This is a genomic window from Escherichia sp. KTE114 (genome assembly GCF_000407765.1).
GTDB classification, from domain to species: Bacteria; Pseudomonadota; Gammaproteobacteria; order Enterobacterales; family Enterobacteriaceae; genus Escherichia; species Escherichia ruysiae.
Window position 1 is genome coordinate 3284082 of the sequence record NZ_KE136626.1, and the last position, 57671, is coordinate 3341752.

The window sequence follows — 57671 nt, forward strand, 5'->3', positions numbered from 1 at the left end:
ATAGCGGCTTCAACGGCGGCCTTGCGCGGATCGACCTGTTCTTCTGGTTCTGCGTTTGCCTGCTGCTGTTCCAGTTTGCGTGCTTTGGCGCGGGCGATAGCAGCTTCAACGGCGGCCTTGCGCGGGTCGACCTGTTCTTCTGGTTCTGCGTTAGCCTGCTGTTGCTCCAGCTTACGTGCTTTGGCGCGGGCAATAGCGGCTTCGACGGCGGCTTTGCGCGGGTCAACCTGTTCTTCTGGTTCTGCGTTAGCCTGCTGCTGCTCCAGCTTGCGTGCTTTGGCGCGGGCGATAGCGGCTTCGACGGCGGCCTTGCGCGGGTCAACCTGTTCCTGCGGCGATTCGTTAGCAGGTTGTTGTTCCAGCTTGCGTGCTTTCGCTCGAGCAATTGCGGCCTCTACTGCCGCTTTACGTGGATCAGCAACGCTTGCGGTGTCGTTAGTTTGCTGCAATTCTGCCTGTTTTGCTCTGGCTTGTGCTTTACGGGCTTCCCGTGCCGCAATAATCGCGCTGTTATCCGGGCGTTCGCCCGCTTTAATCACAATCGGTTGCGTGGCCTGAGCTTGTTTTTCTTTCACACGTGCCAGTGCGGCAGCAATCGCATCTTTGTCTTTGGCTGCCGGTTGAACTGCTGCGCTCTTATGTCGTTCAAGACGCGCAGCTTTTTCGCGTTCCAGGCGTGCCTGACGAGCTTCAAAACGCGCTTTAGCTTCTGCGGCGCGTTTCTCTTCCTGACGAATGGCGGCAATCTCGGCTTTTTCCTGACGGAAATATTGCACCAGGGGAATATTACTCGGGCAAACCCACGCGCAGGCACCGCATTCAATGCAGTCGGCAATGTTATGCGTGGTGGCTTTGTCGTGCTGTTGACCTTTGCTGAACCAGTACAACTGCTGCGGCAAAAGATCCGCAGGGCAGGCATCGGCACAGGCGCTACAGCGGATGCAGCTTTGTTCTTCCTGTGGTTCGCCCAGTTCACTGGCGGACGGAGCTAACAGGCAGTTGGTGATTTTGACTACCGGTACATCCAGCCACGGTAAGGTAAAGCCCATCAGCGGGCCGCCCATAATCACCATTTGATCGGCAGAAGGGCAGAATCCGGCATCGTTCAATAAATGACGCACCGGCGTACCCAGACGCGCCCAGACGTTGCCCGGACGAGCAATCGCTTCGCCGGTCAGCGTCACCACGCGCTCGGTAATCGGTTCACCATCGATTACTGCGCGTTTTACTGCGTAAGCCGTACCAACGTTTTGCATTAACACGCCGATATCCGATGAGCGACCGCCGTGCGGTACTTGTTTCCCGGTCAGGATGTACGTTAGCTGTTTGGCGCCGCCGGAAGGATATTTGGTTGGAATCACCCGCAGAGAAATATCGTGAGAATCCGCCAGCACCGCGCGAAGCATGGAGATCGCCTGAGGTTTGTTATCTTCAATACCGATAAGGATTTCGCGCGGCTGTAGGATATGCGCAAGAATGCGAATGCCTTCTACGACCTGAGCAGCGCAATCCTGCATCAGACGGTCATCAGCGGTAATATACGGTTCGCACTCGGCTGCGTTAATAATCAAGGTTTCGATTTTATCGCCGCCGCCCTGCAATTTAACGCCTGTCGGGAAGCCTGCACCACCCAGCCCGGCGACGCCAAACTGATGAATGCGTTCAATTAATTCTTCCCGGCTGCGTGAGCGGTAATCAGCCCAGCCGTCACGTGGGAACCAGCAATCTTCACCATCGGCATCAATAATCACGCTTAATTCAGCTAAGGCTGAAGGATGAGCCGTCGAGTGGGGTGCAATAGCCGTAACCGTGCCAGACGTTGGCGCGTGAACCGGCAGCATTTTGCCGCGACCACGGGTAAGCGGCTGACCGCGCAATACTTTATCGCCGACGTTAACACACAGCTCACCTTCAGCACCAATATGCTGTTTCAGTGGCATGACAAAACGCTGCGCCAATGGAACCTGGCGCAGGGGAGTACCGTTGGACTGAGTTTTCATCTCCGGTGGATGGATGCCGCCGTTGAAATCCCAGATTTTATTTTTTTTGAATGCAGAGAATAACTTAAGCATGGTGTTCCACGGGAATAATGCGCACGGGAATGGTGTTCAGATCCCATTTCCAGGAGTCAGGCGTTTCTGCGACCGGTTGCAACGAGATGCAGTGCGTCGGGCACGGGTCAACGCATAAATTGCAGCCCGTACAGAGATCACTCATTACCGTATGCATGGCACGGGTAGCGCCAACGATGGCGTCTACCGGACACGCCTGAATGCACTTGGTGCAGCCAATACAGTTATTTTCATCAATAACCGCCACCATCCGCGCAGGCGTCAACTCTTGCGCATCGCCATCCAGCGGCTGCGGCTCGACATTAAGCAGTTCGGCAATTTTTAGCATTACAGCTTCGCCGCCAGGGGCGCAGCGGTTGATTTTTTCACCGTTACAGCTGATGGCTTCCGCATACGGGCGACAGCCAGGATAACCGCACTGCCCACACTGGCTCTGCGGTAAGATTTCGTCAATTTTCTCAACGACCGGATCGTCTTCCACCGCAAAACGGCGGGAGGCATAACCCAGAATGGCGCCAAACGCCAGACCCAGCAGGCTCACGGCGGCAACGGCAATCCAGATAGCATTCATTACAACTTCACCAAACCACTAAAGCCCATAAAGGCCAGAGACATAAGACCTGCGGTAATGAGAGCAATGGCATTACCGCGAAAAGGTGCCGGGACATCAGCCACAGCAAGGCGTTCGCGAATGGCGGCGAAAAGCACCATCACCAGCGAGAAGCCGACAGCAGCAGAAAAACCGTACAGTGCCGACTGCAAGAAATTGTGTCCGAGATTGATATTCAGCAATGCCACGCCGAGCACCGCACAGTTGGTGGTGATAAGCGGGAGAAAAATCCCCAGCAGTCGGTAAAGCACCGGGCTGGTTTTACGTACCACCATCTCGGTGAACTGCACGACCACGGCAATCACCAGAATAAAGGCCAGGGTGCGCAGGTAAATCAGATCGAGTGGGATCAAAATCCACGTGTCGATAAGCCAGGCGCAAATAGACGCCAGCGTCATCACAAATGTTGTTGCCAGCCCCATGCCCATTGCGGTTTCCAGCTTTTTGGAAACGCCCATAAACGGGCAAAGCCCCAGAAACTTGACCAGTACAAAGTTATTGACCAGTACAGTTCCGACAAACAGTAACAGGTAGTCAGTCATTTTTCGGCCTGAAATAAAAAAGCCGCCTATTATCCGTTAATCCAGAGCAGGCGACAACAGGTTAACTGTAAGGTTATTACGGATTCACAAACGTCGCTTTCACCCGCGACGAGCGTTTGAAATAGGGGACGATCAATGCGGTTGCCAGCAAAGTAAACAGCAACTGGCGAACGGCGACACCATCTTCAACTGGCGAAAACGCGAAGGCTTTAACCGCCAGTAATACGGAAATCAGTAACCAGATAATATAGTGTTTAGGAACACAACGCCGACGTTTAAAGAATGCGATAGTTAACCACAAGGTGTAATACCACATGGCAATGGCGGTAATAAACGAAACGCCCCATAAGATTTGCGTCGTTAGTGTTTGTTCCCCGAGCGTTTTAAATGTTTGAGGAGAGGATAACGCTGCACAGTACAGCAACAACGCCAGCGTCGTACTCAATAGGGCGACTAACAGCCAGGCTAACGGGCCAAGCAACCAGCCTCCAATACGTTGTGGCGTTGTGGTGGTCATACGTTCTCCAGAATAGCGACAGCAAACAGGCAAATCTAATTTTAGGGGCGTTATTATAAGGCTTTTATAACCGATCGCTACTTTCTTTATTGAACATAGTGCCAGACGGACTTTGGAACCTGGCCAAGGTCAAACAATCGACCGCCAGAGACCAGTTCAGCACGGCGGTGATCGGCTGCGCGATACATATTGATAATATCCTGATCGTCCGTCAGGGTGTAATTAAGGTGGTCGTAGAGTTTTTCCAGACTTTCGAGAGAATTGATTTTACGAAACTTTAATAAGTATTCCTGAGCAGTCATAAAAGATCCATAAAATAACTAATACCAAAGTGGTAGGTATTATATGTTATGATAAAATTTCACCAGCGGTGAACGCTTTTGCAATAACAATAATAAAAATGCGCTGATGGCAAATATTCAGGGATGAAATACTGCTAATAAAAGAGTAACGCGCTTTACTATCCCTGACAATCGTCAACTCCACCGAGCAAGATAATAAATTCCTGGTTTAAATACCTGTCAAGTTAAAACATGCACCCGGATGGCTGCATGTTGTCTTGCAAACGCAGAGATTACTTGTGTTGCACCGGGGTACTCTGTTCTGGCGGCTGGTAGTTGTCAATGTGACTCGCCACGCCAAGAAGAATGACTGAAACAACAAGAACGATCCAACCTGTTAATTCAATAAGACGATTCATTACTGCCCACATCTATGTTGATTGATCCATTAACTAAGGCCGTAAATGTTACTTAGCAATAATTGCTCCAGCAAGATTTTTACTGATGTTTTTGCGATATTTATCTTTTCCCTTCGGAAAATTAGCTATTTTTTTGACTTAAGTTAAATAACATCCCTTATTGCAGGCAGGTTATTAAACTGTTGAGAGAGGGTAAAGGATAGTGTCAAATAGCAATCATACTTCAATGAGAGGCAATGACATGAGCGACAACATCCGTGTTGGGTTGATTGGGTACGGTTATGCGAGTAAAACCTTCCATGCGCCCCTGATTGCGGGCACGCCCGGGCTGGAGCTGGCAGTTATCTCCAGCAGTGACGAAACAAAAGTAAAGGCCGACTGGCCAACGGTTACGGTTGTCTCTGAACCGAAGCATCTCTTTAATGATCCCAATATTGACCTGATTGTCATTCCTACGCCCAACGATACTCATTTTCCGTTAGCGAAAGCGGCGCTGGAAGCGGGTAAACACGTAGTCGTTGATAAGCCCTTTACCGTGACGCTGTCACAAGCGCGGGAGCTGGATGCGCTGGCAAAAAGCCTTGGACGCGTGTTGTCCGTGTTTCATAACCGTCGCTGGGACAGCGATTTTCTGACGCTGAAAGGATTACTTGCGGAAGGTGTGCTGGGTGAGGTTGCTTACTTTGAGTCACATTTTGATCGTTTCCGTCCGCAGGTACGCGATCGCTGGCGTGAACAGGGCGGTCCTGGCAGCGGTATCTGGTACGATCTGGCACCGCATCTGCTCGATCAGGCCATTACGTTGTTTGGCTTACCTGTCAGCATGACCGTGGATTTAGCACAGTTACGCCCAGGAGCGCAGTCGACCGATTATTTCCACGCCATTTTGTCCTATCCACAGCGGCGGGTTATTTTACACGGCACTATGCTGGCAGCGGCAGAGTCGGCGCGTTATATCGTTCATGGCTCTCGCGGCAGCTATATTAAATATGGTCTCGATCCACAGGAAGAACGCTTGAAAAATGGCGAGCGTCTGCCACAAGAGGATTGGGGCTACGATATGCGTGACGGCGTACTTACCCGCGTTGAAGGTGAAGAACGTGTCGAAGAAACACTGCTGACGGTGCCGGGAAATTATCCGGCTTACTATGCTGCCATTCGTGATGCGTTGAATGGCGATGGAGAAAATCCGGTTCCGGCAAGTCAGGCAATCCAGGTAATGGAGCTGATTGAGCTGGGCATTGAATCCGCCAAACATCGCGCGACGCTGTGTCTGGCGTAAATAATGTAGACATTCTTGATGAGTTTAATGCCTGATACGACGCTTACGTGTCTTATCAGGCATGTTCTTATCTCGCTGCTACTTTTTCTTTCAGTGCGCGTTTTTCCTCTGCGCTGAGGAAAGCCATTTCCAGACCATTAATCTGCGCCTGGCGGATTTGCTCGCGGGATAACCCAGCAGCCGGCGCGGCAACGGTATATTCGTGAATGATATCCACACCCTGTACGCCTGGATCGTCAGTGTTAATGCTGGCACAAATACCATGCTCAAGGAACGTTTTCAGCGGATGTGCCGCCAGAGACGCTACGGTGCTGGTCTGAATATTTGAGGTCAGACAAGATTCAATACCAATTTGCTGTTCAGCGAGGAAATCCATCAGCGCCCGATCTTCAATGGCTTTTACGCCATGTCCAATACGCTGCGCCCCCAGTTCACGAATAGCCTGCCAGATGCTTTCTGGCCCGGCGGCTTCGCCTGCATGGACAGTAATATGCCAGCCTGCATCACGCGCGCGATTGAAGTGAGAAAGGAACAGACTCCCCGGGAAACCAAGCTCATCACCGGCTAAATCCAGTGCGGTAATCTGATCGCGGTGAGCCAAAAATGCTTCCAGCTCTTGCTGACAGGCGGCTTCGCCAAAGGTTCGGCTCATAATACCGATAAGTTTCGCCTGCACGCCAAAGGTGCGGCAGCCTTCACGTACGCCATCAATGACTGCTTCAACGACGCCTGCGACAGGCAACTGATGCGCCATCGCCATGTAACCCGGCGAAAAACGCAGTTCAACATAGTGCAGGCCATTACGGGCGGCATCTTCTATATTTTCAAACGCCACGCGACGGCAGGCGTCGAGCGTGGCAAGAACTTTAACGCCCCAGTCGAGTTTGGTCAGAAAGCTAACCAGATCGGGTTCGTTGGCGATGACCTGAACGTGAGGGATCAACGTTTCCAGGGATTGTGCAGGAAGCGAGATATTATACTGGCGGCCAAGTTCAAGGATGGTCTGGGGACGAATGTTGCCATCAAGGTGGCGATGGATATCGGTTAATGGCAGGGTGGTATCAATCATGGTCGCACTCTTTTTCTGTATATAAAAGTGCGCACCATTATAAAAACAAAACCGGGTGAAAATCTACGATTGCGCAACGATTATTTACGTTGCGCAATCGTAATCAACGTACAGTTCGGATGGCGTTAATCAAACCGGCAACACCTTTTTCCAGTTTTGAACGCGGGCATCCTGCATTGAGACGAACAAAGCCACGACCCTCTTCACCGTAGGTATATCCCGGCATGATCGCTACTTTTTCTTGCTTAATCAGGGCTTTTTGCAATGCGTTGTCGTCTATATTTAACGGACGTAGATCAAGCCAGGCAAGATAAGTGGATTGTGGGATCTGCCAGTTGAGTTCCGGGAACGCTGCATTCATCGTATTTGCGATATATGTCAGATTGTCTTTCAGATAGACACGTAAGGCATCCAGCCACGGCGCGCCTTGTTGATAGGCGGCAATATGGGCGGTAAGCGCCAGTACGGCTGGTGAGGACAATCCATCACGACCTTTCAGTGCCGATAAATACGCCTCGCGACTATCGCTATTTTCAATGATGCCGTAGGCTCCGGTCAGAGCGGGTATGTTGAAGCTTTTTGAGCCTGAGGTCAGCAGCGCCCAGTTTCCGCGCGCCACGTTACTCCAGGGAATATGCGGTTGCTCGCCCCATACCATATCCATATGGATTTCATCGGAGATAACGCGCACATCATGCCGCTCGCACAGGTCTGCCATTATCTCCAGTTCGTCACAACTCCAGACCTTACCGGTGGGGTTCTGCGGGCTACACAGGAGCATAATTTTACACTCCGGTTTTGCCAACACCGCTTCCAGTTTGGTCATATCGCAAAACCAGCCGTCTGCCCGTTTCTCTAAAGCAACGGGCATCACGGTGCGCTGATTACCTTCGATGGCTTTGTAAAATGCGTCGTAAGCTGGGGTATGGATCACTACACCTTCACCGACAGCAGACCACTGGCGAATCAATTCCGACACCATATAGATAACAGAAGGACCATAAACCACCGACTGCGTATCAATGGCGGTGTTATGCTGGGTGGAGAACCAGTGGGCAATAGCCGCGAGAAACTCATCGTTTTTCCAGCGGCTGTAGCCAAATACACCGTGCATCAGGCGTTGATTAAGCGCCCCGATAATGCAGGGGGCGGTGGCAAAATCCATGTCTGAAATCGTGAACGGTAACAGGTCAGCAGTGCCGAAACGGTCAGCGACATAGTCCCACTGTGTACACCATGTTCCATGACGATCCACGACCTTTGAAAAATCGAACATATTTTATCCTTATGCCTGAACAGTACGCATCAGACCAGCCATTTCGTCTTTTACAGACTGAACTTGCGGCCCGATAACAACCTGCAGGTTATGTTGATTAAGTTGTACTACGCCAATTGCCCGATTGTCCTTTAGCGCCTGCACATTAACAAGCGACATATCTTTCACTGACAAACGCAGGCGGGTAATGCAGTTATCCAAGCTGACAATATTGTCGGCACCGCCTAAGGCTTCGAGAATTGCCGGAACGTTGTAACCTGATTTACCCGGCGCACCAGCAACGGCTTTTTCGATTGAGCTGGCAACTTCACTGTCGCGCCCCGGGGTTTTCAGATTGAAGCGGGTGATAGCGAAACGGAAGATGACGTAGTAAACGACAAACCAGATTGCCGCCACCACTGGCACCATGTACCACTTAGTCGACAGGCCATGCAAAATACCGAACACCACAAAGTCGATGATATTGCCGTCGGTATTACCGATGGTGACGCCGAGAACAGACATGACGGTGAAGCCGAGGCCGGTTAACAGCGCGTGGATGACGTACAGAACTGGCGCTACGAACAGGAACAGAAACTCCAGCGGTTCGGTAGTGCCGCCAACAACACAGGCGATCAGGCCAGAAATCAGCAGACCTTTAATTTTATGACGGTTTTCCGGGCGAGCACAGTGATACATGGCTAATGCAGCACCTGGCAGACCGCCGAGGAATGCAGGCATTTTACCCTGGGAGAGGAAACGCGTGGCGCTTTCAGAGAAACCGTGAGTGGTCGGGCAGCTTAATTGCGCCTGGAAGATGGTGAGTGCGCCGCTGACGGTTTGTCCACAGACTTCCTGCGTGCCGCCCGCGTCGGTAAAGCGAATTAATGCCACCAGAATGTGATGCAGACCAAACGGCAACAGCAGACGTTCACCCGTACCAAACAGCATAGGTCCGAAATCACCCGCGCTGTTGATCATATGACCTAAGCCGCTAATACCCATGGCAAAAATCGGCCAGACTAACGGAATCACCAGACCGACAAGACCCATCACCAGCGAGGAGATAATTGGCACGAAGCGCGTACCGCCGAAGAATGCCAGCGCATCCGGCAGGCGGATATTATGGAAACGCTCATGCAGCATCCAGACGATAATACCGGCGATCACCGCACCGAGGATCCCGGTGTCGATCGACTGGATCCCAAGAATGCTCTGGATGTTATTGGCTTTCAGAACGGCTGCATCGGTGGTTGGCAGAATGCCTTTATTGGTCAACCAGAAGTTAACCGCCAGGTTCATTACCGCATAACCCACGAAACCAGCGAACGCCGCTACGCCTTTGTTCTCTCGCGCCAGTCCTAGCGGGATCGCAATACAGAACATCACCGGCAGAAAGCTAAAAGCGAACGAGCCAATTTTACTCATCCAGGTAAAGATAGCCTGCAACACGGGGTTACCCAATGCCGGGATGAGGGTGATGACATCATGGCTACTAAGGGAACTACCAATCCCTAACATAATTCCGCAGAACGACAGTAATGCGACGGGTAACATAAAGGTTTTGCCTAACTGCTGGAAAAATTCCCACAGCGTGACTTTCGGTGCTGCTTTCGCCGTCATAAAACGACTCCTTGTTAAGAACAGTCTGGATTCAATAAATTGCGCGAGAAGATAAAACGTTTTATCAAACTTTAGTGAGGCATGAATCACATTACGCGACGATAATAGCGGGTATAAGATAAATTAAAGGTAAAACGTTTTATCTGTCACAAAATCAGGGAGTAGGTCATCTGTATGGCTACCGCCAAAAAAATCACCATTCATGATGTTGCGTTGGCTGCGGGAGTATCGGTCAGTACCGTTTCGCTGGTACTTAGCGGAAAAGGACGGATATCTACCGCTACGGGGGAACGGGTTAACGCAGCTATTGAAGAGCTGGGATTTGTGCGTAATCGCCAGGCGTCGGCACTGCGCGGCGGGCAAAGCGGCGTCATTGGTTTGATCGTGCGTGATTTATCTACGTCATTTTACGCTGAATTAACGGCCGGATTGACGGAAGCTCTGGAGGCGCAGGGGCGGATGGTTTTTTTGCTTCACGGCGGTAAAGACGGCGAGCAGTTGGCACAGCGGTTCTCACTGTTGCTCAACCAGGGCGTCGATGGTGTAGTGATTGCCGGTGCGGCGGGAAGCAGCGATGGCCTGCGGCGGATGGCAGAAGAAAAAGGTATCCCGGTGATTTTCGCTTCCCGTGCCAGTTATCTTGATGATGTCGATACGGTTCGCCCGGACAACATGCAGGCTGCACAGTTGTTGACGGAGCATCTCATTCGCAATGGACATCAGCGTATCGCCTGGCTGGGAGGGCAAAGTTCTTCATTAACCCGCGCGGAGCGGGTGGGGGGATACTGTGCGACATTATTAAAATTTGGCCTGCCGTTTCACAGCGATTGGGTACTGGAGTGCGCTTCCAGCCAGAAGCAAGCTGCGGAAGCTATCACGGCACTTTTGCGCCGTAACCCGACTATCAGCGCCGTGGTTTGTTATAACGAAACTATTGCGATGGGGGCATGGTTTGGTTTGCTAAAAGCAGGGCGCCAGAGCGGGGAAAGCGGAGTCGATCGTTACTTTGAGCAACAGGTTTCGCTGGCGGCATTTACCGATGCGACGCAAACCACACTTGATGACATACCCGTTACCTGGGCAAGTACACCTGCGCGGGAACTTGGTACAACACTTGCGGATCGCATGATGCAAAAAATCACCCATGAAGAGACGCATTCACGTAATCTTATTATCCCCGCCCGGCTCATTGCGGCGAAATAATCCTCTCTTTATCTGCTATACCTGGTAGTGTCCTTTCCTCAAGGTTAATGATAAAAAATGTGGCACACAGGCGGTGCCTTTTATTTTTACTGAAGTTCACAGGAGGTTTATGTGTTTAATTCTGACAACCTGAGACTCGACGGAAAATGCGCCATCATCACCGGTGCGGGTGCAGGTATTGGTAAAGAAATCGCCATTACATTCGCGACAGCAGGTGCATCTGTAGTGGTCAGTGATATTAACGCCGATGCAGCAAATCATGTTGTTGATGAGATTCAACAACTGGGTGGTCAGGCATTTGCGTGGCGCTGTGATATTACGTCCGAACAGGAATTATCCGCTCTGGCAGACTTTGCCATTAGTAAGTTGGGTAAAGTGGATATTCTGGTTAACAACGCTGGTGGCGGTGGTCCTAAGCCATTTGATATGCCAATGGCGGATTTTCGCCGCGCTTATGAACTGAATGTCTTTTCTTTTTTCCATCTTTCACAACTCATTGCGCCAGAAATGGAAAAAAATGGCGGTGGCGTTATTCTGACTATCACTTCCATGGCGGCAGAAAATAAAAATAAAAACATGACCTCGTATGCGTCCTCTAAAGCTGCGGCCAGTCATCTGGTCAGGAATATGGCGTTTGACCTGGGTGAAAAAAATATTCGGGTGAATGGTATTGCGCCGGGAGCAATATTAACGGATGCCCTCAAATCCGTTATTACACCAGAAATCGAACAAAAAATGTTGCAACACACGCCAATCAGACGTCTGGGCCAACCGCAAGATATTGCTAATGCGGCGTTGTTCTTGTGTTCACCCGCAGCCAGCTGGATAAGCGGACAAATTCTCACTGTCTCCGGCGGTGGGGTACAGGAACTCAATTAATTCGAATAAACCGGAAAACAACGCAACTCAGCGTTGTTTTCCGGTGCTGATGGGTTATCAGAAAAATGTCTCCATCTCGCTACTGGTTGCCACATTTCGATTGTTGGTTGACCAATTATCGTGTGAATAATACTCGAATGCGGGGGGCTTCGCACATTTGACCTGCAATGTTAGGCGCTTGCATAGCAAAGCGGTAAACTACTTATTCACGCTAACTATAATGGTTTAACGATGGATAACATGCAGACTGAAGCGCAACCGACACGGACCCGGATCCTCAATGCTGCCAGAGAGATTTTTTCAGAAAATGGATTTCACAGTGCCTCGATGAAAGCCATCTGTAAATCTTGCGGCATAAGCCCAGGAACGCTCTATCACCATTTCATTTCTAAAGAAGCCCTGATTCAGGCGATTATCCTTCAGGATCAGGAGAGGGCGGTGATCCGCTTCCGCGAACCTATCGAAGGGATTCATTTCGTTGACTATATGGTCGAGTCGATAGTGTCTCTCACTCATGAAGCCTTTGGACAAAGGGCGCTGGTGGTCGAAATTATGGCGGAAGGGATGCGCAATCCACAGGTCGCCGCCATGCTAAAGAATAAGCATCTGACGATTACGGAGTTTATCGCCCAGCGTATGCGCGATGCCCAGCAAAAAGGTGAGATAAACCCTGACATCAACACGGCAATGACCTCTCGTTTACTGCTGGATTTGACCTATGGCGTACTGGCCGATATCGAAGCCGAAGACCTGGCGTGTGAAGCGTCATTCGCCCGGGGATTACGCGCGATGATTGGCGGTATTTTAACCGCATCCTGATTCTGTCTTTTCGCGGGTCGGTGAAGACTGGCCTGCTTAATCCTGCATAGAAACTCTTTCCGTTTCGTCACAAAACCACCGTTAACACATACACAGTGGCCATATGACACGTAAATTTATCATTTAAAATCTATTCGAATGAACGTTCGATTGCTTATTTTGTGGCTTCTGTCAACGCTGTTTTAAAGATTAATGCGATCCGTATCACGCTGTGGGTATTGCAGTTTTTGGTTTTTTGATCGCGGTGTCAGTTCTTTTTATTTCCATTTCTCTTCCATGGGTTTCTCACAGATAACTGTGTACATCACAAAATTGGTTAACTAATCAGATTAAAGGTTGACCAGTATTTTTATCTTAATGAGGAGTCCCTTATGTTACGTCCTGTAGAAACCCCAACCCGTGAAATCAAAAAACTCGACGGCCTGTGGGCATTCAGTCTGGATCGCGAAAACTGTGGAATTGATCAGCGTTGGTGGGAAAGCGCGTTACAAGAGAGCCGGGCAATTGCTGTGCCGGGCAGTTTTAACGATCAGTTCGCCGATGCGGATATTCGTAATTATGTGGGTAACGTCTGGTATCAGCGCGAAGTCTTTATACCTAAAGGTTGGGCGGGGCAGCGTATCGTGCTGCGTTTCGATGCGGTCACTCATTACGGCAAAGTGTGGGTAAACAATCAGGAAGTGATGGAGCATCAGGGGGGATATACGCCGTTTGAAGCCGATGTCACGCCATATGTTATTGCCGGGAAAAGTGTACGTATCACCGTTTGTGTGAACAACGAACTGAACTGGCAGACTATCCCGCCGGGAATGGTGATTACCGACGAAAACGGTAAGAAAAAGCAGTCTTACTTCCATGATTTCTTTAACTACGCCGGGATCCATCGTAGCGTAATACTCTACACCACGCCGAACACCTGGGTAGACGATATCACCGTGGTGACGCATGTAGCGCAAGACTGTAACCACGCGTCTATTGACTGGCAGGTGGTGGCAAATGGTGATGTCAGCGTTGAACTGCGTGATGCGGATCAACAGGTTGTTGCAACAGGACAAGGCAACAACGGAACCTTGCAAGTAGTGAATCCTCACCTCTGGCAACCGGGTGAAGGTTATCTCTATGAACTGTACGTCACAGCCAAAAGCCAGACAGAGTGCGACATCTATCCACTGCGCATCGGTATCCGGTCAGTGGCAGTGAATGGCGAACAGTTCCTGATCAACCACAAACCGTTCTACTTCACTGGTTTTGGTCGCCATGAAGATGCAGATTTACGCGGCAAAGGGTTCGATAACGTGCTGATGGTGCACGATCACGCATTAATGGACTGGATTGGGGCTAACTCCTACCGTACCTCGCATTACCCTTACGCTGAAGAGATGCTCGACTGGGCAGATGAACATGGCATCGTGGTGATTGATGAAACTGCAGCTGTCGGCTTTAACCTCTCTTTAGGCATTGGTTTCGAAGCGGGCAACAAGCCGAAAGAACTCTACAGCGAAGAGGCAGTCAACGGGGAAACTCAGCAGGCGCACTTACAGGCGATTAAAGAGCTGATTGCGCGTGACAAAAACCACCCAAGCGTGGTGATGTGGAGTATTGCCAACGAACCGGATACCCGTCCGCAAGGTGCACGGGAATATTTCGCGCCACTGGCGGAAGCAACGCGTAAACTCGACCCGACGCGACCGATCACCTGCGTCAATGTAATGTTCTGCGACGCTCACACCGATACCATCAGCGATCTCTTCGATGTGCTGTGTCTTAACCGTTATTACGGTTGGTATGTCCAAAGCGGCGATTTGGAAACGGCAGAGAAGGTACTGGAAAAAGAACTTCTGGCCTGGCAGGAGAAACTGCATCAGCCGATTATCATCACCGAATACGGCGTGGATACGTTAGCCGGTCTGCACTCGATGTACACCGACATGTGGAGTGAAGAGTATCAGTGTGCATGGCTGGATATGTATCACCGCGTCTTTGATCGCGTCAGCGCCGTCGTCGGTGAACAGGTATGGAATTTCGCCGATTTTGCAACCTCGCAGGGCATTTTGCGCGTTGGCGGTAACAAGAAAGGGATCTTCACCCGCGACCGCAAACCGAAGTCGGCGGCTTTCTTGCTGCAAAAACGCTGGACTGGCATGAACTTCGGTGAAAAACCGCAGCAGGGAGGCAAACAATGAATCAACAACTCTCCTGGCGCACCATCGTCGGCTACAGCCTCGGTGACGTCGCCAATAACTTCGCCTTCGCAATGGGGGCGCTCTTCCTGTTGAGTTACTACACCGACGTCGCTGGCGTCGGTGCCGCTGCGGCGGGCACCATGCTGTTACTGGTTCGGGTATTCGATGCTTTCGCCGACGTCTTTGCCGGACGAGTGGTGGACAGTGTAAATACCCGCTGGGGAAAATTCCGCCCGTTTTTACTCTTCGGTACTGCGCCGTTAATGATCTTCAGCGTGCTGGTATTCTGGGTGCCGACCGACTGGAGTCATAGCAGCAAAGTAGTGTATGCATATTTGACCTACATGGGCCTCGGGCTTTGCTACAGCCTGGTGAATATTCCTTATGGTTCACTTGCTACCGCGATGACCCAACAACCGCAGTCCCGCGCCCGTCTGGGCGCGGCTCGAGGAATTGCCGCTTCGCTGACCTTTGTCTGTCTGGCTTTTCTGATAGGACCGAGCATTAAAAACTCCAGCCCGGAGGAGATGGTGTCGGTGTACCATTTCTGGACGATTGTACTGGCAATTGCCGGGATGGTGCTTTACTTCATCTGCTTCAAATCGACGCGTGAGAATGTGGTACGGATCGTGGCACAGCCGTCATTGAAGATCAGTCTGCAAACGCTGAAACGGAATCGTCCGCTGTTTATGTTGTGCATCGGTGCACTGTGTGTGCTGATTTCGACCTTCGCGGTCAGCGCATCGTCGTTGTTCTATGTTCGCTATGTGCTGAATGACACCGGTCTGTTTACTGTGCTGGTACTGGTGCAAAACCTGGTCGGTACAGTGGCGTCGGCACCGCTGGTGCCAGGGATGGTCGCCAGGATTGGTAAAAAGAATACTTTCCTGATTGGCGCTCTGTTGGGAACCTGCGGTTATTTTCTGTTCTTCTGGGTTTCCGTCTGGTCACTGCCAGTGGCGTTGGTCGCGTTAGCCATCGCTTCAATTGGTCAGGGCGTTACCATGACCGTGATGTGGGCGCTGGAAGCTGATACCGTAGAATACGGTGAATACCTGACCGGCGTGCGAATTGAAGGGCTTACCTATTCGCTATTCTCATTTACCCGCAAATGCGGCCAGGCAATAGGAGGTTCAATTCCCGCCTTTATTTTGGGATTAAGCGGATATATTGCGAATCAGGCACAAACACCGGAAGTTATTATGGGGATACGCACATCAATTGCCTTAGTCCCTTGCGGATTTATGCTACTGGCATTCGCTATAATCTGGTTTTATCCGCTCACGGATAAAAAATTCAAAGAAATTGTAGTTGAAATTGATAATCGCAAACAAATGCAGCAGCAATTAATCAGCGATATCACTAATTAATATTCTATAAAAATAATCAGAACATCAAAGGTGCAACTATGAGAAAAATAGTGGCCATGGCCGTTATTTGCCTGACGGCTGCCTCTGGCCTTACCTCTGCTTACGCCGCGCAACTGGCTGACGATGAAGCGGGACTACGCATCAGACTGAAAAATGAATTACGCCGGGCCGACAAGCCCAGTGCTGGTGCGGGAAGAGATATTTACGCGTGGGTACAGGGAGGATTACTCGATTTTAATAGTGGCTATTATTCTAATATTATTGGCGTCGAAGGTGGAGCATATTATGTTTATAAATTAGGTGCTCGCGCTGATATGAGTACCCGGTGGTATCTTGATGGTGATAAAAGTTTTGGCTTTGCCCTGGGGGCAGTAAAAATAAAACCGAGTGAAAATAGTTTGCTTAAATTAGGCCGCTTCGGAACAGATTATAGTTATGGCAGTTTACCTTATCGTATTCCGTTAATTGCTGGCAGTTCGCAACGTACATTACCAACTGTTTCCGAAGGGGTATTAGGTTATTGGGCTTTAACACCTAATATCGAACTGTGGGGAATGTGGCGCTCAAGAGTATTTTTGTGGACCGACTCAACAACCGGTATTCGTGATGAAGGGGTGTATAACAGCCAGACGGGGAAATACGATAAACATCGCGCACGTTCTTTTTTAGCCGCCAGTTGGCATGATGATACCAGTCGCTATTCTCTGGGCGCATCGGCACAGAAAGATGTTTCCAATCAGATACAAAGTATTCTGGAGAAAAGCATACCCCTCGACCAGAATTATGCTCTGAAAGGAGAGTTGCTCGGCTTTTATGCGCAACTCGAAGGCTTAAGTCGTAATACCAGGCAGCCCAATGAAACGACGTTGGTTAGTGGACAATTGACCTGGAGCACGCCGTGGGGAAGTGTATTTGGTAGTGGTGGTTATCTGCGTCATGCGATGAATGGCGCCGTGGTGGACACTGACATTGGCTATCCTTTTTCATTAAGTCTAGATCGTAACCGTGAAGGAATGCAGTCCTGGCAATTGGGCGTCAACTATCGTCTAACCCCGCAATTTACGCTGACTTTTGCGCCGATTGTGACCCGTGGTTATGAATCCAGTAAACGAGACGTGCGGATTGAAGGCGCGGGCATCTTAGGTGGTATGAACTATCGGGTCAGCGAAGGGGCGCTACAAGGGATGAATTTCTTTCTTGCCGCCGATAAAGGGCGGGAAAAGCGCGATGGCAGTGCGCTGGGCGATCGCCTGAATTACTGGGATGTGAAAATGAGTATTCAGTATGACTTTATGCTGAGGTGAGAAAAAACGCCGGAGAGAAAACCCTCCGGCGTTTTGGCAGTGAATTACTGTTGCGGAATGGCTGGTACAGCCGGAACGTTTAATGCTGGCATTGCAAACATACCAACAAAATCTTCCAGCGGCATTTTCTGGCCATTCAACGTGATCTGACCGTTAGCATATTGCAGGCTGGTGGTGATGGTATTGTCCTGCAAGGTGGTCAGACGGAACATCTGACCCATTGCTGATGCACCTTCAACTTGCTGTTTTGCCAGTTTTTTAGCTTGATCTTCCTGATAACCTTCCAGCTTCGCTACCTGGGTCATCAGTTCAGTTGCCATATCAACCGGAATGGTCAGTTTTGCCTCCAGAGACTTAACCGAGCGGTCTACTTCCTGCGCTAGCGTTTGCGGCGCTTCTTTAGTCGTTGCCGGATCTTTCAGGAACAGCGACAGATTCAGCGCACTTTCACCCTGACTGTTTTTCCAGCTTAACGGAGCGACAGTTATCACCGGATCGCCTTTCAACATCAGTGGCAGGGCGCTAAAGAAGGCTTCTGTCACTTTCTCCTGATAAAGTTCGGGATTGTTGGCAATCTCTGGCTGTGCCAGCAGTGCCTGAGTTTGCGCGTTATATTGCTGGCTAAACTGATGCCAGGCTTCGCCATCAATCTGACCGACTTTTAAAGTCAGCTTGCCGCTGCCCAGATCCTGATTCTGTACCTTCAGGCTATTTAGCGAATAATCCAGTTGGCTATTGATCGTTTTACCGTCATTGACCAGGTCTGATTTACCGCTGATCTCCATGCCTTCCAGCAGTGCCAGTTCTTTGCCTTCCACCGAAATGGTCATTTTTTCCAGTGACAGTTTTTGGTTGCCCACGCGCTCACCAAAACTTGCCAGCGTGCTGGAACCGTCAGTTTTCAGATTATTAAAGGTCAACTGTACTTTCTGGTTGTATTCGTTAACCGCATCTACCCGACCGCTTTGCGCCTCCCCGGAAAGGGAGATAGCTTTGCCGTCTCTGTCTGCATTTAACTGGAATTCACCGCCGCTAAAGGCGACTTTTTCATCTTTTTGCTCGTAATTCAGTGGCTTGAGAGAGATATCTGAGCTGGAATCACCGCTGTAACCAATGCGGGAGTTAATCTCAAAAGGTGTTTCTCCTTTTGCCATATCAAACAGTGGCTTGCTCACATTGTTGTTGACAAGCGTGGTTTGAATCGATGCCATCGATGGGATCAGGTTCAGTTTTTTAAGCTGGGCAAGGGGGAAGGGACCATGATCAACCGATTCGTTGAAGATGACGCTCTGACCACTTTTAATCCACGGATTTTCTTTCCCGGCAACGGGTTTCACCACCAGTTGTAACTGGCTGCTGAACACGCCGCGATGATAGTTTTGATAACTCACTTCCAGGTTGGATTCAGGAGCCGTCAGCTTAAGTTGCGCATTCGCCTGCGCGACCATGTCTTCGAGATGGGTTTCTATTTTCTTGCCTGTGTACCATGCGCCGCCTGTCCAGACTACGCCGAGCGCAACAATGACGCCTACCGCTACCAGCGATTTATTCATAGTGATTATCCATAAAATGAAATCAGGCGGACTGGCCGCCTGAAGTGTTATAAGCCTTTAATAAGCTTAGCAAGAGATGTTAATTTTTTCAGTAAGCTCTTACAGCTTGTTGTAAACACGGGCTAAACGTCCGTGGCCTTTCACTGTCACCGGTGTCTCGTTGGCGGCAATAAACGCTGACTCACCCGGTTTAAGCTGTAACTGTTGAGAACCTTTACACAGAGTTGCTTCGCCTTCAACGCAGAACAAAATGGCGGCACTTTGCTGGCTGATGGTGGTTTCGTTATCGCTAAGGTCATGCAGCGAGAAGGCAAAATCATCCACCGGAATCGGGAAGTCCAGTTCTGCACCTTGCTTCACCGGCTGGGTCAACAACTGGTTAGCTGGTTTGGCTTCGAACTTCACGTTGGCAACCAGCTCAGGAATATCAATGTATTTAGGCGTCAGACCCGCACGCAGCACGTTATCGGAGTTCGCCATCACTTCCAGCGCCACGCCTTGCAGGTAGGCGTGCGGTGTTTCAGCGAACAGGAACATCGCTTCGCCAGGGTTCAGTTTCACCACATTCAGCAACAGCGGGGAGAACAGACCGCTGTCATCCGGGTAAAATTCAGAAATTAAACGAATCGTTTGCCATGGTTCGCCCTGTTGGCTGTCGAGTGCCGATTTTAAAATCGCCAGCGCGCGGGATTTTTCTTCACTCTGCATATTCAACAGGCTGGCGAACAGTTCGCTTAAACGTTCGGCATCAGGCTGTTGTAAAAAGTGAGCAATTGCCGGATGTGCACCTGCGACCGGCTGGAGCAGGGAGACAATCTCGGAGAACTCACGAAACGCGTTCATCGCGAGGAATGGTGTCAGCGCAAAAACCAGCTCCGGCTTGTGGTTAGGATCTTTATAGTTACGCTCGGCGGCATCCATCGGAATACCTGCGGCATTTTCTTTGGCGAAACCGATTTCAGAATTGTGTTTGTTCGGATGAACCTGAATGGAGAGCGGCTGTGCTGCGCATAATACTTTGAACAGGAAAGGCAGTTCGCCAAAGCGTCTGGCAACGGCCTCTCCAAGCAGAGTCGATTTATCACTCTCAATCACATCACGCAGTGAAACGATATCTCCTGCGGCATTGTGCACACGGGAACTGCTTTTCGGATGTGCCCCCATCCACAGCTCGGCCATCGGCTGGCTGGACGGATTTTCCATACCATAAAGTTCAGTCAACGCCGTTTTGCTGCCCCAGGCATAGTTTTGCACTGAGTTAATGAGTTTTTGCATGATCAATCCCTGTTTAAATGTGGAAATTAATCCCGCTATTAAAGCAAGAATCCTACGGGAAGTAACCTGGAGCCGCAAAAAGTCGTACTAGTCTCAGTTTTTGTTAAAAAAGTGTGTAGGATATTGTTACTCGCTTTTAACAGGGCAACGGAACACCCGCCCAGAGCATAACCAAACCAGGCAGTAAGTGAGAGAACAATGTCAAACAAACCCTTTCATTATCAGGCTCCTTTCCCACTCAAAAAAGATGATACCGAGTATTACCTGCTGACCAGCGAACACGTTAGCGTATCTGAATTTGAAGGGCAGGAGATTTTGAAAGTCGCGCCAGAAGCGTTAACTCTGCTGGCGCGTCAGGCGTTTCATGATGCGTCATTTATGCTGCGTCCGGCTCACCAACAACAGGTGGCCGACATTCTGCGTGACCCGGAAGCCAGCGAAAACGATAAATATGTGGCGCTGCAATTCCTGCGAAACTCCGATATCGCGGCAAAAGGCGTTCTGCCAACCTGTCAGGATACCGGCACCGCGATTATCGTTGGTAAAAAAGGGCAGCGCGTATGGACAGGTGGTGGCGACGAAGCGGCTTTGGCTCGCGGTGTCTATAACACCTATATCGAAGATAATTTGCGCTACTCGCAAAACGCGCCGCTGGACATGTATAAAGAGGTGAATACCGGCACCAACCTGCCAGCGCAGATCGATCTTTATGCCGTTGATGGTGACGAGTACAAATTCCTCTGTATTGCCAAAGGTGGCGGTTCGGCAAACAAAACGTATCTTTATCAGGAAACCAAAGCGTTACTGACGCCGGGGAAACTGAAAAATTATCTGGTTGAGAAAATGCGCACGCTGGGGACGGCGGCCTGTCCTCCGTATCACATTGCGTTCGTTATTGGCGGAACTTCTGCGGAAACTAACCTTAAAACGGTAAAACTGGCTTCCGCTAAATATTATGACGAACTGCCAACGGAAGGGAATGAGCACGGTCAGGCTTTCCGCGATGTGGAGCTGGAAAAAGAATTGCTGATCGAAGCGCAAAATCTTGGTCTGGGGGCGCAGTTTGGTGGTAAATACTTCGCTCACGATATCCGCGTGATTCGCCTGCCGCGTCATGGCGCATCCTGCCCGGTTGGTATGGGCGTTTCCTGTTCCGCTGACCGTAATATTAAAGCGAAGATCAACCGTCAGGGGATCTGGATCGAAAAACTGGAACATAATCCAGGCAAATATATCCCTGAAGAATTGCGTAAAGCGGGAGAAGGCGAGGCGGTGCGCGTAGACCTTAATCGTCCGATGAAAGAGATCCTTGCTCAGTTGTCGCAATATCCTGTTTCTACGCGATTGTCGCTTAACGGTACTATCATCGTCGGTCGTGATATCGCCCATGCCAAACTGAAAGAGCGCATGGACAACGGCGAAGGGCTACCGCAATACATCAAAGATCACCCGATTTACTACGCGGGGCCGGCAAAAACGCCGGAAGGTTATGCCTCCGGTTCTCTTGGTCCAACAACCGCCGGACGGATGGATTCTTATGTCGATCAACTGCAAGCGCAGGGCGGAAGTATGATCATGCTGGCGAAAGGCAACCGCAGCCAGCAGGTGACGGATGCCTGTAAAAAACACGGTGGCTTCTACCTCGGTAGTATTGGCGGCCCGGCGGCAGTGCTGGCGCAGGGTAGTATTAAGAGTCTGGTATGTGTTGAGTATCCTGAACTGGGAATGGAAGCTATCTGGAAAATCGAAGTGGAAGATTTCCCGGCGTTTATTCTTGTGGATGATAAAGGAAATGACTTCTTCCAGCAGATACAGCTCACGCAGTGCACCCGCTGCGTGAAATAAACAGAGCCGTCCTTCGGGGCGGCTTTTTTACATGGCACGAAAGACCAAACATTTGTTATCAAATAGTAAATAATGAGTGAGCTAAAAGTTGCTTAACGTAAGCAAAACAGAAAGAAAAAATTAATCAGGTGAGGAGCAGTCCATGAAAACAGTACGCAGCGAAAAAGATTCGATGGGTGCGATCGATGTCCCGGCAGATAAGCTGTGGGGCGCACAAACTCAACGCTCGCTGGAGCATTTCCGCATTTCGACGGAGAAAATGCCAACCTCACTGATTCATGCGCTGGCGCTAACCAAGCGCGCAGCGGCAAAAGTTAATGAAGATTTAGGCTTGCTGTCCGAAGAGAAAGCGAGTGCCATTCGTCAGGCGGCAGATGAAGTGCTGGCGGGACAGCATGACGATGAATTTCCGCTGGCTATCTGGCAGACCGGTTCCGGTACGCAAAGCAATATGAATATGAACGAAGTGCTGGCTAACCGGGCGAGCGAATTGCTTGGCGGCGTGCGTGGGATGGAACGTAAAGTTCACCCTAATGACGACGTGAACAAAAGCCAAAGTTCCAATGATGTCTTTCCGACAGCGATGCATGTTGCGGCGCTGCTGGCGCTGCGCAAGCAACTCATTCCGCAGCTTAAAACACTGACACAAACGCTGAGTGAGAAATCGCGCGCATTTGCCGATATCGTCAAAATCGGTCGTACCCACTTGCAGGACGCCACGCCGCTGACGCTGGGGCAGGAGATTTCTGGCTGGGTAGCGATGCTGGAGCATAATCTCAAACATATCGAGTACAGTCTGCCGCACGTGGCGGAACTGGCGCTGGGTGGTACAGCAGTAGGGACGGGGCTGAATACTCATCCGGAATATGCGCGTCGCGTTGCGGATGAACTTTCGGTAATTACCTGCGCGCCGTTTGTTACCGCCCCGAACAAATTTGAAGCTCTGGCGACCTGTGATGCGCTGGTTCAGGCGCACGGCGCCTTGAAAGGGTTGGCTGCGTCACTGATGAAAATTGCCAATGACGTCCGTTGGCTGGCATCTGGCCCTCGCTGCGGAATTGGTGAAATCTCAATCCCGGAAAACGAGCCGGGCAGTTCAATCATGCCTGGGAAAGTGAACCCAACGCAGTGTGAAGCGTTAACCATGCTTTGCTGTCAGGTGATGGGGAACGACGTGGCGATCAACATGGGTGGCGCTTCCGGAAACTTTGAACTGAACGTCTTCCGTCCGATGGTTATCCACAATTTCCTGCAATCGGTACGCTTGCTGGCAGATGGCATGGAAAGTTTTAACAAACACTGTGCAGTGGGGATTGAGCCGAATCGTGAGCGAATCAATCAATTACTCAATGAATCGCTGATGCTGGTGACCGCACTCAACACCCACATTGGCTATGACAAAGCCGCCGAGATTGCCAAAAAGGCGCATAAAGAAGGGCTGACCTTAAAAGCCGCAGCCCTTGCGCTGGGCTATCTTAGCGAAGCCGAGTTTGACAGCTGGGTACGACCAGAACAGATGGTCGGTAGCATGAAAGCAGGGCGTTAATCTGCAACATACAGGTGCAGCCGTGGGATGATCAAACGAAGCGGCTGCGCCTGCGGTTTATAACGGTGCTGCACATTGTCGGCATCGTAATTCAACAACTCGCCAACGTCCGGCACGCCCGCGCCATTATCCCGATTAATCAGTGCAATCAGAGGCGTCGGGCAGGCGTGTTGTACCTGTTTTTGATCTCCCTTGTACCAGACGCGGGCAATCGGCTGCACCTTCACCGGACGTTTGATTTTTAACTTCGCGTCCTGTGGCAGGGCGGCAATATCCTGATATTCACGCTCCAGTTTTCCCTGCCACTCCTCACGCGTCCACGGTGCGACGCTGCGGGGTGATTTCAGACTTTTTTCCAGCTGCGCCAGCACTTCATCACGACGTAAATTCTTAATGATATGTTTATTCGCCCAGCCAAAACGTAAAGTTGCGGGGTCATGCAGAACGGTGAGGGTGCGGTAAGCGTTAAGTGTGATCAGCCCCGGCAAATGGCGATGCACCCATTCAAAACGCGCCGCCGTAGGAAGTTCTGACTCAACCGTGACGATATGCTCGAAAGTGGTTTTAAGTTGATTGATGCGCTGAATATGACTTACCAGCGCCGCTTGTGAAAGATTATCGACCTGATAACACAACACGCCGGGCAGACGAACAGCGGCCTTGCTGCTGCGATTTTCAGACTGTTGCTGAATAAACAAATGGCGGAAATGACGTAACGCGAGCGCCTGCGCCTCTTTGCCGAGATGTTGCTTAACTTCAATGCAGTTCAGCGGATTATGCTCATCTTCTTTTTTGACTTCCGGTAAAGAGAACACCCGGGCAACCAGCAACTTGTGCTGTTCGAGCTCAGCGGCAAATGCGGCCAGTTCTTGCTCCATCTGGCGAAAGGTAGTATTGAGTCGATCTACGAGATCGTAACGAGCCATAAAATCACCACTTAGTTACAACATACTTATTTTATAGCACAGTGGCGACGGCTTGACCACCGTGCGCGTAGCGTCAGGCAGAGGTAAATTGCGCAATGTTGTGCCATAACGGCCAGCTAAACGAGAAGCGGGCACCACCCAGTTCGCTGGCATCACAATTAACCGTGCCGCCCATAGCCAGCGCAATAGAGCGGACAATTGCCAGTCCCAGCCCGCAGCCGCCGGTTGCACGGTCACGGCTGGGGTCGAGGCGAACAAAGGGTTCAAAAATATGCTCTCGATCCTGTGGTGCAATCCCTGCACCATCATCTTCAACAATTAATGTTGCTCTGTTTCCTGTCAGTAGCAGGCTGGTTTCAACGGTTGAATGGCAGTAGCGCAGGGCGTTATTGAGCAAGTTATCCAGCACGCGCTCCATTAAGCGCATATCCAGCGCCGCATAATGACCTTGTATGATGGTTTTTATCCGTACCGTTTTATCGGGAGTTAGCGCCTGAATGTCGGTCAGATGCGTTGACAGCCACAACGGCAGGTCTGGTTCGCTAAGATGGAGCTCATTTTGCGGGCGATCGAGTCGGGCATAAGTCAGCAGTTCTTCAATTAAAGCTTCCAGTTGGCTGATATCGCGATTCAATGCCAGGGATTCTGTTGCGCTCAGGTTATCGCTCATCTCCAGTCGATAACGCAGGCGCACTAACGGCGTTCGCAGTTCGTGGGCGATACCGTCGATAAGCTGTTTTTTGCTGGCAATCAAGGCGTTGATATTGTCCGCCATCTGGTTAAACGCCACGCCAAGTCGTTCAAAACTCGAACCATCATCAAAGTGAATACGTTCATTGAGATGCCCATCGCCAAATCGTTGTGCCGCTGCTTCCAGTTTTAGCATGTCCTGCCAGTGCGGACGCATCCAGATAAACACCGGAAAGGCGAGGGAGATGGCAATAAAAGCGATCAGCGCGATATCCAGTAATCGCATTTGATGGAGGTAATAAAGATAAGGCACGGGACCGACTGCCAGCACGTAGTGGCTGCGCGGTATACGTTGCAAAAAAGTGTACTGATCGTCCAGGGCGACAATTTCGCCGCCATGCAGCCGATGCATGGAGATTTCATCGAGATGATATTTACTCAACGGTTCGACGCGCAGATCAAAAGAGAGATTTAAATCCATCTCCTTCAGTGTTTTCCCCCAGTCGTGCGGGGGGATCTCGCGCAATTCACTACGCATCAGGTATAGCGAACTGTTCATCAAATCATCCAGCGACTGTTTGCCTGCGCGTTCGGCGGTAAATTTGTACACCAGCCCAACCAACAGGGACATCACCAGAAAGCAGACAAACAGTAAAAGATAAAACTGGATAAACAGTTTTTTCATCGCTTATTCCCACGCATGAGGCGCAAACAGATAGCCTTTGTTTCGCACGGTTTTAATGCGATAAGGTTCGGCAGCGTTATCGCGCAGTTTTTTTCTTAACCGCGAAATAGCCACGTCCACGCTACGATCCAGACCGTCATAGCTGACGCCGCGTAAATTTTTCAACAACGCATCTCTGTCCATAATTTGCCCCGCGTGGGTGGCTAACTCCCAGAGCAGTTCAAAATCGGCGGTAGAAAGTGAAATTTCACGGTTAGCAAGCGTAACTACACGGTTAATGGGATCGATGGTCAACGTACCGAAATGCAATGCCTTGTAAGGAGTAAGAGGTGCTTCTTGTATACCTTTGGTCAGCGTGGTTTGCTCATTCTGACGCAAATGTAAACGTAACCGCGCCAGCAGGACTGCGGGGGGCGTCGTTTTGAGAATATAGTCGCAGGCGCCCATTTCCAGAGCCAGAATGTGGTTCATATCACTATCGAGAGATGTCAGCAGAACTATAGGCCCGCTCCATTTAGTGCGTAAATCACGACAGACAGTCATGCCGTCCTTGCCTGGTAGCATGATATCGAGGAGCACCAGATCCGGATTTTCCCGCAGAATTGTTTCTTCTGCATGGTCGCCGCGAGGTTCAATGGTTACCTGTATATCATGTTTCGCCAAATACGCGGCAATCAGTGAACCGACTTCTGCGTCATCTTCCACAAATACGATAGTGTTCATATTATTCACGGTAGATATAAAAACGTCACAATACACCGCGTTGTTTTTACTTACTATCAATCGTTCCTAAACAAGTTTGCATCAGGTATTCTACGGATGACTTGTTATGGAAGTGTTAAGGTAAAAAGATGGGGCTGGTAATCAAAGCCGCGCTTGGTGCGCTGGTGGTGGTGTTAATTGGTGTATTAGCAAAAACGAAAAATTACTATATCGCCGGGCTGATTCCGCTTTTCCCGACCTTTGCGCTTATTGCGCATTATATTGTTGCCAGCGAACGCGGCATTGAAGCCTTACGCGCAACCATCATTTTCAGCATGTGGTCGATTATTCCCTATTTTGTTTACCTGGCGTCGCTGTGGTATTTCACCGGAATAATGCGCTTGCCCGCCGCTTTTGTGGGTTCCGTTGCGTGCTGGGGGATAAGCGCATGGGTGTTGATTATATGCTGGATGAAGCTGCATTAACGCAGATGTCGACCGCCATCAAGCGGAAAACTGCGTCCGGTAACAAAGCAACTGGTGAGTAAATAATCGACCAGATCGATCACTTCTTTCTCACCAGGCGCGGTTTTCATCAGTGATTTATTCAGCGCCTGTTGACGATATTCAGCATCATCATGCTCATTAAACAGGATCAGCGATGGCGCGATAGAATTCACTTTCACTTCCGGTGCCAGCTTGCGGGCAAATGAGCGGGTCATATTATCCAGCGCCGCTTTGCTCGCAGCATAGGCAATATGTTTGTCGCTTCCGCGCTCCACCACATAATCGGTAAAGTGAATGATATCGCTGGCGGCGTGTCCGTGCCCACGCAGTAATCTTTCCAGAGCGTGGTTAAGAAGGTATGGAGTATTAACGTGGATCTGCATCATGCTGGCCAGCACGTCAGTCAGTGGCGTACCTGGTTTTTCAGCCATCCACGCGCTGGCGTTATGCAAAATAGCACGCAGGCCGTGGGTGCTTTTTAGTACCTCATCGGCAAACGCCATCACACCGTCGTTGGTTGAAAAATCAGCCTGAATACATTGCGCACCCGCATTAATCAGCCCATCAATGGCAGGATAGTGCGTCCGATAGCTGACAATTACCGGTTGCTTTTGATTAATGAAATGCCAGGCGAGGGCGAGGCCAATGCGACGGCCTCCGCCAGTAATTAATATTGGCAAGGGGTGGGTTTTACCCATCGTTATCTCCTTTGCTATCCAACGATGGGACGAACGTTATCCCACCAGCATCCAGGTCGCCGGAACTGCGGCAATTAACAACATGCTAATTAGCATCATTTCCTGACGATTCAGTACATTATCATGTGTATGCGTTTTACGCGCGTACAGGAATACCAGAAGCCCAGGTGCATACAGAACGACGGACAACAGCAGGTGCATTGGGCCAGAGGCGTACAATAACCATAAGCCATAAATGCAGGCACCGATACCTACTGCTTTATGCAGTGGACGGGTAGCGATTTTCAGCAGGAACGCGCCAACCAGGAAATAGGGCACCAGAATCATTTCTGAGGCGATGGTCAGCAATGTGTTGTAATCGGAACCGGTTAGCCAGATGAGTACCAGGCAAATTTGCACGCAGATGTTGGTCAGCCACAGTGAGGCAGACGGCGCAGCTTGCGCATTCTGGCGAGCAAAAATGCGCGGGAATGCTTTATGTGTGGCCGCCAGGAAGGGGACTTCTGCCGCCATAATGGTCCAGCTTAAGTACGCGCCGCAAACGGAAACGATCAGTCCGGCAGCGATGATAATCTCGCCCCACGGCCCCATCATTTTCACCATCAGGCCGGCCATAGACGGGTTACGGATTTCAGCCAGTTCCGGGCGTGCTACCACGCCCAGCGAAAGCAGTGTTACCAGTAAATAAACGCCCAGCGCGGAAAGTACCGCCAGAAGTGTTGCTTTGCCGACATCATGTTTATTACGCGCTCGCGCAGAAACGACCACTGCACCTTCCACGCCAATGAATACCCACAGTGTGATCAACATTGTGTTTTTCACCTGTTCCCATACTGGTATGCCAAGTGCAAGGCCAGTGAAGTCGAGTTTGAAGGTGTCCAGTTTGAACATCATCATCGCCAGCACAATAAACAGACCTAGCGGCAATAATTTTGCCAACGTCGCCACCAGGTTAATGCTGGCAGCAGTCTGCACGCCGCGCAGGATCAAAAAGTGAACAATCCATAATAAGGCGGATGCACCGACAATCGATTGCCAGGTATTGCCATCGCCAAACAGGCGCAATTCCGGCGTGTCAGTAAAAAAGCTTAATGCGGAAAAGACGATGACCAGATAGGAGACGTTGGCGATAACTGCGCACAGCCAGTATCCCCATGCGGAGCAGAAACCAATCAGTTCGCCAAACCCTTCACGGGCATAGGTAAAGATACCGCCGTCAAGGTCGGGACGAATACGCGTCAGGATCAGCATCGCGAAGGCCAGTAATAAAATCCCTGCGCCGGTGATACCCCAGCCGATCAATAATGCTGCCGGGCTGGCTACCGCCGCCATATTTTGCGGCAGACTGAAAACACCTGCGCCCAGCATTGAGCTTAATACCAGCGCAGTGAGCGCGCTCAGTCCCAGTTTCTTTTCCATCTGTATCCAGTGATCAAAACGTGTTCGGAAGAATAAATATTAGGACAAAACGCATAAAAATGGTGTTTGTCACTAAGGCGCGGGATTTTACGAAGAGATGTATCGTCATGCAATGGTTAGGGGAAAATTTGTGACTAAAAATGCTAAAGGCGGCATAAAGCCGCCTTATCGTGATACTGAATAGTTATTTATACAGGTCTGCGCTGATGGTCAGGTTATTGCCACGTTCCTGCCACTGGCGGGTGATGTGGTAATACTTAGCCCCTTTCTTCGCGGCACGTTTAGCAACCTGGTAGGAAACTTCGGTCATGTTGCCGTAGTTACCTGAGAACTTAATGCTGTCGAACGGCACCATCATCGCTGCGGTCGCTTTGTTCAGTTCTTCTACTTTAGTGCCGTCAGGTAGCGTGACAGTGTAACGTCCGCCTTTTGATGACTGGGTTTCAAAGAAACGACCGACTTCGGAACTTGGTGACGCAGTAGTGGCAACGCCAGGGATTTCAACTTTCTTCGCAGCTTCGCCACCGGCAGCCAGGGCTGCACGTCCCGCGTCGGAATCCGCCGGGATCACATCCGGGCTTTGTACTACGCGTTTCTTAGCATCTTTTTTATAGATGAATGCGGTAATACGCTGGTTGCCGCCCTGGTTGGCATCGATTTGACGAACAATATAGAAAGAGTATGCGCCTTTTGCTTTCGCCGCTTTGGTGATGGCGTCATTGACTTCAGGCTGGCTACGGTAAAAGCCCTGGACGGTAACTGTATCAAACGGTTCGATCAGAACGGCCTGGTCTTTGGGCAGTTCCACCACGCCATTAATCACGCGATTTTTTTCGGTTTCTGCTTTTTCAGCATCAGACTTATAGAGATCGGCAACTACACGCCAGTTACCGCTGTTACCGAAATCTGACGTATCGACAACATAAAAAGAGGCTGCGCCTTCTTTATCAGCGCGGCGGGATACGGCTTTCACCGCCTCGCCAATGGCATTGAAACGTCCGGTAACCACTACACGGTCAAAAGGTTTAACCGCTGCCGCTTGCTCCGGTGTCAGTTCTGTTGCTGCGTTAACGGAGAATGCCGTAGCAGAAAGCAGTGCCGACGCCAGGAGGGTGTTCTTAAGCTTCATAAAAATAATCCTTCGCCTTGCGCAAACCAGGTACTGGTATTGTTATTAACGAGAAACGTGGCTGATTATTGCATTTAAACGGTGTAACTGTCTGCGTCATTTTTCATATCAGACTTCTTGATTTGATTTTAAACCTGTTCGAATAACCATGTGTGATTAAAAAGTGAGCGCAGTGGCATAGGCGGCTGAAATGGCTGAATTGTATAAGTTAATTTAATGTTAACTGGTGGCTTGCGACGGGGTGATCTCATGTTTTACCTGGCTATTGAAGACAATTATCGCCCTTTATCCTGTGTTCTATGGTATTTATCCCACTATCAAGGCTGAATCGTTAATATTTTTCGAGTTAACGCCGAAATACTGATTTTTGGCGCTAGATCACGGGCATTATTTTCAGTACGTTATAGACGTTTGTTACTAATTTATTTTAACGGAGTAACATTTAGCTCGTTCATGAGCGGCTTGTGTACCGTGAAACACAGGCAAACCATCATCAATAAAACCGATGGAAGGGAATATCATGCGAATTGGCATACCAAGAGAACGGTTAACCAATGAAACCCGTGTTGCAGCAACGCCAAAAACAGTGGAACAGTTGCTGAAACTAGGTTTTACCGTCGCGGTAGAGAGCGGCGCGGGTCAACTGGCGAGTTTTGACGATAAAGCGTTTGTGCAAGCGGGCGCTGAAATAGTAGAAGGGAATAACGTCTGGCAGTCAGAGATCATTCTGAAGGTCAATGCACCGTTAGATGATGAAATTGCACTGCTGAATCCAGGTACAACGCTGGTAAGTTTTATCTGGCCTGCGCAGAATCCGGAACTAATGCAAAAACTTGCGGAACGTAACGTCACCGTGATGGCGATGGACTCCGTACCGCGTATTTCTCGCGCCCAGTCGCTGGACGCGTTAAGTTCGATGGCGAATATCGCAGGTTATCGCGCTATTGTCGAAGCAGCTCATGAGTTTGGTCGCTTTTTTACCGGACAAATCACTGCGGCAGGTAAAGTGCCGCCGGCAAAAGTCATGGTGATTGGTGCGGGTGTTGCTGGTCTGGCGGCCATTGGTGCAGCAAACAGCCTCGGCGCAATTGTGCGTGCGTTCGATACTCGTCCGGAAGTGAAAGAACAAGTTCAGAGTATGGGCGCGGAATTCCTCGAACTGGATTTTAAAGAGGAAGCAGGCAGCGGCGATGGCTATGCCAAAGTGATGTCGGAAGCGTTCATCAAAGCGGAAATGGAGCTTTTTGCTGCGCAGGCAAAAGACGTCGATATCATTGTTACCACTGCGCTGATTCCAGGCAAACCGGCACCGAAACTGATTACCCGTGAAATGGTGGACTCCATGAAGTCGGGCAGTGTGATTGTCGATCTGGCAGCACAAAACGGCGGTAACTGTGAATACACCGTGCCGGGGCAAATCTTCACCACTGAAAATGGCGTCAAAGTCATTGGTTATACCGATCTTCCGGGGCGTCTGCCGACGCAATCCTCACAGCTTTATGGCACCAACCTCGTCAATCTGCTGAAACTGTTGTGCAAAGAGAAAGACGGCAACATTACTGTTGATTTTGATGATGTGGTGATTCGTGGTGTGACCGTGATCCGTGCGGGTGAAATTACCTGGCCGGCGCCGCCGATTCAGGTTTCAGCCCAGCCGCAGGCAGCGCAGAAAGCAGCACCGGAAGTCAAAACCGAGGAAAAATGTGCCTGTTCGCCGTGGCGTAAATACGCCTTGATGGCGCTGGCAATTATCCTTTTCGGCTGGCTGGCAAATGTTGCACCGAAAGAGTTCCTCGGACACTTCACCGTGTTCGCGCTGGCGTGCGTTGTCGGCTATTACGTGGTGTGGAATGTATCGCACGCGTTACATACACCGTTGATGTCGGTCACCAATGCGATTTCAGGGATTATTGTTGTCGGAGCACTTTTACAGATTGGCCAGGGCGGCTGGGTTAGCTTCCTTAGTTTTATCGCGGTGCTTATAGCCAGCATTAATATTTTCGGTGGCTTCACCGTGACTCAGCGTATGCTGAAAATGTTTCGCAAAAACTAAGGGGTAACATATGTCTGGAGGATTAGTTACAGCTGCATACATTGTTGCCGCGATCCTGTTTATCTTCAGTCTGGCTGGGCTTTCAAAACATGAAACGTCTCGCCGGGGTAACAACCTCGGTATCGCCGGGATGGCGATTGCTTTAATTGCAACTATCTTTGGACCGGATACTGGCAACGTTGGCTGGATCTTACTGGCGATGGTCATCGGTGGGGCGATTGGTATCCGTCTGGCGAAGAAAGTCGAAATGACCGAAATGCCGGAGCTGGTGGCGATCCTGCATAGCTTCGTTGGTCTGGCGGCGGTGTTGGTTGGTTTTAACAGCTATCTGCATCACGACGCGGAAATGGCGCCGATTCTGGCCAATATTCACCTGACGGAAGTGTTCCTCGGTATCTTCATCGGTGCGGTGACTTTCACGGGGTCGGTCGTGGCGTTCGGTAAGCTGTGCGGCAAAATTTCGTCTAAACCGCTGATGCTGCCAAACCGTCACAAAATGAACCTGGCGGCTCTGGTCGTTTCCTTCCTGCTGCTGATTGTATTTGTTCGCACGGATAGCGTCGGCCTGCAAGTCCTGGCATTGCTGATAATGACCGCCATTGCGCTGGTATTCGGCTGGCATTTAGTCGCCTCCATCGGTGGCGCAGATATGCCTGTAGTGGTGTCGATGCTGAACTCTTATTCTGGTTGGGCAGCGGCGGCGGCGGGCTTTATGCTCAGTAATGACCTGCTGATTGTGACCGGTGCGCTGGTCGGTTCTTCTGGTGCCATCCTTTCTTACATCATGTGTAAGGCGATGAACCGTTCCTTTATCTGCGTAATTGCAGGTGGTTTCGGCACAGATGGTTCTTCCACCGGTGACGATCAGGAAGTGGGCGAGCACCGCGAAATCACTGCGGAAGAGACGGCAGAATTGCTGAAAAATTCGCATTCGGTGATCATCACCCCCGGCTACGGCATGGCGGTCGCGCAGGCACAATATCCGGTGGCAGAAATCACCGAGAAATTGCGTGCCCGTGGTATCAATGTGCGTTTCGGTATTCACCCGGTTGCGGGGCGTTTGCCTGGACATATGAACGTATTGCTGGCTGAAGCAAAAGTACCGTATGACATCGTGCTGGAAATGGACGAGATCAACGATGACTTTGCTGATACTGACACTGTGCTGGTGATTGGCGCTAACGATACGGTTAACCCGGCGGCGCAGGACGATCCGAAGAGTCCGATTGCTGGTATGCCTGTGCTGGAAGTGTGGAAAGCGCAGAACGTGATTGTCTTTAAACGTTCGATGAATACTGGCTATGCTGGTGTACAAAACCCGCTGTTCTTCAAGGAAAACACTCACATGCTGTTTGGCGATGCCAAGGCCAGCGTGGATGCAATCCTGAAAGCTCTGTAACCCTGACGGCCTCTGTGGAGGCCGTTACTCTTTATTGAGATCGCTTAACAGGACGGCGATGCTTTGGCCTCCCGCCGTTTGTTCAAGCGCAATTTTGACAATAATTGTCAACGGCACGGAAAGCAGCATTCCCACCGGTCCTAACAACCATCCCCAAAAAATTAACGACAAAAAAACTACCAGTGTCGAAAGCCCCAGCCCGCGCCCCATGATGCGCGGCTCCAGAATATTGCCGAAGACCAGATTAATCAGCAGATATCCCGCCAGCACCAGTAACGCCTCATAGAAACCATTAAACACCAGTACCTGAGCGATAGGGGGGATAGCCGCGAGAACAGAACCAATGTTAGGGATGTAATTAAGCGCGAAGGCCAACAATCCCCAGACAAAAGCGAAGCGAACATCGAGTGCGGCGAGCATCGCCCAGGCGACCAGACCAGTGATGATGCTGATGGCTGTTTTCAGCACCAGGTAATGCGACACACTGTCAATGGCGCGCTGGATCGCCGCCATACCTTCGACCGGGCGCGCCATCATTTGCTGGAGTTTGCCGGGAAGTTGTGGCACTTCGAGCAGCATAAACAACACCGTCAGCAACAATAAAAATATGGATGACATGGCGTTAGATAACTGCGTCAGCAAGTTGGTGAGCAACGTCATCGCCGCGTTCGGATCAATATAATGCGCCAGTTGGTCAACCGAGACATCAATACCCGCGCGTTGTAATAAAGGTTCCAGAACTTGCAGGGGCTTTATGATTGAGCTGCGATACTGTGGCAAAGTGCGGGTCAGCTCATTGAGCGTTGAGCCGAGATAGGCCAGTAATAGCACCATCGCCATCACGATGATGACCATTAAAATCGACACAGCCAACACACGCGGCACTCGCCAGCGAACCATGCGTTGTACCAGCGGATTAAGAATGACTGCAATAAATAGGGCGAGGATAAAGGGGACGATGATATCGGCGGCAAAACGGATACCGCAGAGAATAATGACCAGCATTCCCAACATAATGACTATTTTTAGGCCATTGAGCGTGATGATCGGCTTTGCCATGCGTATCCCCGTTTTTTCTTCCTTCGCAAATAATATTTTCTTTTTAGCCGTGGCATTATAACGAAAATCAAACTACTCAGGTAAAGAAATGAAAATGTTTTGAGTTAATTCTTAAGCTATGATACAAATCAGACGTGTACAACTACCGAGGACAATTATCATCCGCGATGACGAGAAGCAACACTGCGGATAATTGTAATATTATGGACAATTTGTTCAGGACGTTATTTTCTACATTTACTCATTTCCGTACCTCAACCACCATCTTGCTCGCAGGTGAGCAACACTGGCGCAACGCGCTTTAGTCCCTTCCTCTGCCAAAGCTGGCGCTCTGCGCTGGACTGAATACTTTTCTTTTGGTTTCGCTGAGTCGAGCGAACGTTAAAATAATTCTCTTGCAGGGGAAGGACGATGTATATTTATTGGGTTTTATTAGGTCTGGCTATTGCCACAGAAATTACCGGCACGCTGTCAATGAAATGGGCGAGCGTTAGTGAGGGAAACGGCGGTTTTATTTTAATGCTGGTGATGATTTCGCTGTCATATATATTTCTCTCTTTCGCCGTGAAAAAAATAGCACTTGGCGTGGCTTATGCTCTGTGGGAAGGCATCGGTATTTTATTTATAACGCTCTTTAGTGTTCTGTTATTCGACGAAAGTTTATCGCTGCTAAAAATTGCCGGGTTAACAACCCTGGTGGCTGGGATTGTGTTGATTAAATCGGGTACTCGCAAAGTGCGTAAATCCTCACTGGAGGTGAATCATGGCGCAGTTTGAATGGGTTCACGCCGCCTGGCTGGCACTGGCAATCGTGCTGGAAATTATTGCTAACGTCTTTTTGAAATTTTCTGACGGCTTTCGCCGTAAAGTCTATGGCTTGCTCTCACTGGCGGCGGTGCTTGCGGCCTTTAGCTCACTCTCCCAGGCAGTAAAGGGCATAGATTTGTCGGTAGCGTATGCGTTGTGGGGCGGGTTTGGTATTGCCGCCACGTTAGCCGCTGGCTGGATCTTGTTTGGTCAACGTTTAAATCGTAAAGGCTGGGTTGGTCTGGTCTTGCTGTTGGCTGGAATGATTATGGTGAAACTTGCCTGATGAACACGCTGCCCGACAATGCGGGCAGCGTTTGAATGTTATTGCCGGGTCAGTTCTTCTAGTTTGTCGCGAAAACCAGTGACAGAAATGGCCCGGTTATCAGCACGCCAGCGATCTTTCGCTGCAGGAGCTGAACTTTGCACCCCAATTAACTGCCAGCCGTCATCAGTATGAAGCATCAACGGCGAACCACTGTCACCCGGTAGGGTATCGCACTGGTGCGACATTACCGAGGTTTGCGCCCAGCCGGTTATTTCACAATTTTGATGACTGTACAACGTATCGAGATGATCTTCCGGATATCCCGCCTGAGTCACTTTACGACCCGCTGCTTTTAATGCGGCGATAAGCGCGGTTTTATCTCCCTCAAATAACGGCAACGGCGTAATACCCGAAGGCGGATTGCGCAGCACAATCAAACCGAAATCCCACGGCGCGGCTGCGGGGGGAACAATCCAGCCATCCCCATCCGGCTTTAACCGCTTCCCTAGTGTCGGATCAACGCGGCCTTCGATGTCGTGGATCTCATAGCGCCAAAGACCTTTATTCGACACAAAACGCAGCGCAACTGCTTTATCCGCTTTACCCTTCGGCGGCGTTAATAAACAGTGTCCTGCCGTTAATGCCAGGTTCGGCGCAATTAGCGTCGCCGTACATAAATTGCCGCTGGCCGTTTCTAGTTGCCCAACCGCATCCCACGGCGATTGGCTCGTGTTATTTACTGATACACGATCATCATGACCAAAAAATAGGGTGCTGACCTCATTATTGGTCGATTTATGATCGTCCGGTTTATCCGCAAACACAAATGCAGATGTCAGACTAATTGCACCCAGCACTACAGCAATAGTTATACGCATATCATACTCTGGTGAGTAATTATGATTATTAAAAGCAAACCCTCATGAATACTATAGACGGGACGGGATGAAAGTGGGAGTAAAATCAGATAACTACGCTCAGAAAAGATAAAAACGGGTGGCAATCAGGGCACATAAAATAAGGATGATAAGAATGAACTCAAAGCGATAACGGCCCACCATAGTACCCTCCGCTAAAGGCGGTGTTAAACGTTATCCGTTTAACACCGTAATTTTCAGGCGCGAGGGGGCGCGCCATTATTGCTGCCGAAAACTTACGCGGCTGGTTGTACAACTGGTTTTGCAGATTGCTGCTGGCTGTGTTTTTTGCTGTGTTTTTTGGCTGCCTGTGCTTTTTGCTCAGGCGCTTTCTGTTCATTTTTCGCTTTTTTATGATACTTTTTAGCCGCCTGCGCTTTTTGGGCAGGCGCCGCTTTATGCTGTTTTTTATGATGCGTTGTTTTTGCAGCCGCTGCTTTGGACACTGTAGCCGTCGGAGCAGGCGTGGTCGCAGTTTCCGCAGCAAATGCGACAGAAGAGAGACCCATAGTAGCGGCAACAACCAGAGCTAATACTTTTTTCATTGTCATACCCTCAATTTTGTTTTTTATGCAACCCCACTGCGGGGCCGATGTAATGACTATATCTCTGGAAATGACAGGCTTCAGTGAGTGGTTGGTTTCGGCATGTAACGATATGTACAAAGCGAATAGCGATGACGTGGGAAATAATAACGCATTGTGACGTAAGGAGAATTTCCCACCAATATAGGTAGTATTGAATAACGTAGCTTTTTCACTACCTATAAATCGGTAGAATCACTGTGTATTAGCAATAAATGACACACAGCAAAATGAATCCGCTAATTTGGGTATTTATTATCCTGATGACGTTAGATGCTCTGCGAGAAATGGCAGGCGCTTCGTCTGTTTTAGGGTGGTTATTAACGTTGAGTTGAGCAGGCAATAAGTCCGGACAGTAATTTAACACATCGTCCGGACTTATTTTTTTCAGGCGTGCAGGCGATGATGTAAACGTGTTCCGACCAGAATAGCGACCACCAGCATCAGGGCAATAAATGCACCGACGCCGTTCCAGCCATAGTTATGCCAGAAGACGCCACCTAATGTACCGGCAATGCTTGAACCCAGGTAGTAACAGAACAGATACAGCGAGGAAGCCTGACCTTTGGCGCGTTTAGCACGAGGACCAATCCAGCTACTGGCGACAGAGTGAGCGGCAAAAAATCCGCTGGAGAAAAGCATCATACCGACAAAAATCAGCCACAGTGAGCTGAACAATGTCAGGATAAGACCCAAAAGCATAACACCAGTCGAAAATAACATCACCGGGCCACGACCGAAGCGGGTAGTCATGGTGCCTGCTTTTGGCGAACTCCAGGTGCCTGTCAAATAGACCAGCGATAATAACCCAACCACTGCCTGGCTAACATGCCATGGTGAAAGCATCAACCGATAGCCGATGTAATTAAACAGCGTTACGAATGAGCCCATCAGCAAAAAGCCTTCGACGAATAATAAGGGGAGTCCCCGATCGCGCCAGTGCAGACGGAAGTTAATAAACAGTGTTTTTGGGCGCAGCGAGGAAGGACGGAAATGACGTGATTCCGGGAGAATTTTCCAGAACATTAACGCCGAGGTTAGGGCGAAACAGCCGATAGCCGCCAGCGCAATTCGCCAGTTAAAGAAGTCAGTAAATACACCGCTGATTAAGCGCCCACTCATGCCGCCAATCGAGTTGCCGCTGATATACAGCCCCATTGAAAAGGCCACAAAACTGGGGTGGATCTCTTCGCTAAGGTAGGTCATGCCAACGGCAGCTACGCCACTTAACGACAGACCAATCAAGGCGCGCATAATCAAAATGCCGTGCCAGCTGGTCATCATTGTCGAAAGTAACGTACAGATGGAGGCCAACAGTAGCGCCGTCACCATCACTGGCTTGCGACCAATGGCATCGGATAGCGGGCCAGTAAACAGCAAACCGATAGCCAGCATCGCCGTTGAAATGGACAGTGAAATACTACTGTTAGCAGGCGTTAAGCCAAATTCTTGCGAAAGCACCGGAAGAATAGGCTGCACGCAATAGAGAAGCGCGAAGGTTGCCAGCCCGGCAGAGAATAGCGCCAGAGTGACACGCATAAATTGCGGTGTACCGCGTTTAATGAATTCGTTTGGCTGGGAAAGGGGTTGCTCGTCAGTGTCGCTTGCCGGAGCGCCATCAACAGTTGTAGTACGACTCACTTGAAATCCTTGCTAATTATGCCTGTGATGTGGGATCAGGAATAGAGTAGGAAAATCGAATTGTTATGTCTAATATATTAATAATCTCAAATAAGATGTTTAAAATATGAATATTGAATTGCGTCACCTCCGTTACTTTGTTGCCGTTGCGGAAGAGCTGCATTTTGGACGCGCGGCTGCCCGTCTGAACATTTCGCAACCGCCGCTAAGTCAGCAGATTCAGGCTCTGGAGCAACAAATTGGCGCGCGACTGTTGGCACGAACCAACCGCAGCGTGCTGCTAACGGCAGCAGGAAAGCAGTTCCTTGCTGATAGTCGGCAAATTCTGTCTATGGTGGATGACGCAGCCTCTCGCGCTGAACGTCTGCATCAGGGAGAAGCGGGAGAGTTACGCATTGGCTTTACCTCGTCGGCACCCTTTATTCGCGCAGTGTCTGATACCTTATCCCTATTTCGCTGCGAATTTCCTGATGTCCATTTGCAGACGCGTGAGATGAATACTCGCGAGCAAATAGATCCTCTTACCGAAGGGACGCTCGATATGGGGTTGTTACGAAATACCGTGTTGCCGGAGACGCTGGATCACGCGGTAATCGTGCATGAACCGCTTATGGCAATGATCCCGCACGATCATCCTTTGGCAAATAAACCGGACGTAACGCTGGCGGAACTGGCAAAAGAACCGTTTGTTTTTTTTGATCCACACGTAGGGACGGGGCTGTATGACGACATTATTGGCCTGATGCGGCGTTATAATCTGACTCCGGTCATCACCCAAGAAGTGGGCGAGGCGATGACTATCATCGGTCTGGTTTCCGCCGGTCTTGGTGTTTCGATTTTGCCCGCCTCTTTTAAACGTGTCCAACTCAATGAAATGCGCTGGTTACCTATTGCTGAAGAGGATGCGGTTTCTGAAATGTGGCTGGTTTGGCCAAAGCATCGTGAACAAAGCCCGGCAGCACGAAACTTTCGTATTCAGCTGATGAATGCACTCCGGTGAGGGAAATTTCAGCAAAAAAAACCGAAAAATGTGCTGTTAATCACATGACGAAGTAAAAATTTGACGACGCATATTGAAGTACTTCACCATAACCTACAGATTATTTCGGAGCGCGAAAATATAGGGAGTATGCGGTGGTTGCTGAAAACCAGCCTGGGCACATTGATCAAATAAAGCAGACCAACGCGGGCGCGGTTTACCGCCTGATTGATCAGCTTGGGCCAGTTTCGCGTATCGATCTTTCCCGGCTGGCGCAACTGGCGCCAGCCAGTATCACCAAAATTGTCCGCGAAATGCTCGAAGCGCACCTGGTGCAAGAGCTGGAAATTAAAGAAGCGGGAAACCGTGGGCGTCCGGCGGTGGGGCTGGTGGTAGAAACAGAAGCCTGGCACTATCTTTCTTTGCGCATTAGTCGCGGGGAGATTTTTCTTGCCCTGCGCGACCTGAGCAGCAAGCTGGTGGTGGAAGACTCACTGGAGTTGGCGCTTCAGGACGAATTGCCACTGCTGGATCGCATAATTACTCATATTGATCAGTTTTTTATCCGCCATCAGAAAAAACTCGAGCGTCTGACATCTATTGCCATTACGTTGCCGGGAATTATTGATACGGAAAATGGCATTGTGCATCGTATGCCGTTCTATGAGGACGTAAAAGAGATGCCGCTCGGCGAAGTACTGGAGCAGCATACCGGTGTACCGGTTTATATTCAGCATGATATTAGTGCATGGACGATGGCTGAGGCTCTGTTTGGCGCATCACGCGGAGCGCGCGATGTGATTCAGGTGGTGATTGATCACAACGTGGGTGCGGGTGTGATTACCGATGGCCATTTGTTACACGCGGGAAGCAGTAGCCTTGTGGAGATTGGTCACACTCAGGTCGATCCCTATGGGAAACGCTGCTATTGCGGTAACCACGGCTGCCTGGAAACCATCGCTAGTGTTGATAGTATTCTTGAGCTTGCACAATTACGGTTGAATCAATCTATGAGTTCTATGTTACATGGGCAGCCATTAACCGTGGATTCATTGTGCCTGGCTGCGTTGCAGGGCGATCTGCTGGCAAAAGATATTATTACTGGCGTGGGGACGCACGTCGGGCGCATTCTTGCCATCATGGTGAATTTATTCAACCCACAAAAAATACTGATTGGTTCGCCGCTAAGTAAGGCTGCAGAGATCCTGTTCCCTGTAATTTCTGACAGTATCCGTCAGCAGGCGCTTCCAGCCTACAGCCAGCACATTAGCGTCGAGAGCACCCAGTTCTCTAATCAGGGGACGATGGCGGGGGCGGCGTTGGTAAAAGACGCGATGTATAACGGTTCTTTGTTGATTCGTCTGTTGCAGGGTTAACATTTTTTAACTGTTCTACCAAAATTTGCGCTATCTCAAATTGGGCCAGGAACGCATAACTTAGACTTCCAAAGTTGAATTATTTTCCTGGCTTATATTTGTGAAGCATAACGGTGGAGTTAGTGATGCTGAAGCGTTTCTTTATAACAGGTACAGACACTTCTGTGGGGAAAACGGTGGTTTCCCGCGCATTGCTACAAGCGTTAGCCTCCCAGGGAAAAACGGTTGCGGGGTATAAACCCGTGGCGAAGGGGAGCAAAGAGACACCTGATGGGCTACGTAATAAAGATGCCTTGGTGTTGCAGAGTGTTTCATCAATTGAACTGCCTTATGAAGCAGTCAATCCCATAGCGTTAAGCGAAGAAGAAAGTAGTGTGGCGCACAGTTGCCCGATCAATTACACCCTCATTTCAAATGGTCTGGCTAATCTGACTGATAAAGTCGACCATGTGGTTGTTGAAGGTACTGGCGGCTGGCGTAGCCTGATGAATGACCTGCGTCCGCTCTCTGAATGGGTGGTTCAGGAGCAGCTACCCGTGTTGATGGTGGTAGGTATTCAGGAAGGCTGTATTAACCATGCGCTTCTGACCGCACAGGCGATTGCAAACGACGGACTGCCGCTGATTGGCTGGGTGGCTAACCGTATCAACCCAGGGTTAGCACACTACGCTGAAATCATTGATGTATTGGGTAAAAAACTCCCGGCGCCGCTTATTGGTGAGCTTCCTTATCTGCCTCGCGCAGAACAGCGAGAACTGGGGCAATATATCCGTTTATCCATGCTGCGCAGTGTGCTGGCGGTAGATAGAGTCACGATGTAACGTCCGCGACATTACTGACGCAATCACACAAGCAATCAATAAACCGGGGAGTAGCTGATACTCCCCGGTCATTTCACATATCATCAGTGTCGACATAATGGGCGCATGTGTGGTCGCAGCCAGAAGTGTTGCCATCCCGGTTAACCCAAGTAAAAGCGTAATTTCTTCGCTGCCAGTAAACCATAACCCCAGGCTCCGGCCATACAACATGCCAATTGCCAGTCCGATAAATAGCGTCGGCGTAAACACCCCCCCAGGTGCGCCGGAACCACTACTGGCCAGCACGGCAACTAGCTTGCAGAGGAAGATCCCGGCAATGACCATAAACAGTGGCGGGGTAGTTAAAAAGGATTGCACCGTACTATAGCCGTTGCCCCACACGGCAGGAGTGAGCAGGGAAAGCAGACCCACGATCAAACCTCCCAATGCCAGTTGCCAGGGCGGCGCAAGTTTAAGATTAACAAAACCCCGATGACTGGCGTTCATTAGCTTTAAAAACAATGGACCGCACAAGCCCATCAACACGCCCGTACTGATAATCAGTGCATAGTCGCGAGTCTGAACTATTACAGAGAGTTGCACGCTGTAGAGCAAAGCATCGCTGTGATTAAGAAGATTGCTAATAAGCAATGCCACTACGGCAGAGATCACTACTGGTCCGAGGGAGGCCAGCATCATGGTGCCAAACAAGACTTCGGCAATAAATAAACTCCCGGCAAGTGGGGCGCGATAGGCTGCTGCCATTCCCGCAGCCGCGCCACAGGCAATCCACAATTTCCACTCTTCACGTGGGGTAAAACGTTGGGCAAACCAGGAGGCAGCAAGTGCCGCCAACAGGATCATCGCACCTTCACGACCAATGGCGCTGCCGCTGGTCACCACCAGCAAAGAAGCGAAGGATTTAATCAGACTGGTGGCGTAATCAAACTGCCCATCGGTTTGTAACGCCTCCATATAATCGGTAGGTGCATGGGGGCGTTGCTGAGAGAGTTTCTGCCAGAACATCAGCAATAAACCTGCCGCCAGTCCGCCGAGCGCCGGCGTTAGCAGTCGTCGCCACGGAGAAAGGTTCGTTGCTGCATTGACCAGACTGCCGGAGTCGTTATTGAGGAACAGCCACTCCAGTAGCAGCATCGCATGACGAAACCCTGCAACGGCAAAGGCCGCCAGAATGCCTACGACCATTGCGATAAGCAGGCGGCGAAACATGGTGCGCAGATCCGGGTAGATGTGTAGATGTTGCATGAGCAGAAATGGCAAATTAAACACGGGGCTCTATTTTGCGGGAAAAGAGACCTGGTGCAAAAGCTGTGCGTGCTGTATGTGGAATTAAACGTGACGTTGTCACTTATTGGATTTGAAAGGCGTGCAGTTTACGCCTTTCGATAATACTAAGGATTATTCAGCGAAACAGGGGTTTTACCGCGACAGGGATCAGCAACTGTGACTGCCATTGTGTCAGCGTTAAACGAGCCAGCTCACCGAGCGCGCGATAAAAAGAGTGTTCCGCCTTTTCGATAAACACTTCAAGAAAACGCGTGGACCACGGTAAAAGATGCCAGGCCAACAACTCTTCACACTCGGTCTGACGACCATTCTCTGCCAGCCATGCTGCCATCAACAGCAGCGAACCAAAATGATCTTCTGGTTCGTTTTGTTTCATTTCAAACTGAATGCCTTTTTCGCGCATCCATTGACGAAGCGCCAAAGTAGAATCGCCAAACAGCACCGATTCGCGATCCAGCCAGACAGATCCCCATGGAGGAGAGGGTAACGCCCACGGCCCGACAAATAATCGTTGCCATGCCTGACTACGCGACTCTTCACATTCTTCCTTAAAAGCCGTTGCCAGCGGCGCTAATGACGTTTGTGATAAAGGCCACTGGGTGACCCAATCGTCACTGGTTAGCGCAGAAACCAGTGGAGAGGCTTCTTTACTCTCAGGAGCGTAATAAAACAGCGCGCCCAGCACGCGCGCTGCGACAGAAAAATTATCTTGTTGTGAGAAATGCGTCATTCCTATCATCCTGAAACGTGCGGTTTACCCCGCACCAATTTGTTAACCTGCGATGGTCATTCCGAGCATTATGTGCAGGCCATAAACGAGCGCACGCCCGATCATCTCAGCAGGTATCCCGGCTAGCGGGCACAGCCAGCGCATAACAATACCACACGGCAGGCCTGATATGTGCGTAAGCATCGTATCAGGCAGCCTCAGGTTTATTAATGCGATTCAGCAGGCTCATTATCATGGGTTGGCTGGGGGTGGGCAGAAACATTACCGCTGGTGGTGCGGGTGTAGAGAATTTTATGCGTGTCGTTAGCGCAATGCCCGACGACCTGTGAATCAGGCTGGTCGACCTGATCATTCGGCACAATACTTAAAGTGAAGCCACTTTCTGGTACGCCGTTATTGATAATGCGCTGTGAAATATCACTTTTTATGCGCTCACATGAATCCGACGCGGCGAGCACTGTGGATGAGGCCAGGGTGAGCAGAAGTGCGGCACTGCAGGCTAAGATTTTCATCATTGGCTCCTTACATGAATATTACTAACTAAGCATAGCATTTCACGTGTAAATTACTGTATTTACTACTATGATTGAGAATCATCTCTACTGTCTGGTGATTGATGTGAATTACAAATTACTGCCATGTTTACTCGCGATAATACTCACAGGATGTGACCGCACAGAGGTAACACTTTCATTTACGCCAGAAATGGCCAGTTTCTCTAATGAATTTGATTTTGATCCGCTGCGTGGACCGGTTAAAGATTTCACTCAGACGTTAATGAATGAGCAAGGGGAAGTGACGAAACGTGTTTCGGGGAATTTATCGGAAGAAGGCTGTTTTGATTCCCTCGAATTACTGGATCTGGAGAATAATACCGTGGTTGCCCTGGTGTTGGATGCAAATTATTACCGGGATGCACAGACACTGGAGAAAAGAGTACGTCTACAGGGAAAATGCCAGTTAGCAGAATTACCTTCTGCCGGGGTAAGTTGGGAAACTGACGATAATGGCTTCGTGGTTAAGGCCAGCAGCAAACAGATGCAGATGGAATATCGCTATGATGATCAGGGTTATCCGCTGGGGAAAACGACGAAAAGTAACGACAAAACGTTATCTGTCAGCGCCACTCCATCAACGGACCCGATCAAAAAACTGGATTACACGGCAATTACTTTACTGAATAATCAACAGGTTGGTAATGTCAAACAGACTTGTGAATATGACAGCCACGCGAATCCAGTGGACTGCCAATTAATCATTGTGGATGAGGGAGTAAAACCCGCCGTCGAACGGGTTTACACCATCAAAAATACCATTGATTATTATTAATACTATTGCGCGGTTGGTTTTAGTAGAGTCTGCCCTTGCGTTTTATGTTCCGCCAGATACTGATGCTGGAATATGCACATGCGAATAGCATTGCGATATTGACCGTTAATAAAGAATTCATGCATCAGTTCACCTTCGACCGTAAAACCGAGCTTACGATAAATATGAATCGCTTTCTCATTCTCTTTATCGACAATCAGATAAAGCTTATAGAGATTAAGAACAGTGAAACCATAATCCATCGCTAATTTCGCGGCGCGGGTTGCCAGACCTTTACCCTGGTATTCCGGGGAGATGATTATCTGAAATTCTGCGCGGCGATGGACGTGGTTAATTTCTACCAGTTCCACCAGACCTGCCTTTTCGCCATCGCATTCCACGACGAAACGACGTTCACTCTGATCGTGAATATGCTTATCGTACAGATCAGAGAGTTCAACAAAGGCTTCGTACGGCTCCTCAAACCAGTAACGCATCACGCTGGCGTTATTGTCGAGTTGATGCACATAGCGTAAATCTTCACGCTCCAGCGGACGTAGCTTAACACTGTGGGCGCTAGTCATAACGTGTCCTTACATTCCTTATATCAATAACAGGTTAGGGGATGATTACGCGACCAGTACGACGGTCCAGGCAGCGTAAAGTATTCGGCTCCCAGTAGGCATTAATATTGGCACTCTGCTCGCATTTATCGCGGCTATCAAATGCGGCGTCAGCTTTATCCCATTCTTTCTCGGTGCGTTTGTTGATTTTTTGACGCAGATTACGCGTGTCATTCCATTGCTCTTTTTCCATTGCTGCCTGCTGGCGACTCTGTGCGCTGTCGCCAGATTCAATCACCAGTTTGTTGGTTTCTGCATGGGTAGTTGCGCTAAATGCCAGTGCGCAAGGCAGCAGAAAAGCGAGCAGGCTGAGTTTTTTGCAGAGAGTGATATTCATGATTCATTCCTTACATGAATGGTTAAGGGCGATTTTACACGATCCACTGTGAACGCGAAACGTACCAGAAGGATGTCTATGTTGATGATATTATGTCGCCCTATAAATATACATGATGTCAATGAGTGACAAAGATGATTAAAACAACGTTACTGTTTTTTGCTACCGCTTTGTGTGAAATCATTGGTTGTTTTTTGCCCTGGCTGTGGCTGAAACGGAATGCCAGTGTCTGGTTGTTGGTTCCAGCGGGGATTTCTCTGGCGCTTTTCGTCTGGCTGTTAACGTTGCATCCGGCAGCAAGTGGGCGAGTTTATGCAGCGTATGGCGGTGTTTATGTCTGTACGGCGCTCCTGTGGCTGCGGGTGGTAGATGGGGTGAAGCTCAGTCTCTACGACTGGACGGGAGCGATAATTGCGCTTTGCGGCATGTTGATTATTGTTGCTGGCTGGGGACGCACCTGACTTTTCTGATATGATTAATTATTTTTTATCAATAAAATACGCACTAGTTGAACCCCGGAAAAACAATAAAGCTTGACTGTTTTTAGAACTATTCACGGCGCAAATATGCGCCTTTTTTTGTGATCGCTCTGGCTTTTCTTGATCTTAATACTTGTATGGTAGTAGCTCAGTTGCGTAGATTTCATGCATCACGACAAGCGATGCAAGGAATAGAACATGAAGATCGTAGGGGCTGAAGTTTTTGTTACCTGTCCGGGACGTAATTTCGTCACCTTAAAAATCACCACCGAGGACGGTATTACCGGTCTTGGTGATGCAACTCTGAACGGGCGCGAGCTTTCCGTTGCGTCCTATTTGCAGGATCATATCTGTCCGCAACTTATAGGCCGCGATGCCCATCGTATCGAAGATATCTGGCAGTTTTTCTATAAAGGCGCTTACTGGCGTCGCGGTCCTGTCACCATGTCGGCTATTTCCGCTGTTGATATGGCGCTGTGGGACATTAAAGCCAAAGCCGCAAACATGCCGCTTTACCAACTGTTAGGTGGGGCTTCCCGTAAGGCGTAATGGTCTATTGTCATACCACCGGTCACAGTATTGATGAAGCACTGGATGATTATGCTCGTCATCAGGAACTGGGATTCAAAGCCATCCGCGTGCAGTGTGGTATTCCCGGAATGAAAACGACTTACGGTATGTCCAAAGGAAAAGGGCTGGCTTATGAACCTGCGACCAAAGGGCAGTGGCCAGAAGAGCAGTTGTGGTCAACGGAAAAATATCTCGACTTCATGCCAAAACTGTTCGACGCAGTGCGCAACAAGTTTGGCTTTAATGAGCATGTGCTGCATGACATGCACCATCGTTTAACGCCCATTGAGGCGGCACGCTTTGGCAAAAGTATTGAAGATTATCGCCTGTTCTGGATGGAAGATCCGACACCCGCAGAAAACCAGGAGTGCTTCCGCCTCATTCGCCAACATACCGTAACGCCAATTGCGGTGGGTGAAGTCTTTAACAGCATCTGGGACTGCAAACAGCTGATTGAAGAACAACTTATCGACTATATCCGTACAACGCTGACCCACGCTGGCGGCATCACAGGTATGCGCAGAATTGCCGATTTTGCTTCGCTTTACCAGGTTCGTACTGGCTCACATGGTCCTTCCGATTTGTCACCAGTCTGCATGGCTGCGGCGTTGCACTTTGACTTGTGGGTGCCGAATTTCGGCGTTCAGGAGTATATGGGCTATTCAGAACAAATGCTTGAAGTCTTCCCGCACAACTGGATCTTCGATAACGGCTATATGCATCCTGGTGATAAGCCAGGCATTGGTATCGAATTCGATGAAAAGCTGGCGGCGAAATATCCCTACGAACCTGCCTATCTGCCAGTCGCACGTCTGGAAGATGGCACGCTATGGAACTGGTAAGGAGTCATACAATAATGAAAAGTATTTTAATTGAAAAACCGAATCAACTGGCGATTATCGAACGTGAAATTCCGACCCCGGCAGTGGGTGAAGTACGAGTAAAAGTGAAACTCGCGGGAATTTGTGGATCGGATAGTCACATTTATCGCGGTCATAATCCGTTTGCAAAGTATCCGCGTGTCATTGGTCACGAATTTTTTGGCGTGATTGATGCCGTAGGTGAAGGTGTGGATAACGCCAGAGTTGGCGAACGTGTTGCGGTAGATCCCGTAGTCAGCTGCGGACATTGTTATCCGTGCTCAATGGGTAAGCCCAACGTTTGCACAACTCTGGCTGTATTAGGTGTTCACGCTGATGGCGGTTTTAGCGAATATGCAGTCGTTCCGGCGAAGAATGCGTGGAAAATTCCCGATGGAGTGGCTGATCAGTTCGCTGTAATGATCGAACCATTTACCATTGCGGCGAACGTTACCGGACACGGACAGCCGACAGAAGATGACACCGTGCTGGTTTATGGTGCCGGTCCAATTGGTCTGACTATCGTTCAGGTATTAAAGGGTGTTTATAACGTTAAAAATGTGATTGTCGCCGATCGCATTGATGAACGACTGGATAAAGCGAAAGAGAGCGGGGCAGACTGGGTGATTAATAACAGCCAGACAACGCTTGGCGAAATATTCGCTGAAAAGGGCATCAAACCAACATTAATTATTGATGCTGCTTGCCATCCTTCCATTTTGAAAGAAGCAGTTATGCTGGCTTCTCCGGCGGCACGAATTGTGTTAATGGGCTTCTCCAGTGAACCGTCTGAAGTCATTCAGCAGGGAATTACTGGCAAGGAACTCTCTATTTTTTCTTCCCGGTTAAATGCCAATAAATTCCCGGTCGTTATCGACTGGTTAAGCAAAGGGTTAATTAATCCTGATAAATTAATTACCCATACCTTTGATTATCTGCGTGTTGCTGATGCCATTTCATTATTCGAAAAGGATCAAAAGCACTGTTGCAAAGTTTTACTCACGTTTTCTGAATAATACCAATAATAGCGAATAAGCAGTACGCATCTTACCTCTTATTTAGAGATAATAATTATGACAATAGAAAAACATGAAAGAAGCACTAAGGATTTAGTGAAGGCAGCGGTATCAGGATGGTTAGGTACGGCACTTGAATTTATGGATTTTCAGTTATACTCGCTCGGTGCAGCGTTAGTATTCCATGAAATATTTTTTCCGGAATCATCAACCGCAATGGCGTTAATTCTGGCAATGGGAACCTACGGTGCTGGTTATGTTGCACGTATTGTCGGAGCATTTATTTTCGGCAAAATGGGCGACAGAATAGGGCGTAAGAAAGTGCTCTTTATTACCATCACCATGATGGGGATCTGTACTACCTTAATTGGTGTGTTGCCGACCTATGCGCAGATTGGTGTTTTTGCGCCAATATTGCTGGTGACGCTGCGTATTATTCAGGGGCTGGGGGCAGGCGCTGAAATTTCCGGTGCTGGTACGATGCTGGCGGAATATGCGCCGAAAGGTAAACGCGGCATTATCTCCTCATTCGTTGCGATGGGAACGAACTGCGGTACGTTGAGCGCAACGGCAATCTGGGCCTTTATGTTCTTTATTCTTAGTAAAGAAGAACTGCTGGCATGGGGATGGCGTATACCGTTCCTGGCGAGCGTTGTCGTGATGGTCTTTGCTATCTGGTTGCGTATGAACCTGAAAGAAAGCCCTGTCTTTGAGAAGGTTAACGACAGCAACCAACCTACAGCAAAACCTGCACCTGCTGGTAGCATGTTCCAGAGCAAATCTTTTTGGTTGGCAACGGGTCTGCGTTTTGGACAGGCAGGAAACTCAGGTCTGATTCAAACCTTCCTTGCTGGTTATTTAGTGCAAACTTTGCTGTTCAATAAAGCAATTCCCACAGATGCATTAATGATCAGTTCTATTATCGGTTTTATGACGATTCCTTTCCTCGGTTGGTTATCTGATAAAATTGGTCGTCGTATTCCTTACATCATTATGAATACTTCAGCTATTGTCCTGGCGTGGCCAATGCTTTCTATCATTGTAGATAAAAGCTATGCACCGGGCACCATCATGGTTGCTCTCATTGTGATTCACAACTGTGCGGTGTTGGGATTATTTGCCCTGGAAAATATTACCATGGCAGAGATGTTCGGCTGTAAAAACCGCTTTACCCGAATGGCAATATCTAAAGAAATTGGTGGTCTTATCGCTTCAGGTTTTGGTCCTATTCTGGCCGGTATTTTCTGTACCATGACCGGATCCTGGTATCCGATTGCAATAATGATTATGGCTTATTCCGTCATCGGCTTAATTTCCGCGCTGAAAATGCCAGAAGTTAAAGACCGCGATTTGAGTGCGCTGGAAGATGCTGCAGAAGATCAACCGCGCGTTGTAAGAGCTGCGCAACCTTCAACAAGTCTGTAAATCCAGAATCCCTTCTCTTAGTGAGGAGGGATTTTTTATTCCTATAACAAACCATTCAGCTTGCCATATTGAAATTAAAGGAATTTTCATGGGAAATAATTTGTTATCAGCCAAAGCGACACTCCCTGTTTATGATCGTAATAACCTGGTGCCAAAAATTGTTCATTTAGGGTTTGGTGCATTTCATCGCGCGCATCAGGGCGTGTATGCCGATATCCTGGCAGCCCAGCATCACAGCGATTGGGGCTACTATGAAATGAACCTGATTGGCGGTGAACAGCAAATCATCGATCTAAAACAGCAAGATAATCTCTATACCGTTGCAGAAATGTCGGCTGATGCGTGGACCGCTCGCGTCGTCGGCGTCGTGAAAAAGGCGCTGCACGTACAAATAGATGGCTTAGAAGCCGTGCTGGCCGCGATGTGTGAACCGCAAATCGCAATTGTCTCTCTGACAATCACCGAAAAAGGGTATTTCCACTCTCCGGCAACCGGACAGTTAATGCTGGATCACCCGATGGTAGCTGCCGACTTGCAAAATCCCCACCAGCCGAAAACAGCAACAGGCGTGATTGTCGAGGCGCTGGCTCGCCGTAAAGCCGCAGGACTTCCAGCGTTTACCATCATGTCATGTGACAACATGCCAGAAAATGGTTACGTTATGCGTGACGTTGTCACTTCATATGCCAGGGCTGTAGATGTAAAACTGGCGCAATGGATAGAAGAAAACGTGACTTTTCCGTCGACAATGGTGGATCGCATTGTACCCGCAGTGACGGCAGAAACGCTGGACAAAATCGAACAACTTATCGGCGTGCGCGATCCGGCAGGTGTGGCCTGTGAGCCTTTCCGTCAGTGGGTTATTGAAGATAATTTTGTTGCCGGACGCCCTGAATGGGAAAAAGTCGGTGCTGAACTGGTCAGCGATGTACTGCCTTATGAAGAGATGAAACTGCGTATGCTCAACGGTAGCCACTCCTTCCTGGCTTATCTGGGCTATCTGGCGGGATATCAGCACATTAACGACTGTATGGAAGATGAAAATTATCGTCATGCGGCACATGCCTTGATGTTGCAGGAACAGGCGCCCACGCTGAAAGTACAGGGTGTGGATTTGCAAAATTATGCCGATCGACTGATTGAACGCTACAGCAACCCGGCTTTACGCCACCGAACCTGGCAGATTGCAATGGATGGTAGTCAGAAACTGCCGCAGCGGATGCTGGATTCAATTCGCTGGCATCTGGAACATGACAGCGCGTTCGATCTGCTGGCGTTGGGTGTTGCTGGTTGGATGCGTTATGTTGGCGGTGTTGATGAACAGGGAAATCAGATTGAGATTAGCGATCCGTTACTACCGGTTATTCAAAAGGCTGTGCAAAGTAGCGCCGAAGGGAAAAAGCGTGTGCAGTCGTTGATGGCGATTAAGGCGATATTTGGCGAAGATTTGCCGAACAATAGCTTGTTTGTTGCAAAGGTGACGGAAGCGTACTTGGCTTTATTAGCGCATGGCGCGAAAGCGACCGTGGCAAAATATATCGTGAGGTAAAAACAGCAATGCCGCCATCGGCGGCATTCACACGCTTAGTTCATGCCGAGACGAATCAGGTCCAGAGGCGCGAGTTTTTCATCACAACCTTCAACAACCACGGTTTTACCGCGACGGATTTGTTCTGCGGTCAGACCTTCAGTGTCAATCGACAGGATCTTGCCAGTGTGACCGGTGCCGCTAACCATAACACGGCTGCCAGTGGTGATTGCGTTACGGTTACGATCGTAGGTCGTCATAGGTGTTTTCTCCTTTCTGATTTACAGTCGAAGCCCACGTAACGGGCGCAATATAAATACTCCTGTCGGGTGAATATTTTTTTGTTTATGATCAAGTTCACATCTTTTTTGATGCTTGCATGAACCAGAAGAAGGGGATGGACTCTCACCCCGGATGGGATGAGAGGAAATGAATTACTCTTCGCTAAACCAGTCGCTATTTTCCTGGCGGATCAGCTGCACGGATTCACTTATTTCCTGCAAATGCAGAGTCATTGCTTTTTCTACCGCATCGCCATCATGTTTTTGTAGAGCAGTAAAAATATCCATGTGTTGACGTAATAACATATCGGGCGGCGATACGTGGTCAAAGCTCATATAGCGCACGCGGTCAACAGTTGCTTTCAGGTTTTCAATGGTGTCCCACGCAAGCTGACAGTCGGCAATCTGCGTCAGAATTTGATGGAAGTTATCATCCAACTCAAAAAAATCATCCAGCTGTTTGCGTTCAATGGCAATACGTTGTTGGTGGAGATTTTGCTCAAGCTGATAGCACTGGCTATCGGTAATCATGGTCGCCGCCCGGCGGGCAACGGCACACTCAATAGCCTGACGAATAAAACTACCATTGCGTACCTGAGTCATGGAAATTTTATTGACGTAGCTGCCACGCTGCGGGCGAATTTGAATCAGGCCGTTTTCTGCCAGTTTAATGAAGGCTTCACGAACCGGCTGGCGTGACACATTGAAACGAACAGAAACTTCTTTTTCCGACAACGGTGTGCCCGGAGGGATCAGGCAATGGACAATGTCGCGGCGAAGAATACGATAAATTTGCTGATTGACAGGTTGTGTGGGATTAAGTTGCGTTTCGACGGTCATTCGTTCTTGCTTGTGAGTGGGTTAACTGCGTGAGTCTACCACTTTTTTGTGACAAGCAATAACCCGGCGGTTAAGCCGGGTATAAAAATTAATGGCGATGGACATTCAGTCCGGCATAGCTTTGGGTAACCGGCATCATTTCCAGAGTATTGATGTTGACGTGAGCAGGGAGTGTGGCAACCCACCAGACTGCTTCGCTGACATCTTCTGGCGTCAGCGCAACGGTGTTTTGATAGGTTTTTTCCGCTTTATCGTCGTCGCCTTTAAAGCGGACATTGGAAAACTCGGTGCCACCCACCAGACCTGGCTCGATGTCGGTGACACGCACTGCCGTACCATGCAAGTCAGTGCGCAGATTCAGGCTGAACTGACGAACAAACGCTTTTGTCGCGCCATAAACGTTACCACCAGCATATGGCCAGCTACCCGCCGTTGAGCCAATGTTAATAATATGACCATGATTACGCTCGACCATGCCAGGCAGGACAGCGCGGGTCATATACACCAGGCCTTTATTGTTGGTATCAATCATAGTTTCCCAGTCTTCAACGCTGGCTTTATGTGCAGGTTCCATACCCAGCGCCAGTCCAGCATTGTTTACCAGAATATCGATATTACGCCACTCGGCAGGAAGCGAAGTCAGCATCTCTTCAATGGCGGCGCGGTTGCGAACGTCCAGTTGGGCGATATACAAATTATCGCCCAGTTCGTCTTTTAACTCCTGCAACCGTTCCTGGCGACGGCCAGTGGCGATAACTTTATGCCCTTGTTGAATAAAACGACGCGTAATGCATTCACCAAAACCTGCCGTTGCTCCAGTTACTAAAACGATCATCTCACTGTTCCTCAACGATTTTGTGTGTCAATAACATAGCACGTGATGCTTAAGAGCGGGTAATACTGGTTTGCAAGATTGCACTCCGTTATTAGTAAGCCTACGCTATGGAACACCTCGTTTTCAGGAGTAGAAAATGTCAACGACGAATCCTTTCCTTACGCAGAGTACTCTGCCGTATATGGCTCCCCATTTTGATCAGATTGAAAATCAACACTATCGCCCGGCATTCGATGAGGGGATGCGGCAAAAGCGGGTTGAGATAGAGGCGATAGCTTTAAACCCGCAGACGCCCGATTTTAATAACACTATTCTGGCTCTCGAAAAGAGCGGGGAATTACTCACTCGTGTTACCAGCGTCTTCTTTGCCATGACCTCGGCGCATACTAATGATGAATTACAGCGTCTTGATGAACAGTTCTCGGCGGAACTGGCGGAACTGGCGAATGATATCTACCTGAATGGTGAATTATTCGCGCGGGTAGATGCTGTCTGGCAGCGGCGCGAAACGCTGGGTCTTGATAGTGAATCTATTCGTTTGGTTGAAGTTATTCATCAACGTTTTGTTCTTGCCGGTGCCAAACTTGAAGATGCTGATAAAGCAAAATTAAAAGTGCTGAACACAGAAGCCGCAACCCTGACCAGTCAGTTTAACCAGCGATTATTAGCCGCGAACAAATCCGGTGGGCTGGTGGTTGACGATGTTCAGCAACTGGCAGGCATGAGTGAGCAAGAAATTGCGCTGGCGGCTGAGGCGGCTCGCGAGAAAGGTCTGGAAAACAAATGGCTTATTCCATTGCTGAATACCACGCAACAACCGGCGCTTGCGGAACTCCGCGATCGTTCTACACGTGAAAAACTGTTCACTGCGGGGTGGACACGCGCGGAAAAAAACGATGGCAATGATACTCGTTCCATCATTCAACGGCTTGTGGAGATCCGCGCCCAACAGGCGAAACTACTTGGTTTCCCTTATTATGCCGCATGGAAAATTGCCGATCAGATGGCAAAAACACCAGAAGCAGCACTCAACTTTATGCGGGAAATTGTTCCGGCGGCACGTCAACGTGCGAGCGATGAATTAGCGTCTATACAGGCGGTTATCGATAATCAGCAGGGTGGGTTCAGCGCCCAGCCGTGGGACTGGGCATTTTATGCTGAACAGGTGCGGCGGGAGAAATTCTGTCTCGATGAGGCGCAGCTTAAACCTTATTTCGAATTAAACACGGTGTTGAATGAAGGTGTATTCTGGACCGCCAATCAGCTCTTCGGTATTAAGTTTGTCGAACGTTTTGATATTCCTGTTTACCATCCTGATGTCCGCGTATGGGAAATTTTTGATCATAATGGCGAGGGACTGGCGTTATTTTACGGTGATTTCTTCGCCCGTGATTCAAAAAGCGGCGGCGCATGGATGGGGAATTTTGTAGAGCCATCTACGCTCAATGAAACACGCCCGGTAATCTATAACGTTTGTAATTATCAGAAACCGGCAACAGACGAACCCGCATTGTTGCTGTGGGACGATGTTATTACATTATTCCATGAGTTTGGGCATACGTTGCACGGTCTGTTTGCCTGCCAGCGTTATGCCACGCTTTCTGGCACCAATACACCACGCGATTTTGTCGAATTTCCTTCGCAAATCAACGAGCATTGGGCAATGCATCCGCAGGTATTCGCGCGCTACGCCCGGCATTATCAGAGCGGGAAAGCAATGCCGGAAGAGTTACAACAAAAAATGCGTAATGCCAGCCTGTTCAATAAAGGTTATGAGATGAGCGAACTGCTTAGCGCCGCACTTCTTGATATGCGCTGGCACTGTCTGCAAGAGCATGAAGCGATGCAGGATATGAATGATTTCGAACTGCGGGCGCTGGCGGCGGAAAATATGGATCTTCCCGCCGTACCGCCACGTTATCGCAGCAGTTATTTCGCCCACATTTTTGGTGGTGGATATGCGGCGGGATATTACGCCTATTTGTGGACGCAAATGCTGGCAGACGATGGTTATCAATGGTTTGTCGAGCAGGGCGGCTTAACGCGTGAGAATGGGCAACGTTTTCGCGAGGCGATTCTTTCCAGAGGCAACAGCGAAGATTTAGAACGCCTGTATCGTCAATGGCGCGGTAAGGCACCACAGATCTCACCGATGTTGCAACATCGCGGGCTGGACGTCTAATTTTCTGTAAATATGGCTGGTCTGGCGTGAAGCCAGGCCAGAACGTCACTCCAGTAATTTCAAAAGCTGCGCCAGTGCAAATCGAACCGCCAATGCTAATACCGTTTCGCAATCGCCATCAAAATGCATAACCGCAGTATGCATTTTTCCTTTAATATTCCATGCGAACCAGACTGTGCCTGCGGGCGTACCATCCTGCCCACCTTCAGGCCCACCGTAGCCGGTAATGGCAATACTCATATCGACATCTGCGCGCTCTTTGGCACCAGTTGCCATTTCTGTCGCTATCTTCTCGCTCACTGCCGTATATTTCTCAAGAGATTGCTGACTGACGCCAAGGATTTTCATTTTGGCTTGATCGGTAAAGGTGACAAAGCCTGCGCCGTAAAACTTTGGTGTGTCTTCAGCAGCACACAGCGCGCAAGCCAACTTACCGCCAGTGCATGATTCGGCGGTAGTTAAGCGTAATTGATCAGCGATAAGTCTTTGGCTCAACGCGGATGTCAGGTTTTCAATGGTATCGCTATCTGCAAGTTGTACAATTTTATTGCTATTAATGTTCATCGTTGTTTGTCCACGTTATTAGCTGCAAAGATGATTTGCCTTTTTTGTATGTTCTTTCACTATAATAAAAATTAAATTTATAAAGCCGATTATTCTGAAAATATACTTAAGACTTAAACACAGCTTTCTTTAATCTTTTTATTGTCTTTTTGAGTTAAATTTGCTGAAGATTTTGTTGCTAGCTGACTGATTTTAATTGTTTTATAACAATCAGTATGATTCTTATTTGTCAATTATAAAAATAGCAACCAGACTTAATAAGTCAAACCAAACGCAATTAAGGAGTCAGTATGAAATTTCAGGCCATTGTATTAGCAGGTTTTCTTGTCATGCCTTATGCGTTAGCGGATGACCAGGGCGGCTTAAAACAGGATGCTGCGCCACCACCGCCACATGCAATAGAAGACGGCTATCGCGGAACTGATGATGCAAAAAAAATGACCGTTGATTTTGCGATAACTATGCATGATGGTGCCTCAGTTTCATTACGAGGTAATTTA

The 57671-nt window shown here is 49.5% G+C and carries 57 protein-coding genes and 1 pseudogene (1 of these 58 only partly in view); 27 read left to right on the forward strand and 31 right to left on the reverse strand.

Annotation, left to right across the window (positions count from 1 at the left end; all coding sequences use genetic code 11):
• The 6 genes from rsxC to blr all read right to left on the reverse strand — a co-directional run.
• On the reverse strand, positions 1-2072 hold a 2072-nt coding region (gene rsxC / locus WC5_RS05575), incomplete at its 3' end, for an electron transport complex subunit RsxC (protein WP_016231692.1).
• Complete coding sequence (gene rsxB, locus WC5_RS05570) at positions 2065-2643, reverse strand: electron transport complex subunit RsxB (protein ID WP_000991799.1); 579 nt, start codon at positions 2641-2643, stop codon at positions 2065-2067. The genes rsxC and rsxB, both read right to left, overlap by 8 nt.
• The gene (rsxA, locus tag WC5_RS05565; RefSeq protein ID WP_000133181.1) at positions 2643-3224 is read right to left on the reverse strand and encodes an electron transport complex subunit RsxA; all 582 of its coding nucleotides are present in this window, start codon (positions 3222-3224) and stop codon (positions 2643-2645) included. The genes rsxB and rsxA overlap by 1 nt, the downstream gene beginning before the upstream one ends.
• 76 nt (positions 3225-3300) lie before the next feature.
• Positions 3301-3741 (reverse strand): DUF2569 domain-containing protein, encoded by a 441-nt coding sequence (locus WC5_RS05560; protein WP_010352892.1) that lies wholly within the window; start codon positions 3739-3741, stop codon positions 3301-3303.
• Between the two features lie 86 nt (positions 3742-3827).
• The gene (gene ydgT / locus WC5_RS05555; protein WP_000126621.1) at positions 3828-4043 is read right to left on the reverse strand and encodes a transcription modulator YdgT; all 216 of its coding nucleotides are present in this window, start codon (positions 4041-4043) and stop codon (positions 3828-3830) included.
• A gap of 272 nt (positions 4044-4315) precedes the next feature.
• Positions 4316-4441 carry a division septum protein Blr gene (blr, locus tag WC5_RS0122575; protein ID WP_032147885.1) on the reverse strand — a complete coding sequence of 42 codons (126 nt, stop codon included), beginning with the start codon at positions 4439-4441 and terminating at the stop codon, positions 4316-4318.
• A 241-nt stretch (positions 4442-4682) separates the two neighbouring features.
• Between blr and WC5_RS05550 the strand changes: the two genes are divergently transcribed.
• Positions 4683-5723, forward strand: coding sequence for an oxidoreductase (locus tag WC5_RS05550; protein WP_001282509.1), 1041 nt, complete (start codon positions 4683-4685; stop codon positions 5721-5723).
• Between the two features lie 67 nt (positions 5724-5790).
• Here the strand turns inward: WC5_RS05550 and add are convergent, their stop codons facing one another.
• The 3 genes from add to malX all read right to left on the reverse strand — a co-directional run bounded on the left by add (position 5791) and on the right by malX (position 9670).
• Positions 5791-6792: an adenosine deaminase gene (gene add / locus WC5_RS05545; RefSeq protein WP_000567524.1), complete on the reverse strand. Its 1002-nt coding sequence runs from the start codon at positions 6790-6792 to the stop codon at positions 5791-5793.
• 103 nt (positions 6793-6895) lie between these two features.
• Positions 6896-8068, reverse strand: coding sequence for a bifunctional maltose regulon transcriptional repressor/cystathionine beta-lyase MalY (malY, locus tag WC5_RS05540; RefSeq protein ID WP_000459419.1), 1173 nt, complete (start codon positions 8066-8068; stop codon positions 6896-6898).
• Between the two features lie 9 nt (positions 8069-8077).
• Entirely contained in the window at positions 8078-9670 is a 1593-nt protein-coding gene (malX, locus tag WC5_RS05535) for a PTS maltose transporter subunit IICB (protein ID WP_000125486.1), read from the reverse strand.
• A 174-nt stretch (positions 9671-9844) separates the two neighbouring features.
• Between malX and malI the strand changes: the two genes are divergently transcribed.
• The 6 genes from malI to uidC all read left to right on the forward strand — a co-directional run bounded on the left by malI (position 9845) and on the right by uidC (position 17428).
• Positions 9845-10873: a mal regulon transcriptional regulator MalI gene (malI, locus tag WC5_RS05530; RefSeq protein ID WP_000179524.1), complete on the forward strand. Its 1029-nt coding sequence runs from the start codon at positions 9845-9847 to the stop codon at positions 10871-10873.
• Between the two features lie 111 nt (positions 10874-10984).
• On the forward strand, positions 10985-11752 hold the full coding sequence (hdhA, locus tag WC5_RS05525; protein WP_000483368.1) for a 7-alpha-hydroxysteroid dehydrogenase: 768 nt from the start codon (positions 10985-10987) through the stop codon (positions 11750-11752).
• Positions 11753-11983: 231 nt separating this feature from the next.
• The gene (gene uidR / locus WC5_RS05520; protein ID WP_000369705.1) at positions 11984-12571 is read left to right on the forward strand and encodes a DNA-binding transcriptional regulator UidR; all 588 of its coding nucleotides are present in this window, start codon (positions 11984-11986) and stop codon (positions 12569-12571) included.
• A gap of 371 nt (positions 12572-12942) precedes the next feature.
• The gene (uidA, locus tag WC5_RS05515; RefSeq protein WP_000945893.1) at positions 12943-14754 is read left to right on the forward strand and encodes a beta-glucuronidase; all 1812 of its coding nucleotides are present in this window, start codon (positions 12943-12945) and stop codon (positions 14752-14754) included.
• Positions 14751-16124 carry a glucuronide transporter gene (gene uidB / locus WC5_RS05510; protein ID WP_001075880.1) on the forward strand — a complete coding sequence of 458 codons (1374 nt, stop codon included), beginning with the start codon at positions 14751-14753 and terminating at the stop codon, positions 16122-16124. The genes uidA and uidB overlap by 4 nt, the downstream gene beginning before the upstream one ends.
• Positions 16125-16162: 38 nt before the next feature.
• Positions 16163-17428 (forward strand): glucuronide uptake porin UidC, encoded by a 1266-nt coding sequence (gene uidC / locus WC5_RS05505; RefSeq protein ID WP_001227003.1) that lies wholly within the window; start codon positions 16163-16165, stop codon positions 17426-17428.
• 44 nt (positions 17429-17472) lie between these two features.
• Here the strand turns inward: uidC and WC5_RS05500 are convergent, their stop codons facing one another.
• A complete protein-coding gene (locus WC5_RS05500) occupies positions 17473-18981 on the reverse strand; it encodes a YdgA family protein (RefSeq protein ID WP_001043388.1) in 1509 nt (502 codons plus the stop codon).
• A 99-nt stretch (positions 18982-19080) separates the two neighbouring features.
• Positions 19081-20256 carry a mannose-6-phosphate isomerase gene (gene manA, locus WC5_RS05495; protein ID WP_001170652.1) on the reverse strand — a complete coding sequence of 392 codons (1176 nt, stop codon included), beginning with the start codon at positions 20254-20256 and terminating at the stop codon, positions 19081-19083.
• 198 nt (positions 20257-20454) lie between these two features.
• On the opposite strand from manA, the gene fumB reads away from it, so the two are divergent.
• Positions 20455-22101: a class I fumarate hydratase gene (gene fumB / locus WC5_RS05490; protein ID WP_000066640.1), complete on the forward strand. Its 1647-nt coding sequence runs from the start codon at positions 20455-20457 to the stop codon at positions 22099-22101.
• Positions 22102-22243: 142 nt separating this feature from the next.
• On the forward strand, positions 22244-23647 hold the full coding sequence (gene fumC / locus WC5_RS05485) for a class II fumarate hydratase (RefSeq protein ID WP_000860010.1): 1404 nt from the start codon (positions 22244-22246) through the stop codon (positions 23645-23647).
• Here the strand turns inward: fumC and tus are convergent.
• The 3 genes from tus to rstA all read right to left on the reverse strand — a co-directional run bounded on the left by tus (position 23644) and on the right by rstA (position 26671).
• Positions 23644-24573, reverse strand: coding sequence for a DNA replication terminus site-binding protein (tus, locus tag WC5_RS05480; protein ID WP_000135176.1), 930 nt, complete (start codon positions 24571-24573; stop codon positions 23644-23646). The two genes, fumC and tus, sit on opposite strands and share 4 nt — an antisense overlap.
• 73 nt (positions 24574-24646) lie before the next feature.
• Positions 24647-25948 (reverse strand): two-component system sensor histidine kinase RstB, encoded by a 1302-nt coding sequence (gene rstB / locus WC5_RS05475; protein WP_000732529.1) that lies wholly within the window; start codon positions 25946-25948, stop codon positions 24647-24649.
• Between the two features lie 3 nt (positions 25949-25951).
• The gene (rstA, locus tag WC5_RS05470) at positions 25952-26671 is read right to left on the reverse strand and encodes a two-component system response regulator RstA (RefSeq protein ID WP_001092493.1); all 720 of its coding nucleotides are present in this window, start codon (positions 26669-26671) and stop codon (positions 25952-25954) included.
• Positions 26672-26799: 128 nt separating this feature from the next.
• Between rstA and WC5_RS05465 the strand changes: the two genes are divergently transcribed.
• Entirely contained in the window at positions 26800-27135 is a 336-nt protein-coding gene (locus tag WC5_RS05465) for a GlpM family protein (RefSeq protein WP_000524884.1), read from the forward strand.
• Here WC5_RS05465 and folM read toward each other — a convergent pair.
• From folM to ydgH, 3 genes are all read right to left on the reverse strand, one after another.
• Positions 27132-27854 carry a dihydromonapterin reductase gene (folM, locus tag WC5_RS05460; RefSeq protein WP_000520629.1) on the reverse strand — a complete coding sequence of 241 codons (723 nt, stop codon included), beginning with the start codon at positions 27852-27854 and terminating at the stop codon, positions 27132-27134. The two genes, WC5_RS05465 and folM, sit on opposite strands and share 4 nt — an antisense overlap.
• Positions 27855-27890: 36 nt before the next feature.
• Entirely contained in the window at positions 27891-29273 is a 1383-nt protein-coding gene (locus WC5_RS05455; RefSeq protein ID WP_000412363.1) for an amino acid permease, read from the reverse strand.
• Between the two features lie 184 nt (positions 29274-29457).
• Positions 29458-30402, reverse strand: a complete 945-nt coding sequence (ydgH, locus tag WC5_RS05450; RefSeq protein ID WP_000769335.1) for a DUF1471 family protein YdgH — start codon at positions 30400-30402, stop codon at positions 29458-29460.
• Between the two features lie 520 nt (positions 30403-30922).
• Here ydgH and pntA point away from each other — a divergent pair.
• Together pntA and pntB are read left to right on the forward strand one after the other, a co-directional pair.
• Complete coding sequence (gene pntA / locus WC5_RS05445) at positions 30923-32455, forward strand: Re/Si-specific NAD(P)(+) transhydrogenase subunit alpha (protein WP_001219379.1); 1533 nt, start codon at positions 30923-30925, stop codon at positions 32453-32455.
• A gap of 10 nt (positions 32456-32465) precedes the next feature.
• A complete protein-coding gene (gene pntB / locus WC5_RS05440; RefSeq protein WP_000014063.1) occupies positions 32466-33854 on the forward strand; it encodes a Re/Si-specific NAD(P)(+) transhydrogenase subunit beta in 1389 nt (462 codons plus the stop codon).
• 24 nt (positions 33855-33878) lie between these two features.
• Here pntB and tqsA read toward each other — a convergent pair whose 3' ends face one another.
• The gene (tqsA, locus tag WC5_RS05435) at positions 33879-34913 is read right to left on the reverse strand and encodes an AI-2 transporter TqsA (RefSeq protein ID WP_001118206.1); all 1035 of its coding nucleotides are present in this window, start codon (positions 34911-34913) and stop codon (positions 33879-33881) included.
• A gap of 134 nt (positions 34914-35047) precedes the next feature.
• Here tqsA and WC5_RS26180 point away from each other — a divergent pair, with 134 nt between their 5' ends.
• The 3 genes from WC5_RS26180 (at position 35048) to mdtI (ending at position 36006) form a co-directional block, all read left to right on the forward strand.
• Positions 35048-35218: a protein YdgV gene (locus tag WC5_RS26180; RefSeq protein WP_085948676.1), complete on the forward strand. Its 171-nt coding sequence runs from the start codon at positions 35048-35050 to the stop codon at positions 35216-35218.
• 106 nt (positions 35219-35324) lie between these two features.
• On the forward strand, positions 35325-35690 hold the full coding sequence (gene mdtJ / locus WC5_RS05430) for a multidrug/spermidine efflux SMR transporter subunit MdtJ (protein WP_000276159.1): 366 nt from the start codon (positions 35325-35327) through the stop codon (positions 35688-35690).
• Positions 35677-36006 carry a multidrug/spermidine efflux SMR transporter subunit MdtI gene (gene mdtI / locus WC5_RS05425; RefSeq protein ID WP_000046658.1) on the forward strand — a complete coding sequence of 110 codons (330 nt, stop codon included), beginning with the start codon at positions 35677-35679 and terminating at the stop codon, positions 36004-36006. The genes mdtJ and mdtI overlap by 14 nt, the downstream gene beginning before the upstream one ends.
• A 38-nt stretch (positions 36007-36044) precedes the next feature.
• On the opposite strand, the gene WC5_RS05420 is transcribed toward mdtI, so the two are convergent.
• The 3 genes from WC5_RS05420 to asr all read right to left on the reverse strand — a co-directional run bounded on the left by WC5_RS05420 (position 36045) and on the right by asr (position 37450).
• The gene (locus tag WC5_RS05420; RefSeq protein ID WP_001223110.1) at positions 36045-36866 is read right to left on the reverse strand and encodes a trypsin-like serine peptidase; all 822 of its coding nucleotides are present in this window, start codon (positions 36864-36866) and stop codon (positions 36045-36047) included.
• A gap of 99 nt (positions 36867-36965) precedes the next feature.
• On the reverse strand, positions 36966-37049 hold the full coding sequence (gene ydgU / locus WC5_RS0122580) for a small membrane protein YdgU (RefSeq protein WP_000233091.1): 84 nt from the start codon (positions 37047-37049) through the stop codon (positions 36966-36968).
• Between the two features lie 92 nt (positions 37050-37141).
• Positions 37142-37450 (reverse strand): acid resistance repetitive basic protein Asr, encoded by a 309-nt coding sequence (asr, locus tag WC5_RS05415; RefSeq protein WP_016231693.1) that lies wholly within the window; start codon positions 37448-37450, stop codon positions 37142-37144.
• A gap of 269 nt (positions 37451-37719) precedes the next feature.
• Here asr and WC5_RS26040 point away from each other — a divergent pair, with 269 nt between their 5' ends.
• Positions 37720-37824, forward strand: coding sequence for a KPN_01571 family protein (locus WC5_RS26040; protein WP_211437555.1), 105 nt, complete (start codon positions 37720-37722; stop codon positions 37822-37824).
• Between the two features lie 52 nt (positions 37825-37876).
• Here WC5_RS26040 and ynfM read toward each other — a convergent pair whose 3' ends face one another.
• On the reverse strand, positions 37877-39130 hold the full coding sequence (gene ynfM, locus WC5_RS05410; RefSeq protein WP_000091809.1) for a multidrug efflux MFS transporter YnfM/SxtP(Kp): 1254 nt from the start codon (positions 39128-39130) through the stop codon (positions 37877-37879).
• A 106-nt stretch (positions 39131-39236) separates the two neighbouring features.
• Between ynfM and ynfL the strand changes: the two genes are divergently transcribed.
• From ynfL to bioD, 3 genes are all read left to right on the forward strand, one after another.
• Entirely contained in the window at positions 39237-40130 is an 894-nt protein-coding gene (gene ynfL / locus WC5_RS05405) for a multidrug efflux transcriptional activator YnfL/SxtR(Kp) (protein ID WP_001019551.1), read from the forward strand.
• 134 nt (positions 40131-40264) lie between these two features.
• The gene (mlc, locus tag WC5_RS05400; protein ID WP_000225256.1) at positions 40265-41485 is read left to right on the forward strand and encodes a sugar metabolism global transcriptional regulator Mlc; all 1221 of its coding nucleotides are present in this window, start codon (positions 40265-40267) and stop codon (positions 41483-41485) included.
• 125 nt (positions 41486-41610) lie between these two features.
• Positions 41611-42306, forward strand: coding sequence for a dethiobiotin synthase (gene bioD / locus WC5_RS05395; protein ID WP_000919217.1), 696 nt, complete (start codon positions 41611-41613; stop codon positions 42304-42306).
• Here the strand turns inward: bioD and clcB are convergent.
• The 3 genes from clcB to WC5_RS05380 all read right to left on the reverse strand — a co-directional run bounded on the left by clcB (position 42259) and on the right by WC5_RS05380 (position 44835).
• Complete coding sequence (clcB, locus tag WC5_RS05390) at positions 42259-43551, reverse strand: voltage-gated ClC-type chloride channel ClcB (protein WP_072024119.1); 1293 nt, start codon at positions 43549-43551, stop codon at positions 42259-42261. The genes bioD and clcB overlap by 48 nt on opposite strands.
• A 157-nt stretch (positions 43552-43708) precedes the next feature.
• Positions 43709-44323, reverse strand: a complete 615-nt coding sequence (gene dmsD / locus WC5_RS05385) for a Tat proofreading chaperone DmsD (RefSeq protein WP_000148721.1) — start codon at positions 44321-44323, stop codon at positions 43709-43711.
• Positions 44324-44529: 206 nt separating this feature from the next.
• Positions 44530-44835, reverse strand: coding sequence for a DUF1161 domain-containing protein (locus tag WC5_RS05380; protein ID WP_000696054.1), 306 nt, complete (start codon positions 44833-44835; stop codon positions 44530-44532).
• Between the two features lie 106 nt (positions 44836-44941).
• Between WC5_RS05380 and WC5_RS05375 the strand changes: the two genes are divergently transcribed.
• Positions 44942-45652 carry a YnfC family lipoprotein gene (locus tag WC5_RS05375; protein WP_077629247.1) on the forward strand — a complete coding sequence of 237 codons (711 nt, stop codon included), beginning with the start codon at positions 44942-44944 and terminating at the stop codon, positions 45650-45652.
• 2 nt (positions 45653-45654) lie between these two features.
• On the opposite strand, the gene speG is transcribed toward WC5_RS05375, so the two are convergent.
• Positions 45655-46215, reverse strand: coding sequence for a spermidine N1-acetyltransferase (speG, locus tag WC5_RS05370; RefSeq protein ID WP_000199501.1), 561 nt, complete (start codon positions 46213-46215; stop codon positions 45655-45657).
• A 34-nt stretch (positions 46216-46249) separates the two neighbouring features.
• Positions 46250-46591, reverse strand: a complete 342-nt coding sequence (locus WC5_RS05365) for a DUF1283 family protein (RefSeq protein ID WP_001027859.1) — start codon at positions 46589-46591, stop codon at positions 46250-46252.
• A 134-nt stretch (positions 46592-46725) separates the two neighbouring features.
• Here WC5_RS05365 and WC5_RS05360 point away from each other — a divergent pair, with 134 nt between their 5' ends.
• The 5 genes and pseudogenes from WC5_RS05360 to WC5_RS05345 all read left to right on the forward strand — a co-directional run bounded on the left by WC5_RS05360 (position 46726) and on the right by WC5_RS05345 (position 52490).
• A complete protein-coding gene (locus tag WC5_RS05360; protein ID WP_010350727.1) occupies positions 46726-47052 on the forward strand; it encodes a YnfA family protein in 327 nt (108 codons plus the stop codon).
• Positions 47053-47268: 216 nt separating this feature from the next.
• Positions 47269-48482, forward strand: a pseudogene (gene rspA / locus WC5_RS0122590) (starvation-sensing protein RspA).
• Positions 48483-48496: 14 nt separating this feature from the next.
• Positions 48497-49516 (forward strand): Zn-dependent oxidoreductase, encoded by a 1020-nt coding sequence (locus tag WC5_RS05355; protein WP_000836029.1) that lies wholly within the window; start codon positions 48497-48499, stop codon positions 49514-49516.
• Between the two features lie 57 nt (positions 49517-49573).
• On the forward strand, positions 49574-50941 hold the full coding sequence (gene ydfJ, locus WC5_RS05350; protein ID WP_000151240.1) for an MHS family MFS transporter YdfJ: 1368 nt from the start codon (positions 49574-49576) through the stop codon (positions 50939-50941).
• A gap of 88 nt (positions 50942-51029) precedes the next feature.
• Positions 51030-52490, forward strand: coding sequence for a mannitol dehydrogenase family protein (locus WC5_RS05345; RefSeq protein WP_016231697.1), 1461 nt, complete (start codon positions 51030-51032; stop codon positions 52488-52490).
• A 35-nt stretch (positions 52491-52525) separates the two neighbouring features.
• On the opposite strand, the gene ydfZ is transcribed toward WC5_RS05345, so the two are convergent.
• The 3 genes from ydfZ to ydfG form a co-directional block, all read right to left on the reverse strand.
• Positions 52526-52729: a putative selenium delivery protein YdfZ gene (ydfZ, locus tag WC5_RS05340; RefSeq protein WP_000214710.1), complete on the reverse strand. Its 204-nt coding sequence runs from the start codon at positions 52727-52729 to the stop codon at positions 52526-52528.
• 174 nt (positions 52730-52903) lie between these two features.
• A complete protein-coding gene (gene rspR / locus WC5_RS05335; protein WP_000215571.1) occupies positions 52904-53590 on the reverse strand; it encodes a DNA-binding transcriptional regulator rspR in 687 nt (228 codons plus the stop codon).
• Positions 53591-53678: 88 nt separating this feature from the next.
• Entirely contained in the window at positions 53679-54425 is a 747-nt protein-coding gene (gene ydfG / locus WC5_RS05330) for a bifunctional NADP-dependent 3-hydroxy acid dehydrogenase/3-hydroxypropionate dehydrogenase YdfG (protein ID WP_010346482.1), read from the reverse strand.
• A 136-nt stretch (positions 54426-54561) separates the two neighbouring features.
• On the opposite strand from ydfG, the gene dcp reads away from it, so the two are divergent.
• A complete protein-coding gene (dcp, locus tag WC5_RS05325; protein ID WP_000108373.1) occupies positions 54562-56607 on the forward strand; it encodes a peptidyl-dipeptidase Dcp in 2046 nt (681 codons plus the stop codon).
• Positions 56608-56652: 45 nt separating this feature from the next.
• Here the strand turns inward: dcp and WC5_RS05320 are convergent, their stop codons facing one another.
• Complete coding sequence (locus WC5_RS05320; protein ID WP_001024825.1) at positions 56653-57171, reverse strand: 2-oxo-tetronate isomerase; 519 nt, start codon at positions 57169-57171, stop codon at positions 56653-56655.
• A gap of 290 nt (positions 57172-57461) precedes the next feature.
• Here WC5_RS05320 and ydeI point away from each other — a divergent pair, with 290 nt between their 5' ends.
• A protein-coding gene (gene ydeI / locus WC5_RS05315; RefSeq protein WP_000671719.1) for a YdeI family stress tolerance OB fold protein crosses the window boundary here: on the forward strand, positions 57462-57671 show its 5' portion. It continues 183 nt past the right edge of the window; the window shows 210 of its 393 coding nt (coding positions 1-210); the start codon lies at positions 57462-57464; the stop codon falls past the right edge of the window.

What these genes read in the sequence shown, in the direction of transcription:
- rsxB (WP_000991799.1), bottom strand. Translation starts at nt 2,643, where the DNA reads ATGAATGCTATCTGGATTGCCGTTGCCGCCGTGAGCCTGCTGGGTCTG.
- rsxA (WP_000133181.1), bottom strand. Translation starts at nt 3,224, where the DNA reads ATGACTGACTACCTGTTACTGTTTGTCGGAACTGTACTGGTCAATAAC.
- WC5_RS05560 (WP_010352892.1), bottom strand. Translation starts at nt 3,741, where the DNA reads ATGACCACCACAACGCCACAACGTATTGGAGGCTGGTTGCTTGGCCCG.
- ydgT (WP_000126621.1), bottom strand. Translation starts at nt 4,043, where the DNA reads ATGACTGCTCAGGAATACTTATTAAAGTTTCGTAAAATCAATTCTCTC.
- blr (WP_032147885.1), bottom strand. Translation starts at nt 4,441, where the DNA reads ATGAATCGTCTTATTGAATTAACAGGTTGGATCGTTCTTGTTGTTTCA.
- WC5_RS05550 (WP_001282509.1), top strand. Translation starts at nt 4,683, where the DNA reads ATGAGCGACAACATCCGTGTTGGGTTGATTGGGTACGGTTATGCGAGT.
- add (WP_000567524.1), bottom strand. Translation starts at nt 6,792, where the DNA reads ATGATTGATACCACCCTGCCATTAACCGATATCCATCGCCACCTTGAT.
- malY (WP_000459419.1), bottom strand. Translation starts at nt 8,068, where the DNA reads ATGTTCGATTTTTCAAAGGTCGTGGATCGTCATGGAACATGGTGTACA.
- malX (WP_000125486.1), bottom strand. Translation starts at nt 9,670, where the DNA reads ATGACGGCGAAAGCAGCACCGAAAGTCACGCTGTGGGAATTTTTCCAG.
- malI (WP_000179524.1), top strand. Translation starts at nt 9,845, where the DNA reads ATGGCTACCGCCAAAAAAATCACCATTCATGATGTTGCGTTGGCTGCG.
- uidR (WP_000369705.1), top strand. Translation starts at nt 11,984, where the DNA reads ATGGATAACATGCAGACTGAAGCGCAACCGACACGGACCCGGATCCTC.
- uidA (WP_000945893.1), top strand. Translation starts at nt 12,943, where the DNA reads ATGTTACGTCCTGTAGAAACCCCAACCCGTGAAATCAAAAAACTCGAC.
- uidB (WP_001075880.1), top strand. Translation starts at nt 14,751, where the DNA reads ATGAATCAACAACTCTCCTGGCGCACCATCGTCGGCTACAGCCTCGGT.
- uidC (WP_001227003.1), top strand. Translation starts at nt 16,163, where the DNA reads ATGAGAAAAATAGTGGCCATGGCCGTTATTTGCCTGACGGCTGCCTCT.
- WC5_RS05500 (WP_001043388.1), bottom strand. Translation starts at nt 18,981, where the DNA reads ATGAATAAATCGCTGGTAGCGGTAGGCGTCATTGTTGCGCTCGGCGTA.
- manA (WP_001170652.1), bottom strand. Translation starts at nt 20,256, where the DNA reads ATGCAAAAACTCATTAACTCAGTGCAAAACTATGCCTGGGGCAGCAAA.
- fumB (WP_000066640.1), top strand. Translation starts at nt 20,455, where the DNA reads ATGTCAAACAAACCCTTTCATTATCAGGCTCCTTTCCCACTCAAAAAA.
- fumC (WP_000860010.1), top strand. Translation starts at nt 22,244, where the DNA reads ATGAAAACAGTACGCAGCGAAAAAGATTCGATGGGTGCGATCGATGTC.
- tus (WP_000135176.1), bottom strand. Translation starts at nt 24,573, where the DNA reads ATGGCTCGTTACGATCTCGTAGATCGACTCAATACTACCTTTCGCCAG.
- rstB (WP_000732529.1), bottom strand. Translation starts at nt 25,948, where the DNA reads ATGAAAAAACTGTTTATCCAGTTTTATCTTTTACTGTTTGTCTGCTTT.
- rstA (WP_001092493.1), bottom strand. Translation starts at nt 26,671, where the DNA reads ATGAACACTATCGTATTTGTGGAAGATGACGCAGAAGTCGGTTCACTG.
- WC5_RS05465 (WP_000524884.1), top strand. Translation starts at nt 26,800, where the DNA reads ATGGGGCTGGTAATCAAAGCCGCGCTTGGTGCGCTGGTGGTGGTGTTA.
- folM (WP_000520629.1), bottom strand. Translation starts at nt 27,854, where the DNA reads ATGGGTAAAACCCACCCCTTGCCAATATTAATTACTGGCGGAGGCCGT.
- WC5_RS05455 (WP_000412363.1), bottom strand. Translation starts at nt 29,273, where the DNA reads ATGGAAAAGAAACTGGGACTGAGCGCGCTCACTGCGCTGGTATTAAGC.
- ydgH (WP_000769335.1), bottom strand. Translation starts at nt 30,402, where the DNA reads ATGAAGCTTAAGAACACCCTCCTGGCGTCGGCACTGCTTTCTGCTACG.
- pntA (WP_001219379.1), top strand. Translation starts at nt 30,923, where the DNA reads ATGCGAATTGGCATACCAAGAGAACGGTTAACCAATGAAACCCGTGTT.
- pntB (WP_000014063.1), top strand. Translation starts at nt 32,466, where the DNA reads ATGTCTGGAGGATTAGTTACAGCTGCATACATTGTTGCCGCGATCCTG.
- tqsA (WP_001118206.1), bottom strand. Translation starts at nt 34,913, where the DNA reads ATGGCAAAGCCGATCATCACGCTCAATGGCCTAAAAATAGTCATTATG.
- mdtJ (WP_000276159.1), top strand. Translation starts at nt 35,325, where the DNA reads ATGTATATTTATTGGGTTTTATTAGGTCTGGCTATTGCCACAGAAATT.
- mdtI (WP_000046658.1), top strand. Translation starts at nt 35,677, where the DNA reads ATGGCGCAGTTTGAATGGGTTCACGCCGCCTGGCTGGCACTGGCAATC.
- WC5_RS05420 (WP_001223110.1), bottom strand. Translation starts at nt 36,866, where the DNA reads ATGCGTATAACTATTGCTGTAGTGCTGGGTGCAATTAGTCTGACATCT.
- ydgU (WP_000233091.1), bottom strand. Translation starts at nt 37,049, where the DNA reads ATGGTGGGCCGTTATCGCTTTGAGTTCATTCTTATCATCCTTATTTTA.
- asr (WP_016231693.1), bottom strand. Translation starts at nt 37,450, where the DNA reads ATGAAAAAAGTATTAGCTCTGGTTGTTGCCGCTACTATGGGTCTCTCT.
- WC5_RS26040 (WP_211437555.1), top strand. Translation starts at nt 37,720, where the DNA reads ATGAATCCGCTAATTTGGGTATTTATTATCCTGATGACGTTAGATGCT.
- ynfL (WP_001019551.1), top strand. Translation starts at nt 39,237, where the DNA reads ATGAATATTGAATTGCGTCACCTCCGTTACTTTGTTGCCGTTGCGGAA.
- bioD (WP_000919217.1), top strand. Translation starts at nt 41,611, where the DNA reads ATGCTGAAGCGTTTCTTTATAACAGGTACAGACACTTCTGTGGGGAAA.
- clcB (WP_072024119.1), bottom strand. Translation starts at nt 43,551, where the DNA reads ATGCAACATCTACACATCTACCCGGATCTGCGCACCATGTTTCGCCGC.
- dmsD (WP_000148721.1), bottom strand. Translation starts at nt 44,323, where the DNA reads ATGACGCATTTCTCACAACAAGATAATTTTTCTGTCGCAGCGCGCGTG.
- WC5_RS05380 (WP_000696054.1), bottom strand. Translation starts at nt 44,835, where the DNA reads ATGAAAATCTTAGCCTGCAGTGCCGCACTTCTGCTCACCCTGGCCTCA.
- speG (WP_000199501.1), bottom strand. Translation starts at nt 46,215, where the DNA reads ATGACTAGCGCCCACAGTGTTAAGCTACGTCCGCTGGAGCGTGAAGAT.
- WC5_RS05365 (WP_001027859.1), bottom strand. Translation starts at nt 46,591, where the DNA reads ATGAATATCACTCTCTGCAAAAAACTCAGCCTGCTCGCTTTTCTGCTG.
- WC5_RS05360 (WP_010350727.1), top strand. Translation starts at nt 46,726, where the DNA reads ATGATTAAAACAACGTTACTGTTTTTTGCTACCGCTTTGTGTGAAATC.
- WC5_RS05355 (WP_000836029.1), top strand. Translation starts at nt 48,497, where the DNA reads ATGAAAAGTATTTTAATTGAAAAACCGAATCAACTGGCGATTATCGAA.
- ydfJ (WP_000151240.1), top strand. Translation starts at nt 49,574, where the DNA reads ATGACAATAGAAAAACATGAAAGAAGCACTAAGGATTTAGTGAAGGCA.
- WC5_RS05345 (WP_016231697.1), top strand. Translation starts at nt 51,030, where the DNA reads ATGGGAAATAATTTGTTATCAGCCAAAGCGACACTCCCTGTTTATGAT.
- ydfZ (WP_000214710.1), bottom strand. Translation starts at nt 52,729, where the DNA reads ATGACGACCTACGATCGTAACCGTAACGCAATCACCACTGGCAGCCGT.
- rspR (WP_000215571.1), bottom strand. Translation starts at nt 53,590, where the DNA reads ATGACCGTCGAAACGCAACTTAATCCCACACAACCTGTCAATCAGCAA.
- ydfG (WP_010346482.1), bottom strand. Translation starts at nt 54,425, where the DNA reads ATGATCGTTTTAGTAACTGGAGCAACGGCAGGTTTTGGTGAATGCATT.
- dcp (WP_000108373.1), top strand. Translation starts at nt 54,562, where the DNA reads ATGTCAACGACGAATCCTTTCCTTACGCAGAGTACTCTGCCGTATATG.
- WC5_RS05320 (WP_001024825.1), bottom strand. Translation starts at nt 57,171, where the DNA reads ATGAACATTAATAGCAATAAAATTGTACAACTTGCAGATAGCGATACC.